Raw genomic sequence first — 47,684 nt, forward strand, 5'->3', positions numbered from 1 at the left:
CGCGCCCACGCGGCGGTCGATCTCTGCCCTCGGCGCGCCGCGCATTTTTGGGCCGTAGGCGAGGTTCTGCCGCACGCTCATATGGGTGAAGATCGCATAGTTCTGGAAGACGAAGCCGACGCCGCGCCGCGGCATCGGCACGCCGGCCATGTCGCGCTCGCCGAACACGATCTTGCCGCTGGTCGGCTCTTCCATGCCGGCGATCATGTTCATCGTCGTCGACTTGCCGCAGCCCGACGGCCCAAGCAGCGCCATGAACTCGCCGTCGGCGATGGCAAGATCCATCGTCTTCAAGGCGGTAAAGTCGCCGAACTTCTTGACCAGGTTCTGCAGATGGATCGCACTCATGCCGGTACCTCCCGCGCGCGGGCCATGCGCTTCATGGCAAACACCGCGGCGATGGACAGCACGATCAGGATGGCCAGCGCGATCGCCGCGACATAGCCCCAGATCAGGTCCTGGGTGGTGAGCTTGTAGATGTAGACGGAAATGGTCTCGGTGGCGACGCCGGGACCGCCGCCCGTCATGATGTAGAGCGTGTCGAAGATCTTGAAGTTCTCGATGACCCTGATTGCCAGTGCGATGATGATGATCGTCTTCATCTTCGGCAGCACGATGGTGACGAAGCGCTGCCAGGGATTGGCGCCAAGCAGCGTGGCCGCTTTGATCTGGTCCTCGGGCACGCCGACCAGGCCGGCAAGCAGGATGAGGAACATCAGCGGCGTCCATTGCCAGATGTCGGCGAGCATGACGGCGATGAGCGCTAGCGTCGGGTCCGACAGCCAGGCGATGGTGACGGGAAAGCCTGATAGCGCCGACAGGATGTCGTTGACCGGTCCGCCCGACTGGAACAGCATGAAGAACATGTAGCCGGCCACCGCCGGCACCACCATCATCGGCATCAGCAGGATCGAATAGAAGATCCGCTTGCCCGGGAACTCGTCGGCAAACAGCGTGGCGAGTGCCAAGCCGAGCAGGAATTCCGCCGGCACGCAGACGATCATGACGATGGCCGTTCTCTTGAGCGCGCTCCAGAAGCGCGCGTCGGCGGCAAGGTCGGTGTAGTTGGCGAAGTTGTTCCACAGCGACCAGGCGCTCCACCAGCCGAGGCCGGACAGCGGCGACCAGTCGGTCAGGCTGATATAGAGCTGCATCAACAGCGGAAACACCGCGATGAACAGCACCAGGATCTGCGCCGGCAGTGTCAGCCGGAAACCGAGCTTTACCCCTTCGTCCCGAAGGGTCGGCTTTGCCTGGACGGTTTTCATCACGTCCTCCGGAATCGTGGCGGTGACGGCGCTCATTGCTTGAGCGCCCCGAAGGTCAGCCCGCGCACCAAATGGCGCTGGATCGCGATGCCCATGATGACAGGCGGCACCGCCGCGATCAGGCCGAGTGCCGCCTTGGCACCGTAGAGCTGGCCGGTCATCGAAGACGACAGCGAGGCCATGTAGACCGGCACCGTCACCCATTCGCGTGTCGTCAAAAGCAGCGCGATCAGATAGTCCGACCAGTTGAGGATGAAGACGAACAGCGCGGCACTGGCCAGCGGCGCGCGCATCATCGGCAGCGTGATGCGGGTGAAGACGCGCAATCGCGAGCAGCCCTCGACCAGCGCCGCTTCCTCGATCTCGCGCGGCATGTCGTCGAAGAACGTCTTCATCAGCCAGAACGCAAAGGGCAGCGTGACGATGCCGTAGATCAGCGACAGCCCCCACCAGCTGTCGGTAAAGTTGAGAAAGGCCCACATGATCATCACCGGGGTCATCACCGCCATCGGCGGAAACAGGCGGAGCTGGATCAGCGCCAGCGGCAGGTTCTGGCCCGAGCCGAAGCGCGACAGCCCGTAGGCCGCCGCGGTGCCCGCCGACATGGCGATCGCCGTTCCGAACACCGCCGACAGCAGCGATGACAGGATCGGTTTTAGGGCGGTACGGTCGAGCGCGACGATCAGGTTGTTAGTCGATTCACCGAAGACGAAGCGGAAATTGCTGAGCGTCGGGTTCTTCGGCCACCAGGTTAGGTCGGCGCCGGTCGCCGACCATTCGGCGATCGGCTTGAAGGCCATCGAGACCATCCACAGGATCGGCACCAGCGTCACCGCCATAGCAGCAAGGATCGCTGCATAGCGGAATATTTCGAAAGGAACGGAACGCTTCATTTTGCAGCTTTGCTGGTACCATCGTTTGCGGAGGGGAAGAGCAAACTCCTCCCCTCCATTCGTATGCTGGGAGGAAGATCAGCTGATCGGATCGAGAACGGTGGGCCAGGCCTCCTTGTTGGTCTTGATGGCTTCGAGAAGCTTCTCCTCGCCGGTGCGGCGGGCGATCTTCTTCCATTCGGCCTCGGTGTCGACCATCGCCTGCTCGGGGGTCTTGGCCTTGGTCAGCGCGGCAACGAGGTTCTCGTCCAGCGCATTGTGGAAGGCGGTGGCGCCGGGATAGTTGATGGTCGGCACGGTGCGGGCGACCGTCTCGCGCACCACATCCATGTGGTAGGCGTGATAGGTCTGGCGGACCAGCGGGTCGGAGAAATCCGACAACCGGAACGGATCGAAATAGCCGCCCGGATTGGCGGTCATCCAGGCATAGATGCGGCTCGAACCGAGCCACTGCAGGAACAGGTAGCAGGCCTCCGGATTCTTGGCCTGCGACGAGACCGAGGCCGACAGATTGAGCCACAGCACCGAGCGGCTGATCAGCTTGCCGTCGATCTCGCGGCCGGGCGGCAGCATCGAGCCGATCTTGCCGGTGACGGCTGAATCCTTGTTGCCGGCATTGTCCAAAAATTGGCAGGTTGGAGAAGGCGCAGGTCATCGCGGCGCCGCCCTTGGCAAAATTTCCGTACTGCTCCGGCCAGCCCCAAGAGATCGCATCCGGCGAATGGTGGGCCAGCGAGGCGATGTACTCGTTAACAGCGGCAATGCCTTGCTGCGAATTGATCAGCGGCTTGCCGGTATCGTCGAACAGGAACTGATTTGGCGAAGCCATTGAAACATAACGCTGATACCAGTTGGTGTAGCCCCAGCCCTGGTTGCGCAGATCGGTCGAACCGAACAGGCCCTTGTCCGGGCGATGGAAGAAGGCGGCGATCTCGTCATGCTGCTTCCAGGTCTTCGGCGGCGCCAGTTCATAGCCATGCTTGTCGGAGAAGGCTTTCTTCTCGGCCGCGTCGCCGAACAGATCGGTGCGATAGACCCAAGTCTGGAAATCGCCGTCCAGCGACACGCCATAGGTCGAGCCGCGATACTGGTTGAGCAGCGAGACGCCCTTGGCGCCGTCGACATAGCCGCGCTCGGGGTCGTCCCATTCCGGCTTGTACTGGGCGACGAAGTCGTCGAGCTTCAGGATGCCGCCGGTTTCGGCGAGGTCGCCGAGACGGTTCCATTCCACCGCGTAGATGTCATAGGCGCCACCCTTGGTGGAGATGTCCTGCATCGTCTTGGTGAATTCCTGGCCGTTCGGCACGCCGACGATCTCGATCGGAATGCCGGTTTCCTTCTCCCACAGATCCTTGATCGAGGGCGCGCCGGCGGGAAATTGCTGCGTCAGTTGGCCGATCGAGCCGTCGGACAGGCCAAGCACGATCTTGGCCGGGGCCTTGCCGGCCCCCTTCATCGCCTTGGCCGCCTCGATGGCGCGGCCTTCCGGCGTGTCGGGCCCATATTGATAGCGCTCCGAGCCGTCGAAGCCGGTCGGGCCGCCGATCATGCCCGGCGCCAGCGCATCGGCCGCGTAGGCGCGGCTGGGGCGGATGAATTTCGGTGCGATACCTGCGGCGGCAACAAGCACGGCCGCCTTTCCACCGGACGCCAGCAGACGGCGCCGCGACATGCGGATCATATCAGACATTGGAAGTCCTCCCTCGAGGGCCTTGTTCCTCCACGGCCCTCATGATGGATATTGACGGCAGTATGGGAAGGCTGTCAACATCATAAATAATCAAAACACGTCATAACATCGCAATTGAGGGGAGAGGATGCAGTCCAGCGAGGTCAGCCAACGGCACCTAGTGCTTGAATTTGAGGGAGCGAGTGCCGCGCCGATCCTTTTCGGCCCGGCTCGACGAATTTGGTGTAGCGCGCCGGCTTGCGCATCGGCTCAGGCCGGATACATCATTTCCCATCAGAATCGCGGATGGCATGAAGCCGTCGTCCGGCATTCGAACCATTGAGCGCGCGATTTTGATGCGCGTAGCGCGCAAGCAGTGAGGTGATCGACTGTGCGGTCCACCCTGACAGACATAGCCCGGGAAGCCGGCGTTTCAGCCGCGACGGTCGATCGTGTGCTCAACAACCGCGCCGGGGTCAGGGCGCGCACCCGCGAGGTCGTGCTGGAAACGGCGCAGCGGCTGGGCTACATCGCTGAGAATTCGAACAGCCCGACCACGCGCCACGCGCTGTCCGGTGATGTGATACGGCTCGACTTCGCCCTGCCCGCCGGCACCAATTCCTTCATCAAGATGCTGCACCGGCACATCGAGGCGCAGGCGCAATCGCGGCCAGACCTCGATGTTCGCGTCGCCACGATCGAAGGCTTCAATCCCGACCGGCTTGCCCGCCTGCTGCAGGAATTGCGCGGCCAGACGCAGGGCGTCGGCGTCATCGCGCTCGATCACCCGACGGTCCGCGAGGCGATCCGTTCGCTGTCGGCCAGCGGCGTCAAGGTCGTCACCATAGCGTCCGACATCCTGCACGTGCCGAGGGTCGCCTATATCGGCATCGACAACCGCGCCGCCGGCCGGCTCGCCGGCTATCTGCTCAACCGCTTCATGGGCGCCGGTCGTCCGGGCAAGGTCGCGCTGTTCGCCGGCTCGCTCTCCTATCGCGGCCATGAGGAACGCGAGATGGGGTTCCGCCACATATTGACGGAAGAATCGCCCAATCTGCAGATCGTCGAGATGCGCGAGATGCTCGACGACCGGGAAAAGGCCTATGCGGAGGCCTCCGCCCTGCTGGACCGGCATCCGGACCTGGCCGCGATCTACAATGTCGGCGCCGGCAACACCGGCATCGCCCGCGCGCTCAAGGAGCGAGTGCGGGCGTTGTCGACCGTGTTTCTCGGCCATGAAGTGACCGAAGGCACCAAGGAGCTTTTGCTCGACGGCACGCTCGATGCAGTGATCGACCAGAACCCGCGCGTCGAGGCCCGCGAAGCGCTCAACACCTTGACCCACGCGATCAGGGGCTTGCCCTACGAGTTGCACCAGCCGAGGCTGCAGGTGATCTTCAGGGAAAGCATCCCGGAGATCTGAACGGAAGGGTCCCGGGATTACCCGGGAAAGAGAGCCAGCAGGTGCAGGCTGTGGCGCTGCGGCGATCAAGGTAATCTTGAGCTCAATGCGTGCGGACTGTTGTCTTCGGGACGACGACGACCGGGATCGCCTCCGCATGGCCGACCGGCTCAGCGTTCGGCTGGTTCGCGGCGGAAGCAGCTGCCGCCAGGATCGTTCGCGAACACTGGCGCGGCACGCTCGGGCTTGGCCGCGACGAGACGCTGGCGGCGGCCCACTGGCGACGTGGCACGGCAGGACTGATGGCCGGCTGAAAAAGACTGTTTTGATGGCGAATGCAACGCAGGCGATCCCCCTCTCCCCGTTCTTCACGGGGAGAGGGTAAGGGTGAGGGGCAGCGCGAACGTTGAGTAGAAATTCCGACGCTGGTGCTGCCCCTCATCTGCCTGCCGGCATCTTCTCCCCGTGGAAAACGGGGAGAAGGGGCTAGCCGCGACTCGACGCGACAATTCCCAATCACTCACTTTAGATCATTGCCCAATATTGACGATCGCCCGGTCATCCTCGCCGAGGCCGATCGCGATCCGGTCGCCGGAGACAATGCCCGATATGTCGCAGACGACCAGCGGCATGCTGATTTCGTAGAGGAACTCGGCGACGATGGCGCCGACGGCCAGGATCGGATCGGGCCGCTGCAGGATGATGCCGGCCGGCGCCGTGCCCCGGCGGATCGCCTCGGCCAGGACCGAAGACGAGGACGACGATCCCCGCCCGGATGCCATCACCAGGATCTTGCCGGCGAGGTTGCCGCCCGGGTGCGAACGGTCGATGATGTCGCCCGTTTCGGCATCGACGCCGCCCCAGAAGCTGAGCGCATGCGACAGCACCAGCGCCGATCCCTGCGCCTCGCCGGCAAGCTGGAACGTGCCAACTCTGTTCTGCGCTCGACTGTCCTGTTGGCTCATCGCGCGCCTCGCACGACGCGGCCGGCAGCGGCCGAGCGAACGCAGTCTGCCAGGTCGCCGAAGACCACCGACACGCCGATATTGCCGGGCGCATAATGCGCCCATTTGCCGGAATTGGTCATCACCACGCCGTCGAGACGCTCGAGCACCGAGGTGACATAGGTGCAGGTATCCGTAACCGGAATGAGGCCGAACGCATCCATGCCGGCAAGTTCGCCCTCGTCCTGCAATCTCTTGAAAGTGGCGCGCCCGGTGTTGACGTAGATCGGAATGCCCCTGCCCGGCGCCACCTCGCGCAGCATTGCCAGCAGGCGCTTCCACTCCTCGTGCGAAAAATGCGGCGTGCCGAGCGATACGGCCGCAAGCGGCGCGCCGTCGGGGACGCTCGACAGTTTTGCCAGCGCCTGGTCGATGTCGGCGCGACAGATCCGGATCGTCGCCTCCGGCGCCACGCCGCGAAATGCCTCGTCGAGCGTCCTTGCTTCCGGCGTGATGCCGACCGCATGAAACAGCGCCACCGCACCCGTCGTTGCCGCCGCCGCGCCAAGCGCCTTCAGCTGATCCTCGTCGCGCGGCTGCGGCAGGCCCGATATCACAGGAATGCGGTCGCCACTCGCTTGCCCGATGACCAGCCCGACGCCGACGAACAGGGCATCGGCAGGTTCGAAAGAACCGGTCAGCTCGAACAGGATCTGGCCGCGCCGATTATCGGTCAAATGCAGTCCCCAGGCCGGCGCGCGCCCGGTCATCGCGCAGCACAGATCGATGAAATCGCCATAGCGGTTGGTCCGCGCACCGATCACCGAATTGGCAAAGACGATTGCGTTGGACTCGCCCCAGGCGATCTGCTCGCCAAAGCCCGGCCGGAACCGCGTCTGATAGGGCGCGCAGGTGAAGGTCGCCTGGCAGCCGAGTTTTAGATGCGTCTTCATCAGCCGCCGCGCCGGCACCTCTTGCGCGGCCGGCATCTTCACCAGCCCGGGATGGATGAGGTCGAAGGAACCGACATTGAGTGTTGTTGGCACGCGGACGCGGCCGCCGCCCTCGACCAGCCTTTCGACGAAATCGAGGCTGGCCTGGCCGTGATAGAGGCAGCCGTCGATATGCGCGCCGGCAATGTCCAACAATTTGCGCGCGCCGACGGCGTTGGAAAAGGCGACCAGTATCTTCATCGCTGCGGCCACGGCCCGGCCGTGCTCGCCGCCGAGCATCGACTGGTCGCCCGCACTGAGTTCAAGCGTCATCGGGTGTTCCGCTTTCCCGCACTATGCCCGACCATGCTCTCACTGATTGCGGCCCGCCTGGCAAGATCAGTTTGCCGCGATCAGCACCGTGCTCTCCGGCGACCAGCGCAGCACCACTTTTTGCCCCTCCGCCAACCTTTCAACGCCGGTGTTCTGCACGATGACCTTGAGCGTTTGCCCGTCGCGATCGACGAAATAGGTGCTGTTGTTGCCGGCGAAGATGCGCTTGGATACCTGGCCGCGGAGCATATTGGCGTTCGGATCGGACGTCCCCGAATCGGTGGCGATGCGGATGCGTTCGGGCCGCACCGCGCAGCTGGCCTTGGCGCCGGCGGCAAGCGTCGCGCCTGCCCCGGCGGCAATCGCCGTGCCGTCCTGCAGCCGGATGCCGGCGCCGGTGCTCTCGCCGCGAAAAATGTTGGCGTCGCCGAGGAAGGTGGCGGCGAACTCGCTCTTCGGCCTGTCGTAGATCTCCTCGGGCGGCCCCTCCTGCACCAGCCTGCCGTCACGCAGGATGCCGATGCGGTCGCTCATCGTCAGCGCTTCTTCCTGGTCGTGGGTGACGAAGATGGTGGTGATGCCGATCTCGCGCTGGATGCGCTTCAGCTCGGTCTGCATGTCGACGCGCAGCGCCTTGTCGAGCGCCCCCAGCGGCTCGTCGAGCAGAAGCACGCGCGGCTTGGTGACGATGGCGCGGGCCAGTGCGACGCGCTGGCGCTGGCCGCCCGACAGCTGGTGTGGGCGGCGGCCGCCGAGCTTGCCGAGCTGCACCAGGTCGAGCGCGCGCTGCACCTCGCTGGCTATCGTTGCCTTGGCTTGCCCGCGCACCGACAGGCCGAAGGCGACATTGTCGGCGACGCTCATATTGGGAAACAGCGCATAGTTCTGGAACACCATGCCGATGCGCCGCTTCTCGACCGGCACCCGCTCGACGCTCTCGCCGCCGATGGCGATGCGGCCGGAGTCGGGGAAATCGAAGCCGGCGATCTGGCGCAGGAGCGTGGTCTTGCCGCTGCCCGACGGCCCGAGCAGCGCGTAGAAACCGCCGTCGGCGAAATCGATCGAGACATCGTCCAGCGCCTTGTGCGCGCCAAAACTGCGCGACAAATTCGCTACCTGCACGCCGGCCATTATTTCTCTCCGCCGAATTTGAAGAATTTTGCCGTGAGCAGCATCAGCGCCATCGAGACGACGATGATGATCGTCGAGACGGCATTGATCTCCGGCGTGAAACCCTTGCGGATCGCGGCGTAGATCTCGACCGGCAAGGTCGTCTGGCCCGGCGTCGACAGGAAGTACGAGACCACGAACTGGTCGAACGACACGGCGAAGGCGAACAGCCCGCCGGCGATGACGCCCGGCATGATCCAGGGCAGCGTGACCCGCGAAGTCACCTGCCACTGGTTGGCGCCGAGCGATCGCGCCGCCTCTTCCAGCTCCGGCGCAAAGGTCTGCAGCCGGGCTGAGACGACGACGATGACATAGGGCAGCGCCAGCGCCACATGGCCGAGCAGGATCGCGAACAGCCCACGGCCGATGCCGACGCCGAAGAAGAAGATCAGCATCGCCGTGCCGGTGATCAGCCACGGAATGGCGATCGGTGGAAACAGCAGCGCTTGCAGGACTTTCTTGCCGCGAAATTCATGGCGATAGAGCGCCAGCGATGCCGCCGAGCCGAGCACCGTGGAGATGATGGTGGTGATGATGGCGATCTCCACGCTGTTCCAGGTGGCCGAGATCAGCTGGTCGTTCTGCCACAACGACGCGTACCACTCGGTCGTCCATTCGAACGGCAACTGGTAGAAGGGCGAGACGTTGAACGACATCAGCGCCATGATGATGATCGGGAGGTAGAGAAAGGCGAGCAGCAGCCAGATGTAGAGGCGCCCACACCATTCCAGGATACGCGTCGTCGCCATCACGCGGCCCTCTTCAACACCGGCGACGCCAATGCCAGGATGACCAGCACGACGGCCAGCAGGATAAAGGACAGCGCCGCACCCAGCGGCCAGTTGAACACGGCGACGAACTGGTCCTCGATGACCGTGCCGTAGAAAGTGCCGGTGCGGCCACCGAGAATACGCGGTTCCATGAAGGAGCCGACGACGGGAACGAAGATCAGCGCCGCACCGGCGACCAGCCCCGGCATCGACAGCGGAATGATCACCCGTTTCAGCATTTGCAGCCGCGAGGCGCCGAGCGAGCGCCCTGCCTCGATCAGCGAATCGTCGATGGCCTGCAGCGTCAGGTAACAGGTCAGCACTATGTAGGGCACGTAGGAGTGGACCAGGCCGATGATGACGGCCGGATAGGAATACATCAGGTCGATGTTGATCTTGAACGGCAGCACGGCGTTGAGTGCGGTGTCGAGAATGCCGCCCTCGCGCAGCACCATCGCCCAGGAGAAGATGCGCACCAGGCCGTTCGACCAGAACGGCAGGATGACGAGCAGGAAGATCGCCTCGCGGCTGCGTCCCCTAAACACCTTGGCCAGCACATAGGCCGCGGGATAGCCGATGACGACGCACCACAGCGTCACCTCGAGCCCGAGCCTGAGCGAGGCCAGCAGCAGCGTCCGGTAGAGGCCTTGCGCAAAGAAGGTGGCATAATTGTCCAGCGTGAACGACCACGCCTTTCCCGACAGCGGCAGCTCGGTCATGAAGGAGAAAAACACCATGGCCGACAGCGGCAAGAAGATCGCCACCGTCAGCCAGAGATAGGCCGGCACAAGCAGCGGCAAAGCCGATCGCAATCCGCTCCTCGAACCGGTTGCGACCTGTCCAGCCATATGTTCCTCCCGAAAGCTTGCCGTTACTTCACCCCGCCCGTTACTTCACATTGACCTTCAGCTCCTGCCACAGCGCCAGATAAGCCTCGCGCTGCGCGTCGCTGATCGGCGCCTGGAACTGGATGCGCTTGGCGACGTCGGGGTCGCCCATCACCTTGCGGTTGAAGGCGTCTTCGGGAAGGGCGGCGACCGCCTTGGCATTGGCCGACACCGGCGCGCCGACCTTGGTGACCCATTCGACGTAGAATTTCGGGTCTATCATGTAGTTGATGAAGGCCTCGGCGCCGGCGACGTTTTTGGAACCGACCGGGATGGAGAAGGCGTCGAGCCAGGCGACGGCGCCTTCCCTGGGGATGACCAGCGAGACCGGCAGCTTGAAATGCGTCTTGGCGCGGTCGGCCGAGCCGCTCCAATAAGTGCCGATGTCGATCTGATTGGAGGCGACCATCTGGTTCCAGTCGTTTTCCGAGCTCCAGAACGTCTCGATCTGCGGCATCAGCGAGGCCAGCTTCGCCTTGACCGCCTCCATATCCTTGATGTCGTTGATGTTCTGGCCGGTGGCGATGGCGCCGAACTGGACCGCCTCGACCGCGTCATCGCGGATGGTGACGCGGCCCTTATGCGCCTCGTTCCACATCTCGGCGATGCTGGTCGGCGGCGTCTCGAAGGCTTTCTCGTTGATGGCGAGCGCGGTCAAGCCCCACACCCATGGCACGCCATAGACCTTGCCATCGCGGGCGAGCATCAGCGAGCCTGCCTTGTCCGCGCTGATGTCGGCATAGTTGGGGATTTTCGAGACGTCGATCGGCTGGATCAGCTTTTCCGCCATCGCCTGGTCGTTGAAGGCGGCGTTGATCATGACGACGTCGTAGAGGCCGGGATTGGTCCTCAGCTTGGTCAGCATTTCCTGTTCGGAATTGAAAAAATCGTTGACGACCTTGTTGCCGGTCGCCTTCTCGAAAGCGGCGATTGCCCAGGGCTCGTCGGCGCCGTAGCCCTTCCAGTTGAGCACATGCACCTCGTCGGCGCTGGCGACCAGTGCGGAAGCGAAGACGGCGGTTGCCGTCAGAAAAGCAGTCAGTTTGGGCATGCGCATGTTCGTTCCTCTCATTGTTTGCCCGGTTGGGGCTTGTTGCGTCATTTAGGCTGTCATAAATGGGCCTTTTGCTTCCGGCCGTGCACGGATCGATCGTCATGGCTGAGGAATGTCTGGATCTCCTCGTCGGTCGGCGCCGACGATCCGCCATGGCGGGTGACCGAGAGCGCCGCCGCCGCATTGGCGTAACTTGCCGCTTCGAAGGGCGGCACGCCGCGCGACAGCGCGCTGACGAAGGCGCCGATATGGGTGTCGCCGGCGCCGTTGGTATCGACGGCGGCGACCTTGAAACCGGGCACGGCCTGCGCGGTGCCGTCAGCCAGTCGCACGAAGCAGCCTTCCGCCCCGGCGCGGATGATGACCGCCTCGGCGGTCGGGCAGTGATTGGAAAGAAGCCGGGCGGCAATGGCCTCGACAGCGCCGGGGCCGACGATCTCGCCCGCTTCCGTTGTGTTGCAGCTCAGCCAGTTCGTGCGCGCCAGCACCCGGTCGAGAATAGCGCGCGGAATCTCCGATATGACAGGCGTCGGATCGAAGACGAAGGGAATTTCCGCCGGCAGCGCCTCGATCCAGTCGGCCAGCGCGTCGCGGCTCCCGACATAGCTCAGCGTATAGCCGGAGGCGAACACCCAATCATCAGGCGCAACCCGGACGGCCGCCATCATGCCGAGGCTGAGCACGCTCTCGGCGCCAGGCCATGACACGAAGGTGCGCTCGGCGTCGCCGCTGATCATGGCGACGCAATTGCCGCTGTCCATCAAAGGCCATGGGTGCGTCAGCGTTGCGATGCCCTCGGCGGCAAAAGCGGCACGCAGGAAATCGCCATTCGGTCCGCTGCCGAGCTGGCCGCCGAAGACGACCTTCATGCCGGTGCGACTGGCCGCAACCATCATGTTGAAGCCGCCGCCGGCGACCTGGGCAAAGCTCGATGCGGTCTTTTCGGTGCCGGGCGCCGGCAAGGCGTCGATGCGGTAGACATAGTCGACCACCGCGCTGCCGACATGGACGAGACGCCCGCTCATGTCAGGCTGAGCTCCGCTCATGCCGCCGCATCCTTGGCCGCGCTGCTTTTCGCCATCCGCGCCGCGACCAGGTCGGCGGCGAGCGCGTGCACCTGCGCCATGTCGAGGCCTCTGAGCCGGGCGATGTATTCCCTTGGCAATCGGCAAAAGCCGACGCAGGCGCCTGCCATGCCGGCGGCGATGGCGCCGATCGTGTCGGTGTCGCCGCCGAGATTGGCGCTGATGACGGCCGCCCGCCAGGGATCGCCGCCGGCGATTTCCAGCACGGCGAAGGCCGCCGGAACCGATTCCTGGCTGGCGACGCCGGTGCCGACCAGGTCGACGATCAGCCGGATGCCGGCGGAGACGGCCTTGCCGCGAACCAGGCCCCTCGCCCAGTCGATGCGCGCGGCGATATCGCCGCCGCTGGTCCAGTGACCGTGTTCTGCGCCCTGCCTGGCCGCCACGACCGCGCGATCCAAGGCGGCGCGCCAATCGCCGCCGGCAACGCCACAGCTGACGGCGGCGGCAACGGCAGCCGCCGCGGCAATGGCGATCGAGGTGTTGTGCGTGGCGCGGCAGGTTTCCGCAACCTTGGCGACTAGCGCGCCGAGCGGCTCCGGCGGCATCATGATGCCGACCGGCGCGATGCGCATCGCCGCGCCATTGGTGTCGCCGCTGCGCCCTGCCTCCTCGGCCGGCACGCCGTCATTGATGGCGTCGATGGCGCGCTTGGTCGAAGGTCCGAGCAGATCGTAGCTGCCGCGCGCCTTGACCTCGCGCTCCCAGTCGAGCAGCGCCTTGACCCAGCGCGTGTGGTCGAAGCCGTCGCCTGAAGCGACCAGGATGCGGCCGAGCAGCAGCGCCTGTTCGGTGTCGTCGGTGACGGTGCCGGCGGACAGGCCCTTCGACACCGGATGGTCGGCGGCGGGCGCGACGAAACCCTCGACAGGACCGTAGAGCTCGACGATGCGGGCCGGCGACAAAAGCTGCGTCGGCATGCCGAGCGCATCGCCCAGCGCCCCGCCGACAAGCGCACCCATCGCCCGGTCGATCGCCGCGGCCATCTCCATGCTCAGAACTCCAGGTGAAGCGCGAAATGCGCCGGATTGAGCAGGCTGGTGACATATTCGATGGCGCGGCCGTCGGCGGCGCGCGTCAGGCGCCGCGTGCGCAGGAACGGCGCGTCCGGCGCGCAGTCGAGAATGGCCGCGTCCTCGGCGCTCAGCATCTCGATATCGACCCACTCCTCGCCGTGATCGGGGACAAGCCCCGCCGCGCGCAGCGTCTGGTGCAGCGAGCCCTCGCGCAGGCCGCGCAGCGGCACGTCCTCCAGTTCGGGCGACAGCGGCAGGCGGCTGCGCTCGATCGAGATGGCGTGGCCGTCATCGGCGTTTGAGCGCACCCGGTCGACGGCGATGAAGAACGGGCTTTCGACGCCGAGTGTGGCGGCGAGCTCGGTATCCTGCATGACTTCGAGCCTGAGCGTGCGCGTCTCGGCATTGGCGCCGGCATTGGCCAGCGCCCGCGACCAGCCGACGGCGTCGTCGACCGGCAGGCCGTCGAAGGTGACGAACGAGCCGATGCCGACCTTGGTGGTGATCAGCCCGCGGCTCGACAGTTCCTCGAGACCCTTGCGGATGGTGTTGCGGCTGACGGAGAAGCGCTGGACAAGCTCGTTCTCGCTCTGCAGGCGGTCGCCGAAGCCGAGCACGCCGGAGCGAATCTCGTGCTCGAGGACGGTGGCGATCCGTTCCGGCTTGCCGGTTCCGGGAGACGACAGGGTCGTGCGACGCGCCATGGAATACCTGTTCAGTAAACCTGTATAATCCTGTTCAATAACGGGATAGGCAAGCCATGTCAACGGCTCGCGGCCGGCACGTTTTTGGGTTCCCGGCATGCCGGGCAAGATTGCCCTGCTGATCACGACGGCCCCTCCCGATCACGACGGCCCCTCCTGGTCACGACGGTTGGTCGCAGGCTGCAATTTTATGGGAACCTCCACCACCCCCGAGCGGTTTTTTCTGTAGTAGCGATGCGGCGACGACCGAAAAAATGGAGACAAATGGAGGCAAATCATGCTTACGAAGTTACTCGCGGCGTCCGTGCTCGGCGCTGGTCTGGCCACGTCTGCGATGGCCCAGAGCACAGCCGACCCAGCCGACACAGAGGCTGGCATGGCTCCCGGCAGCGGCAGGAGCGTCGTCATCGACCCGGCCCCGGTCGATCCGACCCTGGCTGAGCCGGATACGGTCGATACCGGGATTACCGGCAGCATCATTGCCGGCCCCGACGGCACGAATTCCAATGCCGATCGGAACTGCCCGCCAAGCCCGCAGGGCGCCATGCCTGATGCCACGCACAAGGCTCCCGGCACGGTTTCACCCACCGTCAACGACAGGCACTGCGGCCAGTAGCCGAGATCGATTTCGGGACCAGCGCTTCGGCCGCGGGACAGTGCTTCGTCCCGCGGCCGAAGCGTTATGTGCGAAACCTTTGATGGCAGAGCGAGGCGCGCCCCTCTGTCCTGCCGGACATCTCCCCCACGTGGGGGAGATTGGCTGTCATCACTGATTTCGCCCATCACAAAAGTCGCAAGAAGAGTGCCGTCGTCGAAGCTGCCAATCTCCCCCACGTGGGGGAGATGTCCGGCGGCAGAGGGGGGCGCCGTAGAGCACTACATCAGATGGCGGCTAGCACTTGCGCGGCCGGGCAGTCTTTGAACTGGTCACCTTGCCGGCCGCCGGCTCCTTCGGCCGAGCCGGCGCCTTTGGCCGAGCAGTCTTGGTTTTGGGTCCGCTTTCCTCACCGTCGATCTCGGCGGCGGCCTGGTTCCAGTGCTGCTGATGCGCGCCGTCGGGCCGGCCGGCCTGCTCCCAGATCGCGTGAGCCCGCCGGCGAATGCGTTCCTGCCTGTCGTCCGTCACTGTTGCCTCCTCGGCTCAAATCGGTGAGCGACAACTTCTAGCTGAATTTTCGACCGGCGTCTTGGGGGCTTCGGCCCAGATCGGGTCGGCCAGAGTCGGGTCGGCCTGAGTCTGGACGGCCTGAGTCTGGCCCGCCTAAATCGGACAGGACCACGACCCCGAGGAGTGCCGCCTTTTTGGTGATCAGCCCTGCCAGATCCGCGTCCGAGCGCTCCGTTCCGGTTTGCTCACGCACGGCTGCAATCAACGCCTTCATCGACAACAGGGCAGAGCCCCGTTCGGCAAGCAGCTTGTCGACGGATGCGGCCACATCGCGTGATTCGACATGCGGCAACATGGAAATGGCTCCTTCCGTCCCGCCACGAAGACGATCGACAGCCGGCTGCCTGCCGGCGAGCCGCCGCTCTTCCCGCGTCTTCCCGGGAGAGCGGCGGGTGAAGGTCAGTCGATGACCTGCACGATCCTGCGGGTGCCGGGATCGACCAGCACGGTGCGATCGTCGACGACTACGTATCTGTATTCGACGTCGGGAACCTCGTGAAGTTCAACCGTGTCGGGCAACGTGGAACCGACGTTGAGTTCCACGCCCAGGAGGCTGATCGACGCCAGCGGGTGCCTCTCCACATATTGGCGGACGACCGTCTGCTGCTCGGGCGTGATAATCACCTGGTCTGCGGTGGCGACGCCGACACCGGCCAGCAAAGTCAGCCCGGCGGCGGCAGGAACAAGGTGGATTTTCATCGTCTTCTCCTGTCTGGTTTGCGGGCTCTGCTGTCCACAGTCGGGACGACTCAGCCCAAAAGCCAACGTTTGACGAAACCGTCTTGTTCCGTGAGCGGCGACTAATTGATCGCCGCCTTGGCTGGCAGTGGCCCGCGATCTTGGTCGCCCAAGCGCGCGGGCCGATCGGTTTTGCCCGATCAGCAGCGATACCGGAGGGGGGGTGATATCGACTGCTTCGAGAAGAACATTTAGCGATAACTAATGTTCCGCCCTACGGTAAAAATCCCTGCCGGCGCCGGCACGTCAGGCGCGAAAACGGCAAATGCCCCCAATCTATGGTTTCGGCGGCTGCGCCGGGACCTCGCCGGGCTTGAGCACCGGTGTCCTGCCCTGGTCTGGCGGCGGTGCGGCCATGCCCTGATCGCCGGTCGGCGGCGGCAGCAGCACGCCGTTGCAGGGGTCAAGCGTGTCGGTCAGGCTGTTGCTGTCACCGTTGTTGACGGGCGGCTGCTGCTGACCGTTCTGCGGCTGCGCCTGGCAGTGGCCGGCAGGCGCCTGGTCTTGTGTCTCGTCATCCGTCTGGGCGGCAACCGGTGCCCCCAACGCCAGTGCCCCGAGCAGCGTGATTGGCAGGAATGCGAAAGATTTCATGTCGAACGCCTCCGCGCGAACGATCGCCTCCTTGCCAAAGCCGGTTGGCGGCGATTGGTTCCCGCCTGCAGCAAGCCGCCCGGCTCAATCGCGCCGGCGCGGCATGTTGGGGAATCGTTAATCAGCGATTGCTACTATAGCGGAATGACCAAGAACCTCGGAAACGCCGAAAGAAGTTCCCCAAGGGAGCCGGCAAGGAGCTCCGCTCTAAGCCGGCTGGCGCCAGCCTTGTTTCCCCTGGCAGTCGTCGCGCTTGGCTACCTGGTCGGCTGGCAGTTCTTCGGCTTCTAGAGCGTCGGCCCCGGTGCAGAGCCTTTGATGTCCGTGCTCCACGGCGCCCCCCTCTGTCCTGCCGGACATCTCCCCCTCAAGGGGGGAGATTGGCTGTGATCGGCGCCTTCACCAATCACCAACGTTGCAGGAATGAGTGCGGAGGCCGAAGCTGCTGATCTCCCCCCTTGAGGGGGAGATGCCCGGCAGGGCAGGGGGGGGTCGGTTCGACTGGGCGCGGCCTCTTCTCTTGCGGCAGTGGAGGATGGCTCTCGACGCGAGGCGACCCCCTCTGGCCTGCCCTCTTTACCAAAACTTGGAGATCAGCAGCTTCGGCCACTAGTCCGGGAAATCGAACACCGGTTCCTCGCATCGATGGACCCGGCATTGACCGTCAAGCGTCCTGACATAGGCGGCGACAGGCACTTCGGGCCAGTCGCATTCATTGCCGTATTGGCGGACATATCGATCATAGGTGTTGCGGCCGGTGGTCAGGACGATCGCGCGCCGGCTCTGGATCAGCTGCTGCGCCTCGTCGCATGTCATGGTGCGCGCATCCGGCCGGCCGTAAGCCATGCTTGTGGCGGCGAGCAGGATCCCTGCGGCTGTCGAGACGATTGGGCGAGCTGGCATGGTAGATCCTCTCAAGGGTCGTGCCCAACGCGCACCTTCGCCCGTGGTTCCGCAACCTTCGGCTTTTAGCGCATCGGCCCACCTTGGTGGTCGCACGAAGAGACGTCGCGGGAAGAGACCTTGGATCAGGCGTCGGCTGCTTCTAGCACCAATCTCCAACGCTGGCGATTAACCATACACTACTACACCTTCGTCATCCTGGGGCGAAGCAAGGAGCGAAGCGACGCGGCGCAGACCCTAGGTGTTTGATCCCGGACTTTAATAGCGCATCATCGCAATCCGAGAACCGGTTCCTCGCATCGATGGACCCGACATTGACCGTCAAGCGTCCTGATGTAGGAGGTGACGGGCGCTTCGGGCCAGTCGCATTCATTGCCGTATGGGCGGACATATCGATCATAGGTGTTGCGGCCGGTGGACAGGACGACGGCGCGCCGGCTCTGGATCAGCTGCTGCGTCTGTTCACATGTCATGGTGCGCGCATCCGGCCGGCCGTAAGCCATGCTTGTGGCGGCGAACAGGATCGCTGCGGCTGTCGAGACGATTGGGCGAGCTGGCATGGTAGATCCTCTCAAGGGTCGTGCCCAACGCGCACCTTTGCCCGTGGTTCCGCACCTTCACCCGGGTCTCCCGCAAGAGGCTGTTGCTGCGGCGCAATAATGCATGTCGCGCAAAAGCATGCCCTCGGGCCTGAACCGAGGGTGTGCAGCGGTTTTGCGATAACGACATGCATAAAACAACAACCTAAAGCGCGTCGCATGCGGCCGGTCAAACGCGACGCGCTTTAAGACAGCCGCGATCTCACTCCTCCTTCTCGGACTTGAACCGCCTGACCACCACTTCGAAGACGATGTCCGAGATCCACATCGCCGAGACGCCGATGAGGAACGCCGCGGCCAGCGTCGTGGTGTCGTCGTTGGCTGGAATCGCCAAGCCGGTGGCGCGGAAATAATGCACCACCGGCAAGGTCAGGTAGGCCGCCGCCAGCGCGCCGCAGATCGGCGACGCCACCATCTCGCGAACCTTGTAGCGGTGGCGCGACAGGGCTCGCAAAATCCCGCCGGAAAGGCCGGCGACCACCACCGGCGCCTTGATGCCGAGCGCGTCGAGAAGTTCCTGTATCATGGCTTCCACCCGCACCATCTGGCGCCCTTGCCGTTGTAGGCATTCATCTCGTCGAGCTCGGACCGCGTCATGGCGGCGACGACGACGGCGGACGCACGACGCGGCTGGTTGTGGTCGCACCAAACCTGGCGCGCCGGCGAAACCGGCGTTGCGCACCCGGCGAGCAGCAGGCCGCCAAACAGCGGGCACTTGGGCAGCAGGCACCCGAGCAGCAGCATCAGCGCTTTGACCATCGCATCGCCTCCCGCCGTGCGGCTTCGTCCGGCAGGTCGCGCGCCAGGCGTTCGGCATCGGTCGCCTCGCGGTCCATTTCGAGGCGCTCCTCGACGGCAACGAGTTTTTCTGCCGCTCGCCTGGCCGCATCCTTGTTGGCCCGACCGCCGGCGACAAACAGGCCGATGCCGCCGGCGAGCGCGGCAAAAAACGCCAAGATCGTCGTGTTGCCGGCGAGCGCGCCCAGCATGGAAAGTACCCACATCTCAATTGCCCTCCACGGCAGGCTGGTTTCTGACGAGGCCGGCGACGCCGTCGCGCACGACATTGATCAGGATCTTGAGCAGGGCCAGCACCCCGGTGATTTTTAGCGCCAGGGCGGCGTCGATGCCGAACAGCGTCCAGTCGAAGCCGACCAGACCGGTGAGCAGCAGGATCAGCACATTGATCAGATTGTGCGCGGCGTTGGTATTGAACCAGTTCATGGCTTTGCCTTTCGAAACCAGGAGGGGGCCTTTCGAAACAGGGAGAGGATTGCGGCGACCAACGGAGCCAGCACTGCGGCCCGTAATCCGGACAACGGTCCGGAAAACGGTCCGCGCCGCACTCCGGCTTTGCCCGGCTCTGCCTTGACGGGCGTGAAACCGTTCGGTTGCGGCGACTGCGGGATCGGAACCGGCGCCGGAGGGGGCGGCGTGTCCCTGATCCCGGACCATTTGCGGAATGCCTCGGCAAGCCGGATATCGTAGGCGTTCTTCGCATAGGATGCGCCATTGTAGCCCTTGGCGAAGCCGGCCCAGTCATGCTTGCGCAATTTGCCGTCGAGCCGGTTGGCGGCGATGAAATTGACCGCCGCCGCCAGCTGCAGCGCCTCGTCCGCCATCATGGCTTCGACCATGGCCTGCACGGTGGGGAAGCCGGCCGCCCTGAAATTCTCGCCGAGCACCTGGCCGAGCCCCCATGACGCCGATCTGAGCGCCGCCGTCTCGTCGATGGCGCAGGCGGCTTTCAGGCGCGGATAGCTGTCGCGGGGATAAGGCTTTTCGCCCCATTTGGCATAGGCAAGGCCGGCCGCTACCGCCCTTGCCCGAGCCGCGCCCGCCAGATTGCGGTAAAACACATGCGGCTCGAACAGGATGACCGGCCGGCCCTGGGCGTCGAAGCCATGCCCGCTGGTTTCGACATCGAGAAAGGCGTGGATCTCGTCTTCGCCGACGCCGATGCTGGCGCCAAGTCTTGGCAGATCGAGATCGTCGAGGCGCCTGGCGGCGCCCTTGAACGTCATATCCATGGTCTTGGTCCTTTCCCAGGTTGATGTTTGCAGGCGCCAGCTTGATGTTTGCAGGCGCCAGCTTGATGTTTGCAGGCGCCCGGTTGATGTTTGCAGGCGCCCGGTTGATCTTTGCAGGCGATTGTGTGAAATGGCCCCAAACTGTGGGGATTTGCCGATGTCGCAAGACGAAGGAACGGCGCGCTGGACGGTGAAGGCCGAGCTCTGCGCGGTCGGCCGCGACAAGCCGCTGCTTGTCGCGCTGGCGGTGATCCTGTGCCTCTATTGCGGGCTGATTGCCGGGCCGATCGTCTATGCGTTCCTGGCCTTCCAGGGCATGGCGAATTTCTTCAACTGACGGCGTTGACCAGTTGAGAACAGCTCGTTCCGTCTTGCCATCGGGATAGGAAACCGCTTAGCCGGAATAAACTGCTCCCATGAACCGTTCATACCCCATGGGAACAGGTGCGGGAGGGCGCGTGACAATCAGGATCAGGCTTCCGGGCGGGACACTGAAGATCAAGAAAAAGGACGAGCTGCGCCGCCGCGAGCAGAAGCGCCAAGTCCCGGTCTGGCGGCTTGGAGACTATTTCATCGTCTGGTGGCCGAGCAGCATTTCGGATCGTCCGTCCGGACGCCCGCCAAAGGGAGTGGGTGAATAGTGAATAGTGAAGAAGGTGCTCTCACTCTACTCACCACTCACCACTCACCACTCACCGCTCACCGCTCACTACTCACTACTACCATTCACCATTCACCATTCACCCGCCCGGACCGTTCTGGAACCGGTCCCGGAAAACAGCCGCAGAAAGAATCAACGATCAGCCCTTGACTCTTCCGCCACGGAAGCTCTCTAGGTCGCTGCATTGCACAACGGGGGTTGGGAGCAATGGCAGTGCGTATCAGATTGCCGGCGGCACCTTGAAGATGAAGGTGTATCGGGAGTTGCGCGAGCGTGAGCGCGCCCGCCGCATCCCGATTCTGAAGCTGGGCTCGCTGTATTTCAGCTGGTGGTCGAACCGGCCGCGTCCGTTGAACGACCAGCCCGACGACGATCCAAACCGATCTCAGGCAGCGCCTTGACGGCCCGAAAAAAGCCGTCCTCGGGCGGCTGCGCTTGAACCCTTCCGGTCAAGCCAGCAAACGCGCGCATCGGCGGTTGACTCTTCGGCTGGGGAAGTTCTCTAATTGCTGCATCGCACATCATCATTGAATTGCACAGCGGAGTTGAACCGATGGCCGTGCGCATCAAACTGCCGGGCGGCACCTTGAAGGTAAAAGTCTATCGCGAATTGCGGGGGCGCGAACGCGAGCGTCGTGTGCCGGTCATGAAGGTGGGTTCGCTGTATTTTGTCTGGTGGTCGAACAGCCAGCCGCACAACAAGCCGCAAGACAGCCGTCATTAGCCCGTTGCCATTCGCCCGCGCCTTGGCGCAAGCGAATGGTTGGCGCTCTATGATGGGACGACGCTCATTGATGAGCGAAGGCATCATTTCATTTCACCAGGTCGCGGTCCGGCCGCACCAAAGCGTCGGCCGGAACATCCGACCGTACGATTGAGCCGGCTGAAATTATCGCCCGGTCGCCGATGGTGACACCCTTCATTATCATGGCACTGTTGCCGATCCAGACATCATCTCCGATTGTGATCGGTGCTGAGCGGATGCCTGGGTCGACGCGCGGATGGCCTTCGCGAAAGATGGCCTGCATCTGCGCAAAACGCTTCTGCGGGTCCATGGGATGCGAGTTGGTATCGTGGATCGCCACCCCCCACGAGACGTGGACATGTTTGCCGATCTTGATCCCCACCGGATTCGATGACCAAATCGTCGAGCCTGGACCAAGGTAGAACCAGTCATCGATATTGATCCGACCCTCATGGGCAAAGACCTGCAGATGTCCGTCCAGATGGCAGTCCGCGCCGATTGAGACCCGGGACCTGTCGCCATGAATATTGAAGATCTCCGCCCCGGCACCGAACTTCGTGCGCGGCCCGATGACGGCATTCTCCCTTGCGGCGCCTGTGGCGATCCATGACAGAAACCGGCGGCGAACAGCGAGAATAGTGGAGAAGATACGCATTTGCGAACATCTGCCACACGCCACCATTTCAGTCTAGGCATCGAAGAGACCCCGACGCACCATTTGACGCAGGCATTCGGCGTCATAGGTGGCATGGCGCAGGCTGCCGGCTGCATTCGGATGCAGCTCGTCCGACATGTGTAGTGTCGACGTGAGGTAGCCCATGCCGCTCTGGGAAATGTCGATGAACGGGATTCCGAGCGCATGTGCCACATAGCGCTCCGCCTCGAAGAACTGATCGATCGTGTTGCCCTGACCGTTGACACGTCCGATTCGGTGGGTCGCGTGGCTGGGACCGCCGCTGTACGTTCCGATCATGACGATTTTAGCGCTCGGTGCCTGCAAGCGGATAGCGACGCCGGCCGCCCACAGCGACCCATAGTGAGTGGCATAGGTCGTGTCGCCGAAGGCACCCAGAGGCGTCTCTTGCGCGCCGAAGGCGTTCGGGCCGGGCTCCAGAGTGACGATCTCCGTATCGGCCGGAATTTCGACGATTCTGTTGGACATTCCGTAGCTCGGGTAACCAGTCGTGCTCAGCCCCAGCGCAGAGCCGCTGACGCCAAGATTGGTAAGTATCATCCCCGTCTGTCCGGCGAGTAAAGGCGCATAGTAGGCGCCGATCGTGATGCTTGAGCCAAGCGCTGCCCATTTTTTGTCGACAAGAGCAGCCGAGCCGTCATCATACGGGGCCCCGCCGAGGCTGGTCGGGTCGGACAGGACACCCAAGTATAGGCCGTCACTACGGATAGCAGTTGCGCCTGCGCTGTGCGCCCACGGCAAAACCGAAAGATCTTCCGAAAATAAATTGAGGTTCGGGCCGTCGTTGATCCTTATAGTCGAGGACTGCACGTGCAGGCCGGACACCCCGTCACCAACGTAGGGGTGGGCCCCTGTGGGAGAGAATATCCGGTGCTGCGGGTTCATCCGCCCGCAACATCTGCCTCTTGATTTATCTTGATCTTGTACCAGCCGCCACCTAGCGGAGCGATCGAGGCCGTAGCCGGAAACGGAAACGTCGAGTTGATTGCGACGGACCCCACTTCGATATTGGCCGTAACGTCGTAGCGAGCGCCTGAGTTGGAGAACAGGTTGAGCCGGAGGCGTTCATCACGCTTCGCGATAACCTCGATCTCGACGTCATCGCCGATAACAAGTCCGGTACGGGGTTGCCAGAAGGCCGGGCTTCCCGAACCCACTGGTTCCACTAGCTTGGTGGCCGTAAGCCTGCCGTTGATTAGTACGTCCAGCCGGTTCACGGCATCTTCAAGTGCCGGGACAACAAGCGCCTCCGGCGTGGCCGTATTGATCACGTCAGCAAGGTTCTGCCGAGTGAACGTCAGGCTCGTCGGGTCGCTGCTCGGGAACAGGTTGACGGTCGTTCCCTGCTTCTGCATGACATGCTTCCGGACGTATATCCCGAACACGCAATCGCCTGTATAGGCGGTGGGAGATATGCGGCACTGTGCATTGCCCGGCCCAGTTGCGGTTATCTGGGCAGTCACCTTGAACTTATACCACCCGACGCCCAAGGCCGTCGCGACGGCGCTGATTAGATTAGCCCCACCAGAAGCAATGATGGTCCCTTCCAATAGATTGAGCGTAGCATTGTACGCCGCCCCCACTGAGGTGCTGATAAGCTGGACAGTCCCGCGTTCATCCGCCTCAGCTTCAACAATGTGCTCAAGAGTATCGCCTCTGACATATGGGACGGCGGCTCTGTAGAGGGACGGGTTGATGCCCGCCCCGGCTGCCTCAATGAGCTTTGCAGTTGGGACACTGGCACCCTCGATCATGAGGATACGGTCCACGTCAGACAACAGCGAGGAAGTTGCCGCCCGAACGCCGTGTCGGTCGCCGCCGGCCCCAACGTCACATTGTAGAGGCCCAGAACGCCGGCTGAAACCTCGGTCCAAAAATACTCACCAACCTCGACATTCCGGCCCAAAACCGCCGCCGCACTTGCGCCAGCAAGCCCAGCAGAGGCCGCGAAGCGGAAAGCTGGCGCCGCCGTGTAGGAACCGGGTGCCGTGATCAGGATCATCGTCACAGCACCGCCAGCGACCACGAAGCGGCCTGCTGCGCCAGAACCGGCGCCGCCGGCAAACGCCAGATCGAAAGTGCCGTCCATGCCGCCGGCGCCGCCGACCAGGGTACTAAAGCCAGCCACGCCAAAGCCGACTGCGGCGGCCGTCGTCGGGAAGATGCCCTTGCCATACAGCGACGCGTGCGTGCCGCCTGGGCGCCGTCCAGGTTGGCCGCCGTGGAGCGACATCGGCGGCGGTCTGTCCGGTATTGGCAGCGGACGTGGACGCGCTGGCGGCGGCTTGGCCGGCGCTGGCCTCGGTGGCATGCTTCAGCGCCTGCGTTCCATCGCGCAGCGTCACCACCGCACCGACCACCTCCGCAATGTCGGGCGGCACGAACGGCGCAATGGCGATGGCATCGCTGCCCACCACAGGCTCGTCAGCGCTGAATTCAAACACCCAGCCGGCATTGATTGTCCCAACCTGGGTGTGGACCGTCGTTCCCTTCTGCAGGGTGCGGGCGGTGCGGGCGTCGGCGGCGCGGAACCATTCGCCTTCGCTCACCGTGTAGATGCCGTTCTGCGTCGGGTCGGCCTGGTCCTTGACCAGCACGCGGTCGCCGACCTCGGCCGGCACGCCGTCGATGGTCTGCAGGCGATGCAGCAGGATGCTGGCCGTGGTCGCCAGGCGCACGGGTTCGCGTTCGCCGGTCGGAAGTCGAACGGCGGCAGTTGCGGGTCGGGCCATCAGGCTTAGCTCCATGAAAAAGCCCCGCGAAGCGAGGCTTGAAAGTGATTTCAGCGGGCGCGGGACGCGCGGTCCATGGCACCTCGGCGATGGCCGAACCCCCGCGCCTTCGTCATCCCAGTGCGGAGCAAGGAGCGAAGCGACGCAGCGCAGACCCTGGGATCCGTTCCGTTACCTTGAAGCGTTGCTGCGGTGCAGTACCTTTGATCGCCGAGGGACAGCGCCCGGACAGCGCCCCCTCTGTCCTGCCGGACATCTCCCCCACACAGGGGGAGATTGGCAGCTTCGCCGACACCTCACCCCTTACCCCTACCTCCCCTCCAGCCGCGCCGCCTTCTCCAGCGCCGCCAGTTGCGCTTCGTCCAGTGTCAAAAACCCCACGATGTGCTGCACCACTTCGGCGCGCGCGTTGCTCAGCGCGCTGTGCAGCTCGAAGCCGTTCGGCGTCCTGGTCTTGGCCAGCCACTCGCCGTAGGACGGGCGGCGGTAATAGCCGGTCGCCGCCGTCAGGTCGGCCAGCACCATCTCGCCGTCCTGGCCCGAGAACACCCTGAGATAGGCCCTGGTCAGCGCATCCTGCGCCCTGGCCGGGCCGCCGGCCTGGCGCGAATGGGCGAAGCGCTTGCCGCTCATGCGCCGCTCTCGCCGCCCTGCGGCATCAGCCCGCTGAGACTGTCGAGCAGGCCGCTGTCGCGCGCCTGGACCGCCGCCGGCACGGCATCCCTGGCAAACTTGCCGGCGGCGGAGATCGCCGCCATGCCGGCCTGCGCTTGTTGCGCCCTGGCTCGGGCATCGCGAATATCAGCCACCTCGTCCTGGCGGCGAAAGATGCGCTGCGGGCTGCGGCCGGCGCTCTGCACGATCTTCAGCGCCTCGTCGCCGTCGATATTGTCCATGACGCCGGGGTCGAACTGCGCCATCTGCATGGCCGTGGTCACCACCTGGATGGTGTCGCGCGCCTCGGCCGAGCGGCGCAGCACGTCGAGCGGACCGGTGAAGGTCGGCCGCACCGCCTTGCCGGCGAGCCTCGCCGGCGGCAGGAACCGGCTGTCTTCCTCATACAATCCCTTGTCGTCGAGGATACCGAGCTCGCGGTCGAGATTCGAGGCAAAGCCGGCCTGGATGATCGAGCCGGAGGGCCGGAGCAGCGCGCCCTTCTCCTCCTGCCGGATCAAGGCTTCGGTGGCCGTCATCTGCGGGTTCTGCACAAGCGTCTGGAACAGGTTGACGAACATCATGTCGCGGATCTCCTCGGCCCGGCTTTCCGCGTAGTCGAATGCATGGGTCGGGTTCTGGCCCACAGCGATCGGCGCAATCAGCGGCCGGCCATTGTCGTCGATGAGGCCGGGATAATTCTCGCCGGGATTGAGCACCGGCACATAGTCGAGCCGCGCCTTCGACGCGGTCGCCGGATCGGTGATCTGCTGCAGCGCCCTGAGGCCCGAGCGGCGCACGGCATTTTCCTCGCGCACCGTGGTCAGCGCCTCGATGGTCGGCGAGATGCCATAGGGGTCGCCCTCATGGCGGCGCCAGTTGAAGCAGGAGACCGGGAAAGAGCGGAAACCGCTCTCCCTGACGATGACCTCCTCGTCCTCGACGACGTGATAGGAGGCGAAGGCCGTGTCGAGATACTGGTGGGTGCCGGAGAGCTGGTACATCTTGCGCTCGTCGCGCGGCTGGATGCACTGGATCAGCGAGATCCTGGTCTCGCATTTGGCCGGGTCGTCGACCAGCATCTTGATCCGCGCCGGCAGCTTGTCATAACCGAGCAGCTGCGCCGCCTGCCGTGCCGTGCGCTCATAGCGGCGGTGGAAAATGTCGACCTGGCCCCAGCGGTTGCGGCAGAGATAGCCCTCGACCACCGGGATCGAGGCATAGCGGATCAGCGTGCCGCCAAAGCCCTCCTCGGCGTAGAGATAGGCCGGGCCATAGCGCACGACGTTGCGCAGGCAGGCCTGCGTCGCCGGCACGAAATTCGAATTGGCGGAATAGCGCAGCGCAAACAGGAAATCGCGAAGCGCCTCCGCCCATTCCTTCTCCTCCTCGCTCTCCTCGTCATTCACGGCGGCGGTCGACAGCCCGTGCCATTTCTCCGACTGCGGAATCACCAGGCTTTCCAGCCCCGCAGCCAGCCGGTTGGCGGCCGAGTTGATGGTGTTGGCGTAGACTCGGGCGCCGCGCCGCTGCTGCCGCTCGGCCTGCGGTTCCGCGCCCCGGCGCCCACTCCAGACATCGGGCGCGTCGGGGTCGCAGAATTCCGACACCGCCTCCCAGACAGCCTCATACGGGCTGCGCTCGCTCTCCAGTTCCGCCTGGCGCGACAGGATATCGTGGGCACGGGAAGCGCTCGCCATGGCATTTCCTTGTTCTGATGTATCAGCTTGTTCGAAGCCCAGATATTGCCAAGGCCAGGTCGAATTTTGTTCGCTTTTGCGATGTTCAAGGGGCGCGGGGCGGCGACTCAAGGAGATCGATTTGACAATGACGGAAAGCCTACCCGGCGCCCTGAAGCGGCGAAGCAAGCAGGTTGCAAAGCGGCTGATCGGCTACGATTCCCGCAACTGGCTGCGCATCAGGCAGATCGAGGCGTTCACCGCGTTTCTTGAGGCCGACGGCCGCAAATCCTCAGACGTGATCGAGATCTCGCCCGGCTGGAACCGCCACTGGAAGACGATTTGCTCCAACTATACATCGGTCGATTTCCCTGATTTCGACATCTGCAAGGACCGCACCGACCGGCAATATTCCGTCGTCATCGCCGACCAGGTGCTGGAGCATGTGCAGCGCCCGTTTGCCGCGGCACAGAATATCCACGCCATGACCCGGCCGGGCGGCTGGGCGATGGTGGCGACGCCGTTCCTGTTCAGGGTGCATGCCAGGCCGCACGACTACAACCGCTGGACCGCCGCCGGCCTCAAGCAGATCCTGGTCGAGGGCGGCTTCCCCCAGGCAAACATTGAAGTGTTCAGCTGGGGCAACAAAGCCTGCGCAAAAGCCCATATCGGCGGGCCGGTGCGCGCCTACGGCCTATGGCGCGACCTCAGCAACGACGAGGAATATCCGCTGATGGTCTGGGCCTTCGCGCGCAAGCCAGGGTGAGAGCGCGCAGAGTTCGACGTCGGTGCTTGAACACCCCCCTCTGGCCTGCCGGCCATCTCCCCCTCATGGGGGGAGATTGGCAGCTTCGGCGTTTCGCCAGCCTTCCAGCGTTGGTGGTTGGCGAAAGCTGAGGTGACATCCAATCTCCTCCCTTGAGGGGGAGATGTCCGGCAGGACAGAGGGGGGTGCTGCTAGACGCTACCCTCCTCCCCACATCAAATCCCCAGCAGCACGCGGCGCTGGCCGCTGAGTTCGCTCGGCGACAAATCGGTCTTGACCGTGCCGGCGGTTCCCTCGCGCTGCTCGAGCTCAGCCCGGAGCGCTGCTTCGCGCGCCTGCACGTCCTTGTCGGCAATGGTCGGTGCCGGTGGCAACGGCTTCAGCGCCGGCGGCTTTTGAAAAAGGCACATGGTTCCAGCTTTCTCCAAAGTCAGACGACCCAAAGTCAGACGACCTTGTCCAGTCGTAGAGCAAAAAATCTTCGCCGTTCTTGCCATAGCCCGGCAGGCGGCAGCGTTGCGTGGCGCCCAGCCGGGCCAGCCAGCGCAGCGCCAGTTCATTGGTGGCCAGCGCCCGGGCCTCGACCCGCCAGGCGCCGTGCGCGGCAACCTGCGGACCCACCACCGCGTGAAAGAACGTCGTGATCCCAGGCACGCAGCGCCTCATGCGGCGCGTGCCCCAGCTCCAGGCGATCCATAGGCCGCCGCGCTGCTCGGCGGCGCCAAAGCCGGCCTCCGGATTGCCGTTCAGCTCGGCGACATAGCCAAACCCTGCAGCGCCGTCAGCGCCAGCAGCGCCGGCGACCATTCGTCGAACTGGCAGTCGATCTCCGTCCGGTCCTCGGGCCGCAGGTTGGCGGCGATGTAGGAGAGGTCGCGCAGCGTAGCGCTGACAATGCGACGGTCATCGGCGGGGTCCCCTCACCGGAACGCCCCCAGCGGATCGCTCTGCCCTGGCTTTCGCCGTGCCGTCTTGAACTCCGCCGCGTCGACCACCGCTTCCCTCAGCATCATCACACCATAGCGTGTCGCCGCCATCAGGTCGTCGCGCAGCTTCACCACCTGGCCGTCTTTGCGATGGTAGAGCCGAAGCTCCTCGAACCAGGGCAGAAGCGTCGAGAACACCTTGAAGCGGCCGCTCTGCATGCGGTCGAGCATCTCGATCAGCCCGGCCTCGACCGACACCGAACCGTCGGCGAACTGCGCATGGCTGGAAAGCATGTTCAGACCATGCGCGCCATATTGCCGGGCAAGTGCCACGCCCGCACCTTCCAGCGTCTCGCGGCGGCCGTCGCGCGGCCACGCCCAGGGCAGCCATTCGCCCCACGGTTGCAGGGTCAGCGCCTGCATGGCCGGCGTTTGCTGCGAGGCGCGGCAGGCTTTTGCGACATAGACGACGTCGGCCTCCGTGTCCCAGGCGAGATCGACAGCAGCGGAAGGGTGATCCCAGCCGAAATCCAGCGCCCCGAGCCGCGGCCAGTAGCGCGGCAGCCGGAACGGCTCGCAGGCAATCAGTTCCTCCGCCACCGGAAAGATGCGGCCGGAGCCCAGCACCGGAATGCCCCTCGCCCGCGCCTCGCGCTCATGCGCCGGATAGGCCGATACGATCGCGGCGCGCTGCTGCGGCGTGTAATGCTCGGCATCATCGATGGTCATGAAGGTGACGTGGCGGGTCATTTCTTCGCCCTCGCACTTGAATCATGTTGGCAGGCGCCGGCCGTATGGTGTTGTTTGGCCAAGATTTTTCTGGCCAAGGCGGCCGCTCTCCCTTCTCCCCTTGTTGTGGGAGAAGGTGGCCTCGCCCACGGGTCTTGCCTCCGGCAAGCCCGAGGACAGGCTCCGCGAGGTCGGATGAGGGGTGTTAAAGCTTGGCAAAAACCGCACTCCGTCCAGCACCCCTCTTCCGTCTCGGCGCTGCGCGCCGATCCACCTTCGCCCACAAGGGGAGAAGGCAAGGCCGCCGCCCCCTCACCCCATCCCCTCCACCTCTTCCGCCGACAGAAACAACAGCACCACTTCCGACATGCCGAGCAACGGCGTGAAGGTGACTATGGTGATGCCGCCTGTGGCGTTGGTGCGGGTCAGGCCTTCGGAATAGATGTCGAGCGGTGGTTCCTCGTCGAACCAGACGCCGTGCAGCGTTTCGCCCTGCCACTTCTCGCGGCCCTTCTCAAAACTCTTGAACGACAGCACCGATTCATCGGCCTGCACATCACCGCCGCCGCCATGGCGCACGACGACGCTGTCCAGCCCATGCGGCGCGCCGCGCCCCATGATGGTGCTGACAATGGCGTCGGCCGGGATCATGCCGGTGCCCCACGCCGCCGGCTGCTGCGGCGGGCCGATCAAAATGCGCTGCGGGTTGTCGCGCGTGCCCTCGGCGGTGACGCCCGCCGCCCACAGCCGCACGGCCGTGTCAAAAACCTTGCCTTGCCACCACTCGGGATAGCGGCCGGTGAGATGCATCGCCCATTCGGCGCCGCCGGCCCTTGTCTTGCCGAGCTGGTTGCCGGCCATGAACAGGCGTTCTCGGTTGGCAGCACCGGCCGCATGGAACTCGGCCTGTCGCGGATAAGGCCGGTAGGCGGCAAGCTGGTTAGTGCGCCGCCTCCGGTCCAATTCCCTGAGCAGGCTCAGATACTCGGTCTTCGCCGTCGCAGCCCGGCTTTGCGAGGCACGGTCCTGCGACGCCGGACTTTTCGAGAAACGGCCGCAGGACGGCTTCGAGGCCGCGGATGCGCTGCCTGATTTCGTCATCGCTCAGTGCTTCCAGACTGTTGATGTTGAGATGCAGATCCTTGGGCAGCACCGACAGCACGATCTTCAGATACTGATCGGGCTTTTCGGTACGAACCTCGGCGATGACACCGGCGCCATGCGCCCGGAAATCGGCGCGGATGGTTTCCAGAAAACCATCGGCCAGCGTTTTTTTCGCTCGCTTCAGCCGGCCGGAAGGCTTGGGTTCGGCCACATCAGCCGGTTCGTCGTCGAAAGGATTCTCGGCCATGGCCTACCGCGATGCTGGTGATTGGCGAAAGCCGAGGTGACATCCGATCGCCCCCAAGTGGGGGAGATGTCCGGCAGGACAGAGGGGGGCGCTGTCCCGCCGACATTTGATATCGGCAACACAGGCACGAACTTGTGAGAAGGCTTGAATTAAAAAAACCCGCCTCGGTGGGCGGGTCGTTGGCGCAAATCAGCACCATGACTATATTCCTAGCATAGCTGCCGTCACAAAGCAAGCGAAATCTCGCGGGCCGGCCTAAAATTCGGCTGCGCGCCGCGCTATGCTGCAGCTGTCCGGATCGGAACCGGCGCTCGCGCGTTTGCAATTTGCCAATGGGAGCAAAGCCATGAATGTCGCCAATCTGCAACTCGAGGGCCTGCTGATGGCCGTCGCATCGATCAATCAGGTCCTTGTCCGCAAGGGCGTGCTGACGGTCGAAGAGATAGACATCGCCTTGCGCAAGGCCGAAGCCAGCGAGACCAGCGAGGAGCGCTCAGAAGGCATGTCGGCCTCGAGCCGCGATGCCGTCAACTTCCCGATCCGGCTGCTGGAACTGGCGAACCAGTGTCAGCCGGAGGCGGACATGCCGTCCTTCTCCAAACTGGCGCGCATGGTCGGCCAGATGAAGGAACCCTACAACGACCAGATGTGACGTCGCGATCGCCCCCGTCCGGTCGGACCGCCGCTTGCCAGCCGAGCTACGATCAGCTGGCCGATGCAGGCTTCCAGGTCAGCACACGGCCCGGCCCATGCACGGCGGCAAACAGCAGCCCGGCCAGGAAAGTAAAATGATCGACGAAAAAGCCGAACTCGGCCTGGTTTCCGGCCCAGTGCGACGGCCCGTGGAAGGCAAAGGCGAGGAACAGCACATAGGCTCCGGCGACAAGAGCGGCCTGCGAGAACAAGGCGCCGGTCAGGAAGCACAGCACGAGGACGACTTCGAGCACGGCCGCGCACCAGGCCAGAAACAGCGGGAACGGAAATCCGGCGGCGGCGATGTAGCCCGCGGTGGCGCCCATGTCGATGAATTTGAAGGTCACCGCCATGAGGAAGACGGCTGCGAAGATCAAGCGGCCAGTCAGGATTGCCGCGGTCTGCCACGGTGGTTGAGCCGGTGATTGGGTGGTTTCCGATGACATGCCGTCCTCCAGGGTTGCGACCGATTTCGCCCCAAGGACGTTGCACCAGCCGCAAACCCGACATCATCCCCCGAGAATACTGGCTGAGACAGCGCAAGCAGCCAGGCCGCTGCAGGACTGGGTTCCTCTCCCCCACCGAAGTGGGGGAGAGGTGGCGCGGCGAAGCCGCGACGGAGAGGGGGACAGCGCCTGCAAAGAAAAGGCCCCTCTCCGGCCGCTTCGCGGCCACCTCTCCCCCCGCTTCGCGCGGGGCGAGGAACCCAAGCCTGGATCTACTCGGCCGCGTGGTGGCTGATCGGTGCCCGCACAGTCCCATACTGGCCGCTCCAGCGGTCGGTCATGTCGCAGCGTATGTCCCACAGCTCCGGGAAGAAGCGATGCAGGGCGCCGGCCTGCAGCAGTTCGACCGGCCGGCCCTTGAGCGATTTCGAGCCGAGCCCGATCGAGCGGTGGATGAGATAAAGATGATTGGCGCGGAATTTCTGGAACAGCTCGTCGAATTCGATCAGCGCCTCGGCGACGACATAGCTGTCGCCGTGATCATAGCTGACATCGTAGACATCCTCGACCGAGAGCCCGCGACCATCGAGATAGGACGCCTTGAACGCCCGCCACAGGTCCGGCGGCATGCGCAGCAAGAGCCTGAAGCCCGGCGATTCCTGGCCGCTGCCGTTGCCGAGCTGCAGCCGAATCTCCTGGTATTCCTTGGGCGACATGGTTTCGAGCAGGTCGAGCTGCGCCGTCATCAGGCGCATCAGCCGATGCACCCGCCCCATCAGCGTGACGATGCGATGGGTGTTCTGCTGCTCGAGGAAGTCGACGACATCGACCAGCGTGTAGGCGATGAGCTTCATCCACAGCTCCTCGACCTGGTGGACGATCTGGAACTGCAGCTCGTCGGCATTGACCATCTCGGCCAGCGGCTTCTGGCAGGCGAGTAGCTTGTCGCAGCTGAGGTAGACCCCATAGTCGCGCATCTCGGGCGCTTCGATACGGGCGTAATAATCCGGCTTGTGCATGGCAGCTGCTCCTTTGCCCGGCCCATAGGGCTCCCTGTTCGGTCCGAGCCCGCAGTTTAGTCGCTTTTCACTTGAACATTGTTCCTTTGTGTTATCCAAATGCCAGAAAATGGAGGACGAATGTTCGTGCATCGCGAAGGTTTGGAGAACGTGTGATGCTGGATGCGGTCGACCGGAAGATCGTCGCGGCGCTGGAACGCGATGCGCGCACCTCCTTCGCAGTGCTCGCCGACGAGGTCGGCTTAAGCAAGACGCCGTGCTGGAAGCGGGTCAAGGCGCTGGAGGACGCCGGCATCATCCGCGGCTACTCGACGCGGGTCGACCCGGCCAAGCTCGGCTTCGGCATCGAAGCTTTCATCCAGGTGTCGATCGATTTCGAACTCTCCGAAGCCTTCGAGGCCGCCGTCCAGGCGCATCCGCTGATCCGGCGCTGCCACGCCACGACAGGCGAGGCCGACTATCTCCTGCAGATCGTGGCCGTCGACATGATGGCGCTGGACAGGATGCTGCGCGTCGAGCTCAGCCGCCTGCCGGGCGTGCGCCGCACGATCACCTCGATGGCGATGCGCGAGATCAAGGATGACATTTCTTTCGCCAATGCCGTGGGGCATGCCCAGCAGAATCGATAGCATAGCGGGCCGGCAACGGTCTTGCCCCGGTCTGGTCGCGTCGCACCGCTATTTTTCGCTTACCTTAGGGGTTTGGGCGCGGTATCCGCGACTTAAGGCGTGTAGCCCAGCGCTGCCAGGGCCGACAGCCCTGCAGCCAGGCCAATTGCGATAACAATGCCGAAATGCCGTTCCAGGAATTTGCGCCCCTGCCAGTCGTATCGCATATCTGAAAACTCCGCCGCGTAATCTGGGGCAGCGTGTTCAGGCGTCAAGGCCGGGTCCTTGACAGGCGGTAGACAGGCAGTTGCCATTGTTCATATCGTGGTTCATATCGGAACGTGGAACGACGGCCGAGCATTCCTGCGCTAAAGCTGAGCTTCGATGGCAGCCTTGTCTATGACAGACCATACTTCTACAATCTTTTTGTCCCCAAATTCATAGATAACATTCTCGGCAAAGGAAACTCTCCTCCCATTTACAGGGAGGCCGAGGAAGCTTTCTTTCGGCGCGCAGTCGAACCCGAGCCGGCTCGCTATGTAGGGCGGATCGGAAATCAGCATCTGGACGTTGAAATAAAGGTCCGGAATTTCAGCAAAGTCTCTCTCCAGCATTTTGCGATAATCTGATAGACCGAGCCGCCGACCGTTGTGGACCACTTCATCATCAACGAACTGCCCCAGCTTCGGCCAGTCCTGCTTGTTCAGGCAGGCAATGTAGTCTCGGTAGATGTCGGAGAGGTCGGTTCTAGTCACGGCGATTGCTCCCGTCCCTGCAAGGCCCCGCCGAAAGGGCGTGTCTCATGCTCGAGCCGATGATGACATGAAGCAGCTTCATGCGCGGATGAGAAAGTGCTAGATAGCGTCACTTCCTCTATTCCCGCTTCGTCTAATGGTAGGACAGCGCCCTTTGAAGGCGTGAATCGTGGTTCGAGCCCATGAGCGGGAACCAGCATCGCCCCGCCGGGCAACCGGTCAGACCGGCGTGCCTCCCCTTTCCAAACTGGCATGGATGGTCGGGCCGACCAAGGAACCCTATAACCACCAGATATGATGGAGGACGACATGGCCGACGACAAATCCAGGAGCAAGCAGGACCGCAAACCGGCCGCCGGCGAGAAGCCTTACGACGTAGCGGCGTTTGCGAAAAAATATGGTATACCGCCGAGCGAGGCCGCGACCATCATCAAGCGGTACGGGCCTTCGAGAAAGAAGCTCGACGCGCATATGGCGAGCCGCAACGCCTGACCCGCATCGGCGGCGGCCTGCAGGATAGGTGTTGCGATTATATTAGCCTGAGCGCATATTTTGTCAGCCGGTGAACCAACCAAGCCGGTCAGGCTCGGCGCCAGCCCCTCCCTCGATCCCCTCGACGCCGAGCCGCTGGGGGATCGGCGGCCCTGGAGGCGAACCATGCCCATGTATCTCTCACGATTCAGCTATACGCCCGAGACCTGGGCGCGCCTGATCGAAAACCCCGAGGATAGACGCGAGGCAGCCCGCACCTACATCGAATCGGTAGGCGGAAAGCTGCACGGGTTCTGGTACGGCTTCGGAGAGCACGATGGCTGGAACCTGTGGGAAGCGCCCGACAACGTTTCGATGGCATCGGTCATGCTTGCCATTGGTGCGGGAGGAGCGCTCAGTTCGTACGAGACCACCGTTCTCCTGAGCGTCGAAGAGACGATGCAAGCGCTTGGCAAGGCGAAGTCGGTCCGCTATCGCCCGCCGGGAAAGTCCTGACCAGTCGCGCATCACGGCGCCGGACCGGTTTCGCGGACTTTTCGCCCGGTTAGCCCGGAGAGATCCGGGCTAGGCTCGCCGTCCGGCTGGTGCCGGCGCGCTCGCCCGTGTCTTGCTCGCCCGTGCCACGCTCGCTTGTGTCGCGCTCGCCCGGGCCGCGCACGCCCGCGCCACGATCGCCTGCAGCGGTTCCGGCCGGTGCAGCAGAAATCCCTGGCCGAAGGCAATGCCCATATCCGCGAGGATGTCGAGCGCATCCTGCGCTTCGATCTTCTCCGCCACCACGGAGCAGCCGAGGCTCCTGGCGATGCCGGATATCGCCGAGACGATCTCGCGGTCGAAGCGGCTATCGGCAATATGCTCGATGAACGAGCCGTCGATCTTGATCGTGTCGACGGGAAAGCGCCGGAGATATTCGAACGAGCTCATGCCCGCCCCGAAATCGTCGAGGCTGACGCGGCAGCGCCGCTCGCGCGCCTTGCCGACGAACTGCTCGGCAGCTGCGAAATTGGTGACCGCGGCGGTTTCGGTGATCTCGAAGCCGATGCCGGAATGCGGCGCCCCGGTCTCGGCGATGATGGCGTCGACGAAATCCCAAAGCTGCGGGTCGCTGAGCGTCTGCGCCGACAGGTTGAAGCCGAGCGTGAGCGCCCCTGACTTCAGCGCCGGACCATGAAGCGACAGCGCCGTCCTGATGATCCAGCGGTCGAGCCGCGAGGCGACGCCGAACCGCTCCGCCGCCGGGATGAACTCGCCCGGCGGGATCAGCCGCCCGTTGCGGCCGGCGAGCCGCGCCAGGACCTCGACATGGCGGCTTTCTTGCCAGGGTTTTCCGAGCTGGTGGATTTCCTGGCCGAACAGTTTCAGCCTTCCGTCCGCCATGGCGTCGACGGTGTCGGCCGCCAGCCGCGCCGCATTGAGCCCGCTGGAACCGGACGTCGTCTCGGGCGAGAACACCGCGAAGCGATTGCGCCCGGCAGCCTTGGCCGCATAGCAGGCGTCGTCGGCGCAGGCGAGCGCGTCGGCCACTGCGGTATTCGCATCGGCGACAAAGGCGATGCCGATGCTGGCCGCGAGCTTGCGCGACGTCGCCGTCAAGCCGAGATCGGCATCGCGAACCGCCGCGAGAACGGCGCCGGCGAGACGCTCGGCTTGCGCTGCGTCGCAATCAGGCACCAGCAGCGCGAACTCGTCGCCGCCGAGGCGCGCGGCGTGCACCGACGGCGGCAGACAGCCCAGAATGCGCTCGGCGACGCTCTTCAGGGCAAGGTCGCCGGCGGCGTGGCCGGCGAAGTCGTTCAGTGCCTTGAAGTAGTCGAGATCCACGTAGAACACCGCGAGCCGGCGCGCCGTTGCGATGTGCTTGGCCAGCAGCCGGTCGAAAGCGGCGCGGTTCAAAAGGCCGGTCAGCGCGTCATGGCGGGCCGCATGGGCAAGTTCCTGCTCGCGTTGCTTCGCCTCGGTGATGTCGCGCACCGTGCCCAGGATCTGGCCCGACGACTGGGCGTCGGCGAACCGTATCAGCGATTCGAGATGTCGGATTTCGCCGTCCCGCTTGATGATGCGGTATTGCACGGCGACGACCTTTTGCGTTTGCAGCGGCGCCAAATGGGCCCGCTCGGCGTCGGCCCGGTCGTCCGGATGCAGATAGCTGTGCCAGAGGTCTTGCGACACTTCGTCGGTGTCGGCGACAAGCCCGTAGATGTCCCGCGTCCGCTTGTCCCAGTAGCTTTTGCGTGTGGCGAGATCGTGGTGCCAGATGCCGGTGCCGCTGGCCGCCAATGCCAGGCGAAAGCGGACGTTGACCTGTTCAAGCTCTGCTTCCGCCTGCTTCTGCTTGGTGATGTCGGTCTGGACGCCCATCAGTCTGACCGGCCGGCCTTCGGCGTCGCGTTCGACCACTCCGCCGCGATCGAGAACCCATACCCAGTGACCGGATTTGTGCTTCAGCCTGAGCTCGGTCTCGATCGAATCGGTCAGGCCGGCAATGTGGCGTTCGCCGCTGGCCAACGCCCGCTCGCGATCGTCGGGATGCGTCAGCTGCAGCCAGAGATCGCTTGTCTCGGCAAGCTCACCCTCGCCATAGCCGAGCATCTGCAACCACATCGCCGAGTAGAAACAGTCGCCGCTCCTGAGATCCCAATCCCAGACGCCAAGATGCGCGCGTTCGAGCGCCAGCTCCCAGAACTCTCCGTCGCGATTTTTCTTTTCGGCCATGCTCTGGACTTCGCCTGCCTCGTCGCCGCTATTATGAGGCAAAAGCAAAGAAGAATCCGTTACTGCGCAGCGGCTGGGGTGGACGGCCAATTTCTCTCACCCTGACACCCACGAGGCGGGAACTTTGCCGCAATGGCAGCCACAGCCGCGACGGCGCCAGCCTCACTTCTTCCCTTGCGGGTAGATCGCCTCACCGCGCTTCAGCATCTCGACGAAGGCGGCGATCTTCTTCTCGCGGCCAGCCTCGGTCTTCATGTTGTGGATGCGGAAGGCGAGCGCGAAGCGGTTCTGCGCGCTGAGCCTTGCCAGCATCGCCTTTGCCTCGGGCTCGGCGTCTATTGCGGCCCGCAGATCCGCGGGGATTTTCATGTCCTTGCCGCTTGCATAGGCGCGCGCCCAGCGCCCGTCGGCCTTCGCCGCCTCGACCTGTTTGAGCCCATGCTCGGTCATCCGGCCCGCCTCGATCAGCCGGGCGACGTTGTCGACGTTGATCTGGCTCCAGATGCTCTTCCTGCCGCGCGGTGTGTAGCGCTGCAAATAGCTCTTGTCGTCGAGCCCCTTGCGCACGGCATCGATCCAGCCCCAGCACAGCACGACGTCGATGGCCTCCTTGGGCGTGATCGAAGGCAGTCCCGAACCGACCTTGTGGATCTTGATCCAGATTTCTGTCTCGGTGTCGTGATGCTTGCCGAGCCAGGTGTAGAAGCTCTCGGCATCGCTGAATTCGCGGACCTTGGCGGGGTCGACCTCGACTGGCGCCATCAGCGGGTCTGCCTTTCTGTGGTCGTCATCGGTTCTCCTTTGTCGCTGCTTGGCTCCGATCGAATGGAGCAACAGTGGCCTTGTTGCAAGGCCGGCGCCCATGGCGGTCCTTCAAATCGTGATGTAATAACCTGCGGCCTTCCGGCTCGGCGCTGCGCGCCGATCCACCTTCTCCCACAAGGCCCACAAGGGGGGAAGGAAAGGAGCTTCACTGCAGCTGCGGTTTCTTGAGAAAGCTGTTGCGGTCGGCCGACTTGACGCGCAGCCAGGTTTCGCGGCCGTCGCGCACAACCCGCAACGGGATCTCCGCCCCCGCCTGGTTCTGCCACAACTTGCGGTAGAAATCGGCGAGCCCGTCGACTTCGCCGTCGCGCACATCCGAGATGATGTCGCCCTGGCGCAGGCCGGCTTCGGCGGCCGGGCTGCCTTCGGCGACGCTCATCACCACGACCTCGCCATTGCTTTCGGCGGAGAAGGCGCCGAGCCATGGGCGCGGTGGCTTGGCAACCTGGCCGCGTGTCAGCAGATCGTCGAGGATGGGCGGCAGCAGGTCGATCGGCACCACCATGTTGATATCGGCGATCTCGCCGGCGCGGCTCATCTGCAGGCGCAGCGAACCGATGCCGAGCAGCCTGCCGTCCTGCCCGATGAGGGCCGCACCTCCCCATGACGGATGAGCCGGCGCGGTGAAGATCGCCTCGTCCAGCAGATATTCCCAATAGCCGGCGAATTCCTGCTTGGTGACGATGTACGCGCTTACCGCCTGGCCGATGCCGTCGGCGAGCACCACCGGGTCGCCGGCCATCGCCCTGGCCGCGTCGCCGAAAGCCACTGCGGGCAGGGAGAGCGGGGCCAGCGCCTGCACCAGGCCGAAGCCCGTTTCCTGGTCGTAGGCGAGCGCGTGCGCGGGAATCACGCGCCCGCTGTGGTCGGTCAGCCAGACTTCTTCCGCCTCGGTGATCAGATAGCCGATGGTGAGCACCAGGCCGTTGTCGCGAATGACCACGCCGCTGCCTTCCCGGCTGGTGCCTAGCGCATTCGCGGTGAAGGCATCATCCGGGATCGAAGCCCGCACCGTCACGATGGACCGCAAAATCGTATCGATGGTCATGCTCTCAATCCTGGCCATATTCACGACGACCGTTCAGAGGGCCGGCATCTTCTATAGCTATGGCGCATGTGACGAGGCGCAAGGGCCGGATGCAATCGCGCAGGCTTGCGCTGCCGATATCGACAATAGTTCAACACAAGTTGAACTTCCGTGAGCCCGCACTACCTGTATCTATGCAAGCTGATCCTCCCCAAGACCCTCTCCGCTCACATCAAAGGCCTCCGAAATGAACCAATACACACCGCCGAAAGTATGGACCTGGAACAAGGAGAATGGCGGCGCCTTCGCCAGCATCAACCGGCCGATCGCCGGCCCGACGCATGACAAGCAGTTGCCGGTCGGCAAGCATCCGCTGCAGCTTTACTCGCAGGCGACACCAAACGGCGTGAAGGTGACGATCATGCTGGAGGAGTTGTTGGCGCGCGGCCACAAAGGCGCCGAATATGACGCCTGGCTGATCAGGATCAACGACGGCGACCAGTTCGGCAGCGGCTTCGTCGAGGTCAATCCCAACTCCAAGATCCCGGCGCTGATGGACCGCAGCGGGCCAAAGCCGATCCGCGTCTTCGAATCCGGCTCGATCCTGCTGCATCTGGCCGAGAAGTTCGGCGAGTTCCTGCCGATCGAGCAGCCGGCGCGCGCAGAAACCCTGTCGTGGCTGTTTTGGCAAATGGGCTCGGCGCCCTATCTCGGCGGCGGCTTCGGCCATTTCTACGCCTATGCACCGGAAAAGTTCGAATATGCCATCGACCGCTTCGCCATGGAGGTGAAGCGCCAGATGGACGTGCTCGACCGGCGGCTGGCTGAAAGCGAATATCTCGGCGGCGACGCCTACACGATTGCCGACATCGCCGTGTGGCCCTGGTATGGCGGGCTGGCCAAGGGCCGCATGTACAACGACGCCGGCGCGTTCCTGTCGGTGCAGGAATACAAGCACGTGCAGCGCTGGGCCGACGCGATCGACGCGCGGCCGGCGGTGCAGCGCGGCCGCATGGTCAACCGCGCCTTCGGCGAGCCGGCGATGCAACTGCACGAGCGCCACGACGCCAGCGACTTCGACACCAGGACGCAGGACAAGCTGGCGGCGGAATGATCGGAGCGACGGAGCTGGAGCGGATGACGCGCTGCGCAGTATCGGGCATATGCACCCGGAGATATATACTGGTTGACTAAAGTAACGGAACGTCCAAGGCACATTCCCAGAACCGAACATGTCCGCTTTCAAGCGGTTTAGACCATACTGTCTATCTGATGAACATCATGGTCTAGGCATGTTTATATTTGTGGTGGCCGACCTGAATCTCGAAACCGCATGCAGTCTCGACGGTCCAGTACTCGCGGGTCGCGGTCACTGTGTGTCTTTCGTTCGGCCCTATAGATCAGCCGGACGACGGACAAAAAATATCCAAGCTGCAGAACGATCAAGGTGAGGACCGTCCAGCCGAGCGCCTTCCAGATTGAACCCGTTGCCAAAAAAGTCGAGAGCGCCACGACGAATGCCGCGGCGGTCATCCCCACCAGGAACTGTGGAAAATTCATCGCTCTTCAAGACCGCCCCGGAGCTTCTAACAGCCGCGACGACCACCCTTGCCCATTTACCCCGGACCAAGGTTTTCACCCTTTTGTTGGTTGCGCAAGTGGCAAATGGATGGGAAGTATTTAATGCAACCTATGGTTGATATAAATAAGAAGATGTCGGCGGGACAGTACCCCCCCTCTGTCCTGCCGGGCATTGGGGTGATGGCCGGTAGGCCAGAGGGGGGGCGCTGTCCCGCCGGCGTCAAAAACTACTACAGGCGCAACGCTCAGGCCGACATGGCCAGCGGCCTAGCGCTCTTGTTGGGGATCTGGATGTCGATCTCCAGCGTCGACATCGTCTCGCCGCGATCCATCGAGACCTGCAGATAATCCTGGTCGATCTGCACATGCCTGGCGATGACGGCCATGATCTCCTCGCGCAACACCGAGACGAGATCGGGCTGGCTGCGGTTGCGGCGCTCATAGGCGAGCAGCACCTGCAGCCGCTCGCGCGCCACCGGCGCGCTGCCGCGCCGCTTGAAGAGGTCTAACAGGCTCATGCTGCCCTCCTTCCAAAAAGCCGATCGAGAAAGCCCTTGCGCTCGAACGGCACGACGACCGGCAGGTCCTCGCCCTCGAGCCGTTTGGCCGCCTCGATATAGGCGCGGGCGGCGGAGTTGGTCGGATCGCTGAGTGTCACCGGCGACCCGAGGTTGGAGGCCTTGAGCACGTCCTGGCTCTCGGGAATGATGCCCAGCAGCGGCGTCGACAGTATCTCGAGCACATCGTCGATCGAGAGCATTTCGCCGCGCGCCGCGCGCGCCGCATCGTACCGCGTCACCAGCACATGCTTGGCGATCTGCTCGCCCCGCTCGGCCTTGACGGTCCTGGCGTCGAGCAGGCCGATGATGCGATCGGAATCGCGCACCGAGCTGACTTCCGGGTTGGTGACGATGACCGCCTCGTCGGCAAAGCGCATGGCAAGCTGCGCGCCGCGCTCGATGCCGGCCGGGCTGTCGCAGAAGACGTAGTCGAACACCGAGCTCAGCTTTTCGATCACCTCGCCGACGCCCTCCTCGGTCAGCGCATCCTTGTCGCGCGTCTGCGAGGCCGGCAGCAGGAACAGTGTCTCGACCCGCTTGTCGCGGATCAGCGCCTGCGACAGCTTGGCCGTTCCCTGGATGACGTTGACCAGGTCGAACACCACCCGCCGCTCGGCGCCCATGATCAGGTCGAGATTCCTCAAACCCACGTCGAAGTCGACCAGCGCCACCCTCTTGCCGGTTCTCGCGACGGCGGCGCCAAGGGCGGCCGTCGAGGTCGTCTTGCCGACGCCCCCCTTGCCCGAGGTGACCACCACAACTTTGCCCATCTATGCCTCCTTATTGTTGTTTGTATTGTTAAGCGTTTGATTCATGCGATGCGCTTAAGTCTTTGTTTTAATTCTAAAACTGCTGCATACTTTCGGGCGACTGCATTAGCTGAACGGCGCGATGCGCAGCGTGTCTTTTTCCAGAAACGCCTGCACCGCTTTTCCACGCAAGGCCGGCTCCATCTCCTCGGCGGTGCAATACCAGCCGTCGACCGACAGCAGTTCGGCCTCGTTTTTGCGGCAGAAGATGCGCGCCGCCGAATGGCCGAGCACACCGGCCGACGCCCGCCCGCGCAACGTGCCGTAGACGTGGATCGAGCCGGCAGCGACGATCTCGGAACCGGAGGCGACCGAGCCCAGCACGATGACATCGCCATGCGCGTGGAAGATCGACTGGCCCGAGCGAATCGGCGTCTTGACCATCAGCGTGGCCGGCGCGTCCGGCAGCCTGTCTTCTGGTTGCCTGTCTTCTGACTGCTTGCCCGGTTCCGCCCTGCCTTCTTCCGCCCTGCCCGCCTCTTCCGGCCCGCCGGCAGCCTTTTGGTCGGCCTGCATGAGCAGCCCGGCTGTGGCCTCTTTGGCGCCGATCAGCAAAGGCGGCAGACTGGGCTCAAGCACCGTGTTGCCTTCGAGCTCGATGGCATAGATGCGGATGCCGCGCAGGCCAAGCTCGGCAACCAGCGCTTCGATCTGGCTGACCGCGGGCTTCAACGTGTTGAGGTTGAGCACCACCGGGCGGCCGGCAAAATAGCCGGGAGAATTGCCGATCCAGCGGTCGAGGCTTTCCAGCCACTCCGAAAGCGGCGTCTCCGGGGTGAGCGTGAAGGCGACGAAGGAGCGGGCGCGAAAGCGAATGGATTTGGTCTCGACGGGGGCGGCGAAGGTCACGGACAGCGATTCCTTACTGATAGGTAAACGCTAGCCAGCCATGGTTAACGAAAGGTTAACGGAGGGCTGTTTGCGGCGTCCGGAAAGCTGTTACTGACAGGCTCGGCGTGTCAGCAGCCGCAGACAACGCTGGAAATCGCCGGCCCCTCCTCGACACCTTGCTGGCTAAGTGCCCTTCGCTGCGTCCTCGATCAGTTCCGCCAGCAAGCTAGAGAACCGCTCGTCAGCCCTATCCCCGATGTTTCCCACTTCTCTTGCCACAATCCCCGGCGAAGAGACCGACACTTGTCCACTCAGCTGAACGTTGACCGTGAACGTTCTTCCGACCACCTCCTTTTCCGTTCCCCGCTTCCTGTAGATTCTGAACCGAATAGATGGTGTTGATGCTTTGGCTTGGCGGCGTGGCGCGGTGTCCATCTCGACGGCCACCTCGCCTGCTACGTCAGCCCTGGCCGTTTCCAGCGACGCAACCACGACGTCGTTTAGCCAGGCCCTTGCTTGCGCGCCGAAGTCCACCCCCTCGGCCTTCTCATTGCCGACCTTCTCCTCTTGCTCACGGCGAGCTTCCTTGCCGCGGTCAAGGGCATCTTTGAACTTAGACATGGTGGTTAGCCTCCAATTGTGAGCGCATGAGACCAGCTGTCACATCGCCATGCTCCTCCTAATGGGTAGAACGCGCGCGAGCGGTGTGCGTTGCGTAGGCGGAGCCCGCGGTTCGCCGTGCTGCGCGCGGCGGTATCCTTCTGCCGCGGTCGATCGCCGGGATGGCGGCGGTGATCGTGGCGCTGTGGGCTGGGGTAGCGTGTCAGCAGCCGGCCGGAGAGCGCTGGAAATTACCTGCCCTTTCCCGCAAGATGCCTGAACATCCCTGGGCTCGACATGTGCAACCTCTACAACATCACCACCAGCCAGGAGGCGATCCGCCAGTGGACCCGCGCCTTGCGCGACAGTCTCGGCAATCTCGAGCCCTCCATCGACATCTACCCCAACCAGCCCGGCCCGGTAGTGCGCAACGCGCCGGACGGTGAGCGGGAACTGGCCAACCTGCTGTGGGGCATGCCGACGCCGGTCGAGCGCGTGAAGGGCAAGGCCGACTACGGCACCACCAACATCCGCAACCCGCAATACGGCCACTGGCAGCAATATCTCGGCGTCGAGAACCGCTGCGTGGTGCCGCTGACCAGTTTTGCCGAACCGAGCCCAACGCCGGGCGACAAGGACCCGGATACCGGTATCCAGAAAAACTACTGGTTCGCGCTGAACGAGGCGCGGCCGCTGTTCTTCTTCGCCGGCCTGTGGACGCCCTGGCAAGGCGTGCGCAAGGTCAAGGATGGCCCCGGCGAGTTCGAGCTCTACGGTTTTCTGACCACCAGGCCCAACGCCCTGATCGCGCCGATCCACGAGAAGGCGATGCCCGTGATCCTAACCACGCAGGAGGAAACCGAGACCTGGCTGACCGCACCGTGGTCGCAGGCCAGGCACCTGCAGCGCACGGCACCCGACGACGCGCTGGTGATCGTCGACAAGCCGGCGACACAGATAAAATTTCCGCCGCAGGCCCCACAGGCGCCGGTATAGGGTTCGCTGTTCTAAAGCTTGAATTGTTGCAGCACCCAGATGTAGCCCTTCGGCGGATGGTCCTGGTCGACGAACTGGGTCTTCACCGTCGTGTCCGTTCGGTTGCACCGCTTGCATCTGAATCGGATGGTCTCCAGCGGCTTGTTCCAGCCCACCACCTTGGCCACGTCGTTGGCCCGAAAACGCCCGACATGGTAGCAGTGGCCGCACTCGACGATCAGCAGCATGTTGGCCTTCGCGGCACGTCCAACGCTGTCCATCGGCCCGGCCATGGCCTCATTTCCGAGTCAAATAGCCCTCGGGAAGCGGAAGCAGGCCAAGATCCGGCATCTGGAAATCGGGCTCCTTCTCCGCTACGCTGGCCATCACCTCATGCAATTTTTCGACAAGCCCGCAAAGCTGCCAAAACAGCTCGCCATGCGCCTTCAGATGCAGTTGCGACGAAAGCACCGTCCTGCGCAGGCTGAGAGCGTCGCTGATGATCGCCTCGGCATGCCTCGCCGACAGCCTGTCAAACCGGCTTTTTCGTCTGCCCATCGCGGCTCTCCCCACTTTGTGAGCAACCGCCCCACCACCGACAAATAGGAATGTATTCCTCGCCAAGTCAATTCACACTTAACATTTTTGTTCCCGTTTTGTTCAATTTAAACAGAAACTGTCGGAGGCATCGCCATGGACCACATCGTGACGCTGGACAGACGCCAGGAGGCCGCCCTTCAGGCGATCGCCCAAAAGTTCATCGCCCAGCACAAGGGCGACGCGGTGAAGGCACTCAAGGAGATGATCGTGCTCAATGGGCACCTGCAGGAGCGGCTTGACGCCGTGGAGGGACGGCGCCGGGCGACCCGGTAAGCGCTTAGAGATGACGGTAGCAGGACGCGTGTTCAATCGTGCCGTTCGAAGGTCGGCTTAGCGCCTATCTTGGTCATTCGAAGCAATTTCGCTGTTACTCGAAAGGGGACATCGGCAGCGCGAAGCTATTGGTCCTGGTTGCGCCATGTTCAGACATTCGCGGTGCTTCTCCAGAGCGGACGTTAGCTCATCGGTAGGAGTCGACCTGCGGACCATGCCTGATGGTAGATGTAGGGAACGGCGTGACCCCCATGCGATGAAGCGGCGGTAGGCCGCCGCTCCGAATTTGAGCGGCCCGTCCGGCAACGCTATAATTGACCGGCAGGGGACGTTATCGATGACGCAAATCAGAGCCATGACTGAGCAGGACGTGCCGTCGGTATCGCTGCTCATTGGAGAGTCTTGGCGCAGGACGTACTCGCCAATCATGGGTGCCGAGACCGCGGCCCTGATTTCGGATGAAGATCACACGGCAGCGGATTGCGGCGGAACTTGACAGACACCAACAAAATGTCGTTCGTGGCAGAACGGCCAGACGGCTCGATTGCCGGCTACGCGATGGCCAAGATGAATGAAGCCGGCGACGTCATGCTTGACCGGCTCCACATCGATCAAAGCGAGTACGGCACCGGGCTAGCCGCTAATATATTGCACGCTGTCTTTGCCGCCCATTCCGGCATCCTGAGCATCGCACTCGAAGTGCTCGAGGGAAACGACCGGGCAATGGCCTTTTACCGCAAACATGGTTCGAAGTGGCCGCGTTGCACGGTGCAGAAGGCCATGCATCGGTGATTATGCGCAAACTGCTATCGCGCGCCTAGTCGGAACTCGCGCATCGAACAGTACATCACGTCTTCCGTCCCCAACGGCGGCCTCCCCGTTCGCAATCCAAATAGACGTCTTTCAGCTGTTTGATTGGCATGTCAGCGTGAGCGAGCGCGAGGGACTTAACAACTGACATGATCATTTTGAGATCCTCCCCAGTTCCCGTCGGTCAACATTCAGTCCTTGGGGTCGCAGGTGTAGTGCCGTTCGAAGGTCCCGTCCGCGCGCCGCTGCTTGTCGAAGCCGCGATGTAAGGCTCGATCGCGCGCTCGTGGACCAGCCAAAGGGGATCTCGGCCGAGGCGTAGCTACTGCCGGCGGCCAACCGTTTCGGGATCGAGGCCGAAGCGATCCTGGTGCGCTCGATCGTCGTGCCGGCCGCGCCTGCCTCCGCATGACGGATGGCGCGGCTTCGCAAGGCGCAAATGATTTCGTCACGTGAGATGCCGATGTCGCCAAGAACGTCATCGGGTAAACGGCTCAACTGGTCCGTTGCCGACAAGAGAGCTTTTCCCTCGGCGCGGAGGCGTAACCACCTGCGAAATGGACCAATGGCGGCAGCATGAATTATAACCATGATCAGATCGTACCTTCATTGATCTGAATTGACCGGTACGGAACGGCGCGAACGGCACTCCGGGCGAGAGCGTCAGCCGTCCGCGAGGCAAGTTAGGCGTAGTGGTCGATGGATTGGTTTTGCCGCCGCGTGCCCATACGGCGGGCGGTGGCTGGCCCCGGGCCACGCATGTAATAAAGCTCCGGGCGGTAGCGCGGCGCGACGAATTTGCGAAACCCCGCAGCAAGTTTTGTGACGGGAGCCAAGAATTTCATGACTGTTCCCTTTCCTTTCGCCGGCTTGCGCACGAGCCGGCGGGCCTGACGTTGCAACAAGGATATGACAGTCGAACCAGGCTCGGCTGTGGGAATTCCCACACCGGGGAAAACATTGGAAAAATCC

66 protein-coding genes, 1 tRNA gene and 1 pseudogene (1 of these 68 cut by a window edge) are annotated in these 47,684 nt (G+C 63.6%); 18 read left to right on the forward strand and 50 right to left on the reverse strand.

What is annotated here, in order from left to right:
- From AC0L2Z_RS12345 to AC0L2Z_RS12365, 5 genes and pseudogenes are all read right to left on the reverse strand, one after another.
- On the reverse strand, positions 1 to 348 hold the beginning of the coding sequence (locus AC0L2Z_RS12345; RefSeq protein ID WP_473628115.1) for an ABC transporter ATP-binding protein. Its footprint begins 738 nt before the window's first position; only the first 348 of its 1,086 coding nucleotides appear in the window; its start codon is at positions 346 to 348; its stop codon lies beyond the left edge, outside the window.
- On the reverse strand, positions 345 to 1,304 hold the full coding sequence (locus AC0L2Z_RS12350; protein ID WP_123152065.1) for a carbohydrate ABC transporter permease: 960 nt from the start codon (positions 1,302 to 1,304) through the stop codon (positions 345 to 347). Before AC0L2Z_RS12350 ends, AC0L2Z_RS12345 begins: the two co-directional genes overlap by 4 nt.
- Entirely contained in the window at positions 1,301 to 2,161 is an 861-nt protein-coding gene (locus AC0L2Z_RS12355) for a carbohydrate ABC transporter permease (protein ID WP_123152066.1), read from the reverse strand. Before AC0L2Z_RS12355 ends, AC0L2Z_RS12350 begins: the two co-directional genes overlap by 4 nt.
- A gap of 78 nt (positions 2,162 to 2,239) precedes the next feature.
- Complete coding sequence (locus tag AC0L2Z_RS12360) at positions 2,240 to 2,785, reverse strand: hypothetical protein (RefSeq protein WP_473628149.1); 546 nt, start codon at positions 2,783 to 2,785, stop codon at positions 2,240 to 2,242.
- 85 nt (positions 2,786 to 2,870) lie between these two features.
- Positions 2,871 to 3,851 (reverse strand): annotated as a pseudogene (locus tag AC0L2Z_RS12365) (ABC transporter substrate-binding protein); the annotation flags it as partial.
- Positions 3,852 to 4,221: 370 nt separating this feature from the next.
- On the opposite strand from AC0L2Z_RS12365, the gene AC0L2Z_RS12370 reads away from it, so the two are divergent.
- Together AC0L2Z_RS12370 and AC0L2Z_RS12375 are read left to right on the forward strand one after the other, a co-directional pair.
- Positions 4,222 to 5,253, forward strand: a complete 1,032-nt coding sequence (locus AC0L2Z_RS12370; RefSeq protein WP_023798621.1) for a LacI family DNA-binding transcriptional regulator — start codon at positions 4,222 to 4,224, stop codon at positions 5,251 to 5,253.
- Positions 5,254 to 5,342: 89 nt separating this feature from the next.
- Positions 5,343 to 5,546 carry an SIP domain-containing protein gene (locus AC0L2Z_RS12375; RefSeq protein ID WP_473628114.1) on the forward strand — a complete coding sequence of 68 codons (204 nt, stop codon included), beginning with the start codon at positions 5,343 to 5,345 and terminating at the stop codon, positions 5,544 to 5,546.
- 216 nt (positions 5,547 to 5,762) lie between these two features.
- On the opposite strand, the gene AC0L2Z_RS12380 is transcribed toward AC0L2Z_RS12375, so the two are convergent.
- The 9 genes from AC0L2Z_RS12380 to AC0L2Z_RS12420 all read right to left on the reverse strand — a co-directional run bounded on the left by AC0L2Z_RS12380 (position 5,763) and on the right by AC0L2Z_RS12420 (position 14,127).
- A complete protein-coding gene (locus AC0L2Z_RS12380) occupies positions 5,763 to 6,197 on the reverse strand; it encodes an aconitase X swivel domain-containing protein (RefSeq protein WP_473628112.1) in 435 nt (144 codons plus the stop codon).
- The gene (locus tag AC0L2Z_RS12385; RefSeq protein WP_473628111.1) at positions 6,194 to 7,441 is read right to left on the reverse strand and encodes an aconitase X; all 1,248 of its coding nucleotides are present in this window, start codon (positions 7,439 to 7,441) and stop codon (positions 6,194 to 6,196) included. Before AC0L2Z_RS12385 ends, AC0L2Z_RS12380 begins: the two co-directional genes overlap by 4 nt.
- Positions 7,442 to 7,507: 66 nt before the next feature.
- Entirely contained in the window at positions 7,508 to 8,572 is a 1,065-nt protein-coding gene (locus tag AC0L2Z_RS12390; RefSeq protein ID WP_473628110.1) for an ABC transporter ATP-binding protein, read from the reverse strand.
- On the reverse strand, positions 8,572 to 9,360 hold the full coding sequence (locus tag AC0L2Z_RS12395) for an ABC transporter permease (RefSeq protein WP_023798617.1): 789 nt from the start codon (positions 9,358 to 9,360) through the stop codon (positions 8,572 to 8,574). The genes AC0L2Z_RS12390 and AC0L2Z_RS12395 overlap by 1 nt, the downstream gene beginning before the upstream one ends.
- The gene (locus tag AC0L2Z_RS12400; RefSeq protein WP_023798616.1) at positions 9,360 to 10,229 is read right to left on the reverse strand and encodes an ABC transporter permease; all 870 of its coding nucleotides are present in this window, start codon (positions 10,227 to 10,229) and stop codon (positions 9,360 to 9,362) included. Before AC0L2Z_RS12400 ends, AC0L2Z_RS12395 begins: the two co-directional genes overlap by 1 nt.
- 40 nt (positions 10,230 to 10,269) lie before the next feature.
- Positions 10,270 to 11,325 (reverse strand): ABC transporter substrate-binding protein, encoded by a 1,056-nt coding sequence (locus tag AC0L2Z_RS12405; protein ID WP_473628108.1) that lies wholly within the window; start codon positions 11,323 to 11,325, stop codon positions 10,270 to 10,272.
- A gap of 53 nt (positions 11,326 to 11,378) precedes the next feature.
- Positions 11,379 to 12,347, reverse strand: a complete 969-nt coding sequence (locus tag AC0L2Z_RS12410; protein WP_473628143.1) for a PfkB family carbohydrate kinase — start codon at positions 12,345 to 12,347, stop codon at positions 11,379 to 11,381.
- 17 nt (positions 12,348 to 12,364) lie between these two features.
- A complete protein-coding gene (locus AC0L2Z_RS12415; protein ID WP_473628106.1) occupies positions 12,365 to 13,399 on the reverse strand; it encodes an ADP-ribosylglycohydrolase family protein in 1,035 nt (344 codons plus the stop codon).
- A 2-nt stretch (positions 13,400 to 13,401) separates the two neighbouring features.
- Entirely contained in the window at positions 13,402 to 14,127 is a 726-nt protein-coding gene (locus AC0L2Z_RS12420) for a GntR family transcriptional regulator (RefSeq protein ID WP_473628141.1), read from the reverse strand.
- A 277-nt stretch (positions 14,128 to 14,404) separates the two neighbouring features.
- Between AC0L2Z_RS12420 and AC0L2Z_RS12425 the strand changes: the two genes are divergently transcribed.
- A complete protein-coding gene (locus AC0L2Z_RS12425) occupies positions 14,405 to 14,743 on the forward strand; it encodes a hypothetical protein (protein ID WP_473628105.1) in 339 nt (112 codons plus the stop codon).
- Between the two features lie 276 nt (positions 14,744 to 15,019).
- On the opposite strand, the gene AC0L2Z_RS12430 is transcribed toward AC0L2Z_RS12425, so the two are convergent.
- From AC0L2Z_RS12430 to AC0L2Z_RS12480, 11 genes are all read right to left on the reverse strand, one after another.
- Complete coding sequence (locus AC0L2Z_RS12430; RefSeq protein WP_473628103.1) at positions 15,020 to 15,253, reverse strand: DUF2934 domain-containing protein; 234 nt, start codon at positions 15,251 to 15,253, stop codon at positions 15,020 to 15,022.
- A gap of 37 nt (positions 15,254 to 15,290) precedes the next feature.
- Positions 15,291 to 15,590 (reverse strand): hypothetical protein, encoded by a 300-nt coding sequence (locus AC0L2Z_RS12435; protein ID WP_287346591.1) that lies wholly within the window; start codon positions 15,588 to 15,590, stop codon positions 15,291 to 15,293.
- Between the two features lie 104 nt (positions 15,591 to 15,694).
- Positions 15,695 to 15,994: a DUF1236 domain-containing protein gene (locus AC0L2Z_RS12440; RefSeq protein WP_473628101.1), complete on the reverse strand. Its 300-nt coding sequence runs from the start codon at positions 15,992 to 15,994 to the stop codon at positions 15,695 to 15,697.
- A 315-nt stretch (positions 15,995 to 16,309) separates the two neighbouring features.
- Positions 16,310 to 16,627, reverse strand: coding sequence for a hypothetical protein (locus AC0L2Z_RS12445; RefSeq protein ID WP_473628099.1), 318 nt, complete (start codon positions 16,625 to 16,627; stop codon positions 16,310 to 16,312).
- A gap of 609 nt (positions 16,628 to 17,236) precedes the next feature.
- Positions 17,237 to 17,530 carry a hypothetical protein gene (locus AC0L2Z_RS12450; RefSeq protein ID WP_023798605.1) on the reverse strand — a complete coding sequence of 98 codons (294 nt, stop codon included), beginning with the start codon at positions 17,528 to 17,530 and terminating at the stop codon, positions 17,237 to 17,239.
- Positions 17,531 to 17,799: 269 nt separating this feature from the next.
- Complete coding sequence (locus AC0L2Z_RS12455; protein ID WP_473628097.1) at positions 17,800 to 18,090, reverse strand: hypothetical protein; 291 nt, start codon at positions 18,088 to 18,090, stop codon at positions 17,800 to 17,802.
- Positions 18,091 to 18,331: 241 nt separating this feature from the next.
- On the reverse strand, positions 18,332 to 18,673 hold the full coding sequence (locus tag AC0L2Z_RS12460; protein ID WP_473628096.1) for a hypothetical protein: 342 nt from the start codon (positions 18,671 to 18,673) through the stop codon (positions 18,332 to 18,334).
- A complete protein-coding gene (locus AC0L2Z_RS12465) occupies positions 18,652 to 18,888 on the reverse strand; it encodes a hypothetical protein (protein ID WP_473628094.1) in 237 nt (78 codons plus the stop codon). The genes AC0L2Z_RS12460 and AC0L2Z_RS12465 overlap by 22 nt, the downstream gene beginning before the upstream one ends.
- The gene (locus AC0L2Z_RS12470) at positions 18,873 to 19,133 is read right to left on the reverse strand and encodes a hypothetical protein (protein ID WP_473628092.1); all 261 of its coding nucleotides are present in this window, start codon (positions 19,131 to 19,133) and stop codon (positions 18,873 to 18,875) included. The genes AC0L2Z_RS12465 and AC0L2Z_RS12470 overlap by 16 nt, the downstream gene beginning before the upstream one ends.
- 1 nt (position 19,134) lies before the next feature.
- Positions 19,135 to 19,353, reverse strand: coding sequence for a hypothetical protein (locus AC0L2Z_RS12475; RefSeq protein ID WP_023798600.1), 219 nt, complete (start codon positions 19,351 to 19,353; stop codon positions 19,135 to 19,137).
- A complete protein-coding gene (locus AC0L2Z_RS12480) occupies positions 19,350 to 20,159 on the reverse strand; it encodes an N-acetylmuramidase family protein (RefSeq protein ID WP_473628091.1) in 810 nt (269 codons plus the stop codon). The genes AC0L2Z_RS12475 and AC0L2Z_RS12480 overlap by 4 nt, the downstream gene beginning before the upstream one ends.
- A 157-nt stretch (positions 20,160 to 20,316) precedes the next feature.
- Here AC0L2Z_RS12480 and AC0L2Z_RS12485 point away from each other — a divergent pair, with 157 nt between their 5' ends.
- The 4 genes from AC0L2Z_RS12485 to AC0L2Z_RS12500 all read left to right on the forward strand — a co-directional run bounded on the left by AC0L2Z_RS12485 (position 20,317) and on the right by AC0L2Z_RS12500 (position 21,544).
- On the forward strand, positions 20,317 to 20,496 hold the full coding sequence (locus AC0L2Z_RS12485; RefSeq protein ID WP_091599061.1) for a hypothetical protein: 180 nt from the start codon (positions 20,317 to 20,319) through the stop codon (positions 20,494 to 20,496).
- Between the two features lie 121 nt (positions 20,497 to 20,617).
- Entirely contained in the window at positions 20,618 to 20,800 is a 183-nt protein-coding gene (locus tag AC0L2Z_RS12490) for a hypothetical protein (RefSeq protein WP_023798597.1), read from the forward strand.
- Positions 20,801 to 21,059: 259 nt separating this feature from the next.
- Positions 21,060 to 21,221, forward strand: a complete 162-nt coding sequence (locus AC0L2Z_RS12495) for a hypothetical protein (protein WP_473628089.1) — start codon at positions 21,060 to 21,062, stop codon at positions 21,219 to 21,221.
- Positions 21,222 to 21,373: 152 nt separating this feature from the next.
- Positions 21,374 to 21,544: a hypothetical protein gene (locus tag AC0L2Z_RS12500; RefSeq protein WP_023798595.1), complete on the forward strand. Its 171-nt coding sequence runs from the start codon at positions 21,374 to 21,376 to the stop codon at positions 21,542 to 21,544.
- 88 nt (positions 21,545 to 21,632) lie between these two features.
- Here the strand turns inward: AC0L2Z_RS12500 and AC0L2Z_RS12505 are convergent, their stop codons facing one another.
- From AC0L2Z_RS12505 to AC0L2Z_RS12535, 7 genes are all read right to left on the reverse strand, one after another.
- Positions 21,633 to 22,220 carry an acyltransferase gene (locus tag AC0L2Z_RS12505; protein WP_473628087.1) on the reverse strand — a complete coding sequence of 196 codons (588 nt, stop codon included), beginning with the start codon at positions 22,218 to 22,220 and terminating at the stop codon, positions 21,633 to 21,635.
- Positions 22,221 to 22,253: 33 nt separating this feature from the next.
- Positions 22,254 to 23,144 (reverse strand): SGNH/GDSL hydrolase family protein, encoded by an 891-nt coding sequence (locus AC0L2Z_RS12510; protein ID WP_473628085.1) that lies wholly within the window; start codon positions 23,142 to 23,144, stop codon positions 22,254 to 22,256.
- On the reverse strand, positions 23,141 to 24,013 hold the full coding sequence (locus AC0L2Z_RS12515; protein ID WP_473628083.1) for a hypothetical protein: 873 nt from the start codon (positions 24,011 to 24,013) through the stop codon (positions 23,141 to 23,143). Before AC0L2Z_RS12515 ends, AC0L2Z_RS12510 begins: the two co-directional genes overlap by 4 nt.
- The gene (locus AC0L2Z_RS12520; protein WP_473628081.1) at positions 24,010 to 24,387 is read right to left on the reverse strand and encodes a hypothetical protein; all 378 of its coding nucleotides are present in this window, start codon (positions 24,385 to 24,387) and stop codon (positions 24,010 to 24,012) included. Before AC0L2Z_RS12520 ends, AC0L2Z_RS12515 begins: the two co-directional genes overlap by 4 nt.
- Positions 24,374 to 24,991, reverse strand: a complete 618-nt coding sequence (locus AC0L2Z_RS12525; protein WP_473628080.1) for a hypothetical protein — start codon at positions 24,989 to 24,991, stop codon at positions 24,374 to 24,376. The genes AC0L2Z_RS12520 and AC0L2Z_RS12525 overlap by 14 nt, the downstream gene beginning before the upstream one ends.
- A 309-nt stretch (positions 24,992 to 25,300) precedes the next feature.
- Positions 25,301 to 25,624, reverse strand: a complete 324-nt coding sequence (locus AC0L2Z_RS12530) for a Bbp19 family protein (protein WP_473628078.1) — start codon at positions 25,622 to 25,624, stop codon at positions 25,301 to 25,303.
- Positions 25,621 to 27,345 (reverse strand): portal protein, encoded by a 1,725-nt coding sequence (locus AC0L2Z_RS12535; RefSeq protein ID WP_473628077.1) that lies wholly within the window; start codon positions 27,343 to 27,345, stop codon positions 25,621 to 25,623. Before AC0L2Z_RS12535 ends, AC0L2Z_RS12530 begins: the two co-directional genes overlap by 4 nt.
- Positions 27,346 to 27,472: 127 nt before the next feature.
- On the opposite strand from AC0L2Z_RS12535, the gene AC0L2Z_RS12540 reads away from it, so the two are divergent.
- A complete protein-coding gene (locus AC0L2Z_RS12540; RefSeq protein ID WP_473628076.1) occupies positions 27,473 to 28,090 on the forward strand; it encodes a methyltransferase domain-containing protein in 618 nt (205 codons plus the stop codon).
- Positions 28,091 to 28,399: 309 nt separating this feature from the next.
- On the opposite strand, the gene AC0L2Z_RS12545 is transcribed toward AC0L2Z_RS12540, so the two are convergent.
- The 4 genes from AC0L2Z_RS12545 to AC0L2Z_RS12560 all read right to left on the reverse strand — a co-directional run bounded on the left by AC0L2Z_RS12545 (position 28,400) and on the right by AC0L2Z_RS12560 (position 31,096).
- Positions 28,400 to 28,897, reverse strand: coding sequence for a hypothetical protein (locus tag AC0L2Z_RS12545; RefSeq protein WP_473628074.1), 498 nt, complete (start codon positions 28,895 to 28,897; stop codon positions 28,400 to 28,402).
- Positions 28,898 to 29,010: 113 nt separating this feature from the next.
- Complete coding sequence (locus tag AC0L2Z_RS12550) at positions 29,011 to 29,766, reverse strand: phage terminase large subunit family protein (RefSeq protein ID WP_473628072.1); 756 nt, start codon at positions 29,764 to 29,766, stop codon at positions 29,011 to 29,013.
- A gap of 291 nt (positions 29,767 to 30,057) precedes the next feature.
- Complete coding sequence (locus AC0L2Z_RS12555) at positions 30,058 to 30,606, reverse strand: terminase large subunit domain-containing protein (RefSeq protein ID WP_287052791.1); 549 nt, start codon at positions 30,604 to 30,606, stop codon at positions 30,058 to 30,060.
- Positions 30,607 to 30,685: 79 nt separating this feature from the next.
- Positions 30,686 to 31,096: a hypothetical protein gene (locus AC0L2Z_RS12560; protein ID WP_473628071.1), complete on the reverse strand. Its 411-nt coding sequence runs from the start codon at positions 31,094 to 31,096 to the stop codon at positions 30,686 to 30,688.
- Between the two features lie 346 nt (positions 31,097 to 31,442).
- Here AC0L2Z_RS12560 and AC0L2Z_RS12565 point away from each other — a divergent pair, with 346 nt between their 5' ends.
- Positions 31,443 to 31,748: a hypothetical protein gene (locus AC0L2Z_RS12565; RefSeq protein WP_023803842.1), complete on the forward strand. Its 306-nt coding sequence runs from the start codon at positions 31,443 to 31,445 to the stop codon at positions 31,746 to 31,748.
- A gap of 52 nt (positions 31,749 to 31,800) precedes the next feature.
- Here the strand turns inward: AC0L2Z_RS12565 and AC0L2Z_RS12570 are convergent, their stop codons facing one another.
- Positions 31,801 to 32,235, reverse strand: coding sequence for a DoxX family protein (locus AC0L2Z_RS12570; protein ID WP_128174995.1), 435 nt, complete (start codon positions 32,233 to 32,235; stop codon positions 31,801 to 31,803).
- Between the two features lie 272 nt (positions 32,236 to 32,507).
- Positions 32,508 to 33,254, reverse strand: coding sequence for a tryptophan 2,3-dioxygenase family protein (locus AC0L2Z_RS12575; protein WP_128170516.1), 747 nt, complete (start codon positions 33,252 to 33,254; stop codon positions 32,508 to 32,510).
- Positions 33,255 to 33,409: 155 nt separating this feature from the next.
- Between AC0L2Z_RS12575 and AC0L2Z_RS12580 the strand changes: the two genes are divergently transcribed.
- Positions 33,410 to 33,883, forward strand: a complete 474-nt coding sequence (locus tag AC0L2Z_RS12580) for an Lrp/AsnC family transcriptional regulator (RefSeq protein ID WP_473628070.1) — start codon at positions 33,410 to 33,412, stop codon at positions 33,881 to 33,883.
- A 92-nt stretch (positions 33,884 to 33,975) separates the two neighbouring features.
- Here the strand turns inward: AC0L2Z_RS12580 and AC0L2Z_RS12585 are convergent, their stop codons facing one another.
- Both AC0L2Z_RS12585 and AC0L2Z_RS12590 read right to left on the reverse strand, forming a co-directional pair.
- The gene (locus tag AC0L2Z_RS12585) at positions 33,976 to 34,137 is read right to left on the reverse strand and encodes a hypothetical protein (protein WP_156941651.1); all 162 of its coding nucleotides are present in this window, start codon (positions 34,135 to 34,137) and stop codon (positions 33,976 to 33,978) included.
- Positions 34,138 to 34,230: 93 nt separating this feature from the next.
- A complete protein-coding gene (locus AC0L2Z_RS12590) occupies positions 34,231 to 34,617 on the reverse strand; it encodes an ester cyclase (RefSeq protein ID WP_287176245.1) in 387 nt (128 codons plus the stop codon).
- Positions 34,618 to 34,739: 122 nt separating this feature from the next.
- Between AC0L2Z_RS12590 and AC0L2Z_RS12595 the strand changes: the two genes are divergently transcribed.
- The 3 genes from AC0L2Z_RS12595 (at position 34,740) to AC0L2Z_RS12605 (ending at position 35,604) form a co-directional block, all read left to right on the forward strand.
- Positions 34,740 to 34,813 (forward strand) — tRNA-Gln (locus tag AC0L2Z_RS12595).
- A 113-nt stretch (positions 34,814 to 34,926) separates the two neighbouring features.
- Complete coding sequence (locus tag AC0L2Z_RS12600) at positions 34,927 to 35,109, forward strand: DUF3606 domain-containing protein (protein WP_473628069.1); 183 nt, start codon at positions 34,927 to 34,929, stop codon at positions 35,107 to 35,109.
- 165 nt (positions 35,110 to 35,274) lie between these two features.
- Positions 35,275 to 35,604 (forward strand): GYD domain-containing protein, encoded by a 330-nt coding sequence (locus AC0L2Z_RS12605; RefSeq protein WP_027155386.1) that lies wholly within the window; start codon positions 35,275 to 35,277, stop codon positions 35,602 to 35,604.
- A 69-nt stretch (positions 35,605 to 35,673) separates the two neighbouring features.
- Here the strand turns inward: AC0L2Z_RS12605 and AC0L2Z_RS12610 are convergent, their stop codons facing one another.
- The 3 genes from AC0L2Z_RS12610 to AC0L2Z_RS12620 all read right to left on the reverse strand — a co-directional run bounded on the left by AC0L2Z_RS12610 (position 35,674) and on the right by AC0L2Z_RS12620 (position 39,694).
- Positions 35,674 to 37,821 carry an EAL domain-containing protein gene (locus AC0L2Z_RS12610; RefSeq protein WP_473628067.1) on the reverse strand — a complete coding sequence of 716 codons (2,148 nt, stop codon included), beginning with the start codon at positions 37,819 to 37,821 and terminating at the stop codon, positions 35,674 to 35,676.
- Positions 37,822 to 37,983: 162 nt separating this feature from the next.
- Positions 37,984 to 38,583, reverse strand: a complete 600-nt coding sequence (locus AC0L2Z_RS12615) for a YdeI/OmpD-associated family protein (protein ID WP_473520153.1) — start codon at positions 38,581 to 38,583, stop codon at positions 37,984 to 37,986.
- Between the two features lie 208 nt (positions 38,584 to 38,791).
- Positions 38,792 to 39,694 carry a S1C family serine protease gene (locus tag AC0L2Z_RS12620; RefSeq protein ID WP_023803851.1) on the reverse strand — a complete coding sequence of 301 codons (903 nt, stop codon included), beginning with the start codon at positions 39,692 to 39,694 and terminating at the stop codon, positions 38,792 to 38,794.
- Between AC0L2Z_RS12620 and AC0L2Z_RS12625 the strand changes: the two genes are divergently transcribed.
- Both AC0L2Z_RS12625 and yghU read left to right on the forward strand, forming a co-directional pair.
- The gene (locus AC0L2Z_RS12625) at positions 39,582 to 39,848 is read left to right on the forward strand and encodes a hypothetical protein (protein WP_473628148.1); all 267 of its coding nucleotides are present in this window, start codon (positions 39,582 to 39,584) and stop codon (positions 39,846 to 39,848) included. The two genes, AC0L2Z_RS12620 and AC0L2Z_RS12625, sit on opposite strands and share 113 nt — an antisense overlap.
- A gap of 72 nt (positions 39,849 to 39,920) precedes the next feature.
- Positions 39,921 to 40,787 (forward strand): glutathione-dependent disulfide-bond oxidoreductase, encoded by an 867-nt coding sequence (yghU, locus tag AC0L2Z_RS12630; protein ID WP_287259922.1) that lies wholly within the window; start codon positions 39,921 to 39,923, stop codon positions 40,785 to 40,787.
- Positions 40,788 to 41,499: 712 nt separating this feature from the next.
- On the opposite strand, the gene minE is transcribed toward yghU, so the two are convergent.
- The 4 genes from minE to AC0L2Z_RS12650 all read right to left on the reverse strand — a co-directional run bounded on the left by minE (position 41,500) and on the right by AC0L2Z_RS12650 (position 44,075).
- Positions 41,500 to 41,772: a cell division topological specificity factor MinE gene (gene minE / locus AC0L2Z_RS12635; RefSeq protein WP_023803855.1), complete on the reverse strand. Its 273-nt coding sequence runs from the start codon at positions 41,770 to 41,772 to the stop codon at positions 41,500 to 41,502.
- Positions 41,769 to 42,584, reverse strand: a complete 816-nt coding sequence (gene minD, locus AC0L2Z_RS12640) for a septum site-determining protein MinD (RefSeq protein WP_023803856.1) — start codon at positions 42,582 to 42,584, stop codon at positions 41,769 to 41,771. Before minD ends, minE begins: the two co-directional genes overlap by 4 nt.
- Before the next feature lie 105 nt (positions 42,585 to 42,689).
- Complete coding sequence (gene minC, locus AC0L2Z_RS12645; protein ID WP_023803857.1) at positions 42,690 to 43,472, reverse strand: septum site-determining protein MinC; 783 nt, start codon at positions 43,470 to 43,472, stop codon at positions 42,690 to 42,692.
- A gap of 165 nt (positions 43,473 to 43,637) precedes the next feature.
- Positions 43,638 to 44,075, reverse strand: a complete 438-nt coding sequence (locus tag AC0L2Z_RS12650; protein ID WP_128170524.1) for a hypothetical protein — start codon at positions 44,073 to 44,075, stop codon at positions 43,638 to 43,640.
- A 276-nt stretch (positions 44,076 to 44,351) separates the two neighbouring features.
- Between AC0L2Z_RS12650 and AC0L2Z_RS12655 the strand changes: the two genes are divergently transcribed.
- Complete coding sequence (locus AC0L2Z_RS12655; RefSeq protein WP_473628066.1) at positions 44,352 to 45,050, forward strand: SOS response-associated peptidase; 699 nt, start codon at positions 44,352 to 44,354, stop codon at positions 45,048 to 45,050.
- An 11-nt stretch (positions 45,051 to 45,061) separates the two neighbouring features.
- Here AC0L2Z_RS12655 and AC0L2Z_RS12660 read toward each other — a convergent pair whose 3' ends face one another.
- A complete protein-coding gene (locus tag AC0L2Z_RS12660) occupies positions 45,062 to 45,322 on the reverse strand; it encodes a hypothetical protein (RefSeq protein ID WP_473628064.1) in 261 nt (86 codons plus the stop codon).
- A 4-nt stretch (positions 45,323 to 45,326) separates the two neighbouring features.
- On the reverse strand, positions 45,327 to 45,587 hold the full coding sequence (locus AC0L2Z_RS12665; protein WP_023803861.1) for a hypothetical protein: 261 nt from the start codon (positions 45,585 to 45,587) through the stop codon (positions 45,327 to 45,329).
- 135 nt (positions 45,588 to 45,722) lie between these two features.
- On the opposite strand from AC0L2Z_RS12665, the gene AC0L2Z_RS12670 reads away from it, so the two are divergent.
- Both AC0L2Z_RS12670 and AC0L2Z_RS12675 read left to right on the forward strand, forming a co-directional pair.
- Positions 45,723 to 45,902, forward strand: a complete 180-nt coding sequence (locus AC0L2Z_RS12670) for a hypothetical protein (RefSeq protein WP_128247673.1) — start codon at positions 45,723 to 45,725, stop codon at positions 45,900 to 45,902.
- 510 nt (positions 45,903 to 46,412) lie between these two features.
- A complete protein-coding gene (locus AC0L2Z_RS12675; protein WP_473628062.1) occupies positions 46,413 to 46,694 on the forward strand; it encodes a GNAT family N-acetyltransferase in 282 nt (93 codons plus the stop codon).
- 701 nt (positions 46,695 to 47,395) lie between these two features.
- Here the strand turns inward: AC0L2Z_RS12675 and AC0L2Z_RS12680 are convergent.
- A partial coding sequence (locus AC0L2Z_RS12680) for a hypothetical protein (RefSeq protein WP_473628147.1) occupies positions 47,396 to 47,684 on the reverse strand: 289 nt, incomplete at its 5' end.

It is taken from the genome of Mesorhizobium sp. WSM4850 (assembly GCF_055811735.1).

Excerpts from the sequence above, each read along its gene's own strand:
- AC0L2Z_RS12660 (WP_473628064.1), bottom strand. The coding sequence starts at position 45,322 with ATGGCCGGGCCGATGGACAGCGTTGGACGTGCCGCGAAGGCCAACATG.
- AC0L2Z_RS12620 (WP_023803851.1), bottom strand. The coding sequence starts at position 39,694 with ATGACCATCGATACGATTTTGCGGTCCATCGTGACGGTGCGGGCTTCG.
- AC0L2Z_RS12405 (WP_473628108.1), bottom strand. The coding sequence starts at position 11,325 with ATGCGCATGCCCAAACTGACTGCTTTTCTGACGGCAACCGCCGTCTTC.
- AC0L2Z_RS12450 (WP_023798605.1), bottom strand. The coding sequence starts at position 17,530 with ATGCCAGCTCGCCCAATCGTCTCGACAGCCGCAGGGATCCTGCTCGCC.
- AC0L2Z_RS12415 (WP_473628106.1), bottom strand. The coding sequence starts at position 13,399 with ATGGAGATGGCCGCGGCGATCGACCGGGCGATGGGTGCGCTTGTCGGC.
- AC0L2Z_RS12555 (WP_287052791.1), bottom strand. The coding sequence starts at position 30,606 with ATGGCCGGCAACCAGCTCGGCAAGACAAGGGCCGGCGGCGCCGAATGG.
- AC0L2Z_RS12485 (WP_091599061.1), top strand. The coding sequence starts at position 20,317 with ATGTCGCAAGACGAAGGAACGGCGCGCTGGACGGTGAAGGCCGAGCTC.
- AC0L2Z_RS12675 (WP_473628062.1), top strand. The coding sequence starts at position 46,413 with ATGTCGTTCGTGGCAGAACGGCCAGACGGCTCGATTGCCGGCTACGCG.
- AC0L2Z_RS12400 (WP_023798616.1), bottom strand. The coding sequence starts at position 10,229 with ATGGCTGGACAGGTCGCAACCGGTTCGAGGAGCGGATTGCGATCGGCT.
- minE (WP_023803855.1), bottom strand. The coding sequence starts at position 41,772 with ATGAGCCTGTTAGACCTCTTCAAGCGGCGCGGCAGCGCGCCGGTGGCG.
- AC0L2Z_RS12615 (WP_473520153.1), bottom strand. The coding sequence starts at position 38,583 with ATGGCGCCAGTCGAGGTCGACCCCGCCAAGGTCCGCGAATTCAGCGAT.
- AC0L2Z_RS12435 (WP_287346591.1), bottom strand. The coding sequence starts at position 15,590 with ATGTTGCCGCATGTCGAATCACGCGATGTGGCCGCATCCGTCGACAAG.
- AC0L2Z_RS12655 (WP_473628066.1), top strand. The coding sequence starts at position 44,352 with ATGTGCAACCTCTACAACATCACCACCAGCCAGGAGGCGATCCGCCAG.
- AC0L2Z_RS12425 (WP_473628105.1), top strand. The coding sequence starts at position 14,405 with ATGCTTACGAAGTTACTCGCGGCGTCCGTGCTCGGCGCTGGTCTGGCC.
- AC0L2Z_RS12445 (WP_473628099.1), bottom strand. The coding sequence starts at position 16,627 with ATGAAATCTTTCGCATTCCTGCCAATCACGCTGCTCGGGGCACTGGCG.
- AC0L2Z_RS12500 (WP_023798595.1), top strand. The coding sequence starts at position 21,374 with ATGGCCGTGCGCATCAAACTGCCGGGCGGCACCTTGAAGGTAAAAGTC.
- AC0L2Z_RS12540 (WP_473628076.1), top strand. The coding sequence starts at position 27,473 with ATGACGGAAAGCCTACCCGGCGCCCTGAAGCGGCGAAGCAAGCAGGTT.
- AC0L2Z_RS12470 (WP_473628092.1), bottom strand. The coding sequence starts at position 19,133 with ATGTGGGTACTTTCCATGCTGGGCGCGCTCGCCGGCAACACGACGATC.
- AC0L2Z_RS12665 (WP_023803861.1), bottom strand. The coding sequence starts at position 45,587 with ATGGGCAGACGAAAAAGCCGGTTTGACAGGCTGTCGGCGAGGCATGCC.
- AC0L2Z_RS12550 (WP_473628072.1), bottom strand. The coding sequence starts at position 29,766 with ATGACCCGCCACGTCACCTTCATGACCATCGATGATGCCGAGCATTAC.
- AC0L2Z_RS12385 (WP_473628111.1), bottom strand. The coding sequence starts at position 7,441 with ATGACGCTTGAACTCAGTGCGGGCGACCAGTCGATGCTCGGCGGCGAG.
- AC0L2Z_RS12570 (WP_128174995.1), bottom strand. The coding sequence starts at position 32,235 with ATGTCATCGGAAACCACCCAATCACCGGCTCAACCACCGTGGCAGACC.
- AC0L2Z_RS12460 (WP_473628096.1), bottom strand. The coding sequence starts at position 18,673 with ATGGTGCGGGTGGAAGCCATGATACAGGAACTTCTCGACGCGCTCGGC.
- AC0L2Z_RS12545 (WP_473628074.1), bottom strand. The coding sequence starts at position 28,897 with ATGGTCGCCGGCGCTGCTGGCGCTGACGGCGCTGCAGGGTTTGGCTAT.
- AC0L2Z_RS12625 (WP_473628148.1), top strand. The coding sequence starts at position 39,582 with ATGACCACGCCGCTGCCTTCCCGGCTGGTGCCTAGCGCATTCGCGGTG.
- AC0L2Z_RS12350 (WP_123152065.1), bottom strand. The coding sequence starts at position 1,304 with ATGAGCGCCGTCACCGCCACGATTCCGGAGGACGTGATGAAAACCGTC.
- AC0L2Z_RS12410 (WP_473628143.1), bottom strand. The coding sequence starts at position 12,347 with ATGAGCGGGCGTCTCGTCCATGTCGGCAGCGCGGTGGTCGACTATGTC.
- AC0L2Z_RS12530 (WP_473628078.1), bottom strand. The coding sequence starts at position 25,624 with ATGAGCGGCAAGCGCTTCGCCCATTCGCGCCAGGCCGGCGGCCCGGCC.
- AC0L2Z_RS12600 (WP_473628069.1), top strand. The coding sequence starts at position 34,927 with ATGGCCGACGACAAATCCAGGAGCAAGCAGGACCGCAAACCGGCCGCC.
- AC0L2Z_RS12610 (WP_473628067.1), bottom strand. The coding sequence starts at position 37,821 with ATGGCCGAAAAGAAAAATCGCGACGGAGAGTTCTGGGAGCTGGCGCTC.
- AC0L2Z_RS12535 (WP_473628077.1), bottom strand. The coding sequence starts at position 27,345 with ATGGCGAGCGCTTCCCGTGCCCACGATATCCTGTCGCGCCAGGCGGAA.
- AC0L2Z_RS12580 (WP_473628070.1), top strand. The coding sequence starts at position 33,410 with ATGCTGGATGCGGTCGACCGGAAGATCGTCGCGGCGCTGGAACGCGAT.
- AC0L2Z_RS12465 (WP_473628094.1), bottom strand. The coding sequence starts at position 18,888 with ATGGTCAAAGCGCTGATGCTGCTGCTCGGGTGCCTGCTGCCCAAGTGC.
- AC0L2Z_RS12650 (WP_128170524.1), bottom strand. The coding sequence starts at position 44,075 with ATGTCTAAGTTCAAAGATGCCCTTGACCGCGGCAAGGAAGCTCGCCGT.
- AC0L2Z_RS12355 (WP_123152066.1), bottom strand. The coding sequence starts at position 2,161 with ATGAAGCGTTCCGTTCCTTTCGAAATATTCCGCTATGCAGCGATCCTT.
- yghU (WP_287259922.1), top strand. The coding sequence starts at position 39,921 with ATGAACCAATACACACCGCCGAAAGTATGGACCTGGAACAAGGAGAAT.
- AC0L2Z_RS12505 (WP_473628087.1), bottom strand. The coding sequence starts at position 22,220 with ATGCGTATCTTCTCCACTATTCTCGCTGTTCGCCGCCGGTTTCTGTCA.
- AC0L2Z_RS12560 (WP_473628071.1), bottom strand. The coding sequence starts at position 31,096 with ATGGCCGAGAATCCTTTCGACGACGAACCGGCTGATGTGGCCGAACCC.
- AC0L2Z_RS12525 (WP_473628080.1), bottom strand. The coding sequence starts at position 24,991 with ATGGCCCGACCCGCAACTGCCGCCGTTCGACTTCCGACCGGCGAACGC.
- AC0L2Z_RS12380 (WP_473628112.1), bottom strand. The coding sequence starts at position 6,197 with ATGAGCCAACAGGACAGTCGAGCGCAGAACAGAGTTGGCACGTTCCAG.
- AC0L2Z_RS12605 (WP_027155386.1), top strand. The coding sequence starts at position 35,275 with ATGCCCATGTATCTCTCACGATTCAGCTATACGCCCGAGACCTGGGCG.
- AC0L2Z_RS12390 (WP_473628110.1), bottom strand. The coding sequence starts at position 8,572 with ATGGCCGGCGTGCAGGTAGCGAATTTGTCGCGCAGTTTTGGCGCGCAC.
- AC0L2Z_RS12475 (WP_023798600.1), bottom strand. The coding sequence starts at position 19,353 with ATGAACTGGTTCAATACCAACGCCGCGCACAATCTGATCAATGTGCTG.
- minD (WP_023803856.1), bottom strand. The coding sequence starts at position 42,584 with ATGGGCAAAGTTGTGGTGGTCACCTCGGGCAAGGGGGGCGTCGGCAAG.
- AC0L2Z_RS12420 (WP_473628141.1), bottom strand. The coding sequence starts at position 14,127 with ATGGCGCGTCGCACGACCCTGTCGTCTCCCGGAACCGGCAAGCCGGAA.
- AC0L2Z_RS12510 (WP_473628085.1), bottom strand. The coding sequence starts at position 23,144 with ATGAACCCGCAGCACCGGATATTCTCTCCCACAGGGGCCCACCCCTAC.
- AC0L2Z_RS12480 (WP_473628091.1), bottom strand. The coding sequence starts at position 20,159 with ATGGATATGACGTTCAAGGGCGCCGCCAGGCGCCTCGACGATCTCGAT.
- AC0L2Z_RS12565 (WP_023803842.1), top strand. The coding sequence starts at position 31,443 with ATGAATGTCGCCAATCTGCAACTCGAGGGCCTGCTGATGGCCGTCGCA.
- AC0L2Z_RS12575 (WP_128170516.1), bottom strand. The coding sequence starts at position 33,254 with ATGCACAAGCCGGATTATTACGCCCGTATCGAAGCGCCCGAGATGCGC.
- AC0L2Z_RS12440 (WP_473628101.1), bottom strand. The coding sequence starts at position 15,994 with ATGAAAATCCACCTTGTTCCTGCCGCCGCCGGGCTGACTTTGCTGGCC.
- AC0L2Z_RS12670 (WP_128247673.1), top strand. The coding sequence starts at position 45,723 with ATGGACCACATCGTGACGCTGGACAGACGCCAGGAGGCCGCCCTTCAG.
- AC0L2Z_RS12455 (WP_473628097.1), bottom strand. The coding sequence starts at position 18,090 with ATGCCAGCTCGCCCAATCGTCTCGACAGCCGCAGCGATCCTGTTCGCC.
- AC0L2Z_RS12515 (WP_473628083.1), bottom strand. The coding sequence starts at position 24,013 with ATGATCGAGGGTGCCAGTGTCCCAACTGCAAAGCTCATTGAGGCAGCC.
- AC0L2Z_RS12395 (WP_023798617.1), bottom strand. The coding sequence starts at position 9,360 with ATGGCGACGACGCGTATCCTGGAATGGTGTGGGCGCCTCTACATCTGG.